This window comes from Streptomyces sp. NPDC104814 (assembly GCF_055583185.1).
Window position 1 is genome coordinate 225,140 of sequence record NZ_JBVJOL010000005.1, and the last position, 54,769, is coordinate 279,908.

The 54,769-nt window shown below is 68.0% G+C and carries 63 protein-coding genes, 1 tRNA gene and 1 pseudogene (2 of these 65 cut by a window edge); 53 read left to right on the top strand and 12 right to left on the bottom strand.

Annotated elements, in window-relative coordinates; all coding sequences use genetic code 11:
- From ACZ64A_RS19385 to ACZ64A_RS19400, 4 genes are all read right to left on the bottom strand, one after another.
- Positions 1 to 496 carry the 5' portion of a LysR family transcriptional regulator gene (locus tag ACZ64A_RS19385; RefSeq protein ID WP_469811629.1) on the bottom strand. The gene continues 419 nt to the left of window position 1, outside the view, so the window shows 496 of its 915 coding nt (coding positions 1–496); the start codon lies at positions 494 to 496; the stop codon falls past the left edge of the window.
- 167 nt (positions 497 to 663) lie between these two features.
- A complete protein-coding gene (locus ACZ64A_RS19390) occupies positions 664 to 1,944 on the bottom strand; it encodes a multidrug effflux MFS transporter (RefSeq protein ID WP_469811631.1) in 1,281 nt (426 codons plus the stop codon).
- A 1-nt stretch (position 1,945) separates the two neighbouring features.
- Positions 1,946 to 3,412 (bottom strand): FAD-binding protein, encoded by a 1,467-nt coding sequence (locus tag ACZ64A_RS19395; RefSeq protein WP_469811633.1) that lies wholly within the window; start codon positions 3,410 to 3,412, stop codon positions 1,946 to 1,948.
- A gap of 118 nt (positions 3,413 to 3,530) precedes the next feature.
- On the bottom strand, positions 3,531 to 3,728 hold the full coding sequence (locus ACZ64A_RS19400; RefSeq protein WP_469811634.1) for a tautomerase family protein: 198 nt from the start codon (positions 3,726 to 3,728) through the stop codon (positions 3,531 to 3,533).
- Between the two features lie 529 nt (positions 3,729 to 4,257).
- Here ACZ64A_RS19400 and ACZ64A_RS19405 point away from each other — a divergent pair.
- The 17 genes from ACZ64A_RS19405 (at position 4,258) to ACZ64A_RS19485 (ending at position 26,685) form a co-directional block, all read left to right on the top strand.
- Positions 4,258 to 4,330 (top strand) — tRNA-Trp (locus ACZ64A_RS19405).
- A gap of 108 nt (positions 4,331 to 4,438) precedes the next feature.
- Positions 4,439 to 4,726, top strand: a complete 288-nt coding sequence (gene secE, locus ACZ64A_RS19410; RefSeq protein ID WP_361630614.1) for a preprotein translocase subunit SecE — start codon at positions 4,439 to 4,441, stop codon at positions 4,724 to 4,726.
- An 81-nt stretch (positions 4,727 to 4,807) separates the two neighbouring features.
- Entirely contained in the window at positions 4,808 to 5,665 is an 858-nt protein-coding gene (gene nusG / locus ACZ64A_RS19415; RefSeq protein ID WP_469811636.1) for a transcription termination/antitermination protein NusG, read from the top strand.
- Between the two features lie 193 nt (positions 5,666 to 5,858).
- Positions 5,859 to 6,293, top strand: a complete 435-nt coding sequence (gene rplK, locus ACZ64A_RS19420; protein WP_006130605.1) for a 50S ribosomal protein L11 — start codon at positions 5,859 to 5,861, stop codon at positions 6,291 to 6,293.
- A 74-nt stretch (positions 6,294 to 6,367) separates the two neighbouring features.
- Entirely contained in the window at positions 6,368 to 7,093 is a 726-nt protein-coding gene (gene rplA, locus ACZ64A_RS19425; protein WP_469811637.1) for a 50S ribosomal protein L1, read from the top strand.
- Between the two features lie 163 nt (positions 7,094 to 7,256).
- Positions 7,257 to 8,102 (top strand): SCO4651 family lipoprotein, encoded by an 846-nt coding sequence (locus ACZ64A_RS19430; RefSeq protein WP_469811639.1) that lies wholly within the window; start codon positions 7,257 to 7,259, stop codon positions 8,100 to 8,102.
- A 95-nt stretch (positions 8,103 to 8,197) separates the two neighbouring features.
- A complete protein-coding gene (locus tag ACZ64A_RS19435; RefSeq protein ID WP_469811640.1) occupies positions 8,198 to 9,037 on the top strand; it encodes an SCO4651 family lipoprotein in 840 nt (279 codons plus the stop codon).
- Between the two features lie 292 nt (positions 9,038 to 9,329).
- Positions 9,330 to 9,860: a 50S ribosomal protein L10 gene (gene rplJ / locus ACZ64A_RS19440; protein ID WP_469811641.1), complete on the top strand. Its 531-nt coding sequence runs from the start codon at positions 9,330 to 9,332 to the stop codon at positions 9,858 to 9,860.
- A gap of 118 nt (positions 9,861 to 9,978) precedes the next feature.
- Positions 9,979 to 10,365, top strand: coding sequence for a 50S ribosomal protein L7/L12 (gene rplL, locus ACZ64A_RS19445; RefSeq protein ID WP_469811643.1), 387 nt, complete (start codon positions 9,979 to 9,981; stop codon positions 10,363 to 10,365).
- 566 nt (positions 10,366 to 10,931) lie between these two features.
- Positions 10,932 to 14,417, top strand: coding sequence for a DNA-directed RNA polymerase subunit beta (rpoB, locus tag ACZ64A_RS19450; protein WP_469811644.1), 3,486 nt, complete (start codon positions 10,932 to 10,934; stop codon positions 14,415 to 14,417).
- Positions 14,418 to 14,514: 97 nt separating this feature from the next.
- Positions 14,515 to 18,414, top strand: a complete 3,900-nt coding sequence (locus tag ACZ64A_RS19455; protein WP_469811646.1) for a DNA-directed RNA polymerase subunit beta' — start codon at positions 14,515 to 14,517, stop codon at positions 18,412 to 18,414.
- A gap of 122 nt (positions 18,415 to 18,536) precedes the next feature.
- On the top strand, positions 18,537 to 19,073 hold the full coding sequence (locus ACZ64A_RS19460) for a DUF1707 and DUF4190 domain-containing protein (RefSeq protein WP_469811648.1): 537 nt from the start codon (positions 18,537 to 18,539) through the stop codon (positions 19,071 to 19,073).
- Between the two features lie 340 nt (positions 19,074 to 19,413).
- Positions 19,414 to 19,785, top strand: coding sequence for a 30S ribosomal protein S12 (rpsL, locus tag ACZ64A_RS19465; RefSeq protein WP_003948652.1), 372 nt, complete (start codon positions 19,414 to 19,416; stop codon positions 19,783 to 19,785).
- A gap of 2 nt (positions 19,786 to 19,787) precedes the next feature.
- Positions 19,788 to 20,258: a 30S ribosomal protein S7 gene (rpsG, locus tag ACZ64A_RS19470; protein ID WP_003992340.1), complete on the top strand. Its 471-nt coding sequence runs from the start codon at positions 19,788 to 19,790 to the stop codon at positions 20,256 to 20,258.
- A gap of 39 nt (positions 20,259 to 20,297) precedes the next feature.
- Positions 20,298 to 22,424, top strand: coding sequence for an elongation factor G (fusA, locus tag ACZ64A_RS19475; protein ID WP_469811649.1), 2,127 nt, complete (start codon positions 20,298 to 20,300; stop codon positions 22,422 to 22,424).
- 157 nt (positions 22,425 to 22,581) lie between these two features.
- The gene (tuf, locus tag ACZ64A_RS19480) at positions 22,582 to 23,775 is read left to right on the top strand and encodes an elongation factor Tu (RefSeq protein ID WP_469811650.1); all 1,194 of its coding nucleotides are present in this window, start codon (positions 22,582 to 22,584) and stop codon (positions 23,773 to 23,775) included.
- A 237-nt stretch (positions 23,776 to 24,012) separates the two neighbouring features.
- Positions 24,013 to 26,685, top strand: coding sequence for a peptidoglycan recognition protein family protein (locus ACZ64A_RS19485; protein WP_469811651.1), 2,673 nt, complete (start codon positions 24,013 to 24,015; stop codon positions 26,683 to 26,685).
- 5 nt (positions 26,686 to 26,690) lie between these two features.
- On the opposite strand, the gene ACZ64A_RS19490 is transcribed toward ACZ64A_RS19485, so the two are convergent.
- Together ACZ64A_RS19490 and ACZ64A_RS19495 are read right to left on the bottom strand one after the other, a co-directional pair.
- Positions 26,691 to 27,608: a helix-turn-helix domain-containing protein gene (locus tag ACZ64A_RS19490; protein ID WP_469811906.1), complete on the bottom strand. Its 918-nt coding sequence runs from the start codon at positions 27,606 to 27,608 to the stop codon at positions 26,691 to 26,693.
- Positions 27,609 to 27,865: 257 nt separating this feature from the next.
- Complete coding sequence (locus ACZ64A_RS19495; protein ID WP_469811907.1) at positions 27,866 to 28,330, bottom strand: ATP-binding protein; 465 nt, start codon at positions 28,328 to 28,330, stop codon at positions 27,866 to 27,868.
- A gap of 151 nt (positions 28,331 to 28,481) precedes the next feature.
- On the opposite strand from ACZ64A_RS19495, the gene ACZ64A_RS19500 reads away from it, so the two are divergent.
- The 33 genes from ACZ64A_RS19500 (at position 28,482) to truA (ending at position 47,168) form a co-directional block, all read left to right on the top strand.
- Complete coding sequence (locus ACZ64A_RS19500; RefSeq protein WP_469811653.1) at positions 28,482 to 29,357, top strand: helix-turn-helix domain-containing protein; 876 nt, start codon at positions 28,482 to 28,484, stop codon at positions 29,355 to 29,357.
- Positions 29,354 to 29,563 (top strand): DUF397 domain-containing protein, encoded by a 210-nt coding sequence (locus tag ACZ64A_RS19505; protein ID WP_469811654.1) that lies wholly within the window; start codon positions 29,354 to 29,356, stop codon positions 29,561 to 29,563. Before ACZ64A_RS19500 ends, ACZ64A_RS19505 begins: the two co-directional genes overlap by 4 nt.
- Positions 29,564 to 29,958: 395 nt before the next feature.
- Positions 29,959 to 30,267: a 30S ribosomal protein S10 gene (gene rpsJ, locus ACZ64A_RS19510; RefSeq protein WP_003948644.1), complete on the top strand. Its 309-nt coding sequence runs from the start codon at positions 29,959 to 29,961 to the stop codon at positions 30,265 to 30,267.
- 16 nt (positions 30,268 to 30,283) lie between these two features.
- On the top strand, positions 30,284 to 30,928 hold the full coding sequence (gene rplC / locus ACZ64A_RS19515; protein WP_014674369.1) for a 50S ribosomal protein L3: 645 nt from the start codon (positions 30,284 to 30,286) through the stop codon (positions 30,926 to 30,928).
- Positions 30,929 to 30,936: 8 nt separating this feature from the next.
- The gene (rplD, locus tag ACZ64A_RS19520; protein ID WP_361630565.1) at positions 30,937 to 31,587 is read left to right on the top strand and encodes a 50S ribosomal protein L4; all 651 of its coding nucleotides are present in this window, start codon (positions 30,937 to 30,939) and stop codon (positions 31,585 to 31,587) included.
- Positions 31,587 to 32,006 carry a 50S ribosomal protein L23 gene (gene rplW, locus ACZ64A_RS19525; RefSeq protein WP_469811656.1) on the top strand — a complete coding sequence of 140 codons (420 nt, stop codon included), beginning with the start codon at positions 31,587 to 31,589 and terminating at the stop codon, positions 32,004 to 32,006. Before rplD ends, rplW begins: the two co-directional genes overlap by 1 nt.
- A 38-nt stretch (positions 32,007 to 32,044) precedes the next feature.
- A complete protein-coding gene (gene rplB / locus ACZ64A_RS19530; RefSeq protein WP_366841128.1) occupies positions 32,045 to 32,881 on the top strand; it encodes a 50S ribosomal protein L2 in 837 nt (278 codons plus the stop codon).
- 12 nt (positions 32,882 to 32,893) lie between these two features.
- Positions 32,894 to 33,175: a 30S ribosomal protein S19 gene (gene rpsS, locus ACZ64A_RS19535; RefSeq protein WP_004984529.1), complete on the top strand. Its 282-nt coding sequence runs from the start codon at positions 32,894 to 32,896 to the stop codon at positions 33,173 to 33,175.
- A 43-nt stretch (positions 33,176 to 33,218) separates the two neighbouring features.
- The gene (gene rplV, locus ACZ64A_RS19540; RefSeq protein ID WP_019329637.1) at positions 33,219 to 33,566 is read left to right on the top strand and encodes a 50S ribosomal protein L22; all 348 of its coding nucleotides are present in this window, start codon (positions 33,219 to 33,221) and stop codon (positions 33,564 to 33,566) included.
- The gene (gene rpsC, locus ACZ64A_RS19545) at positions 33,566 to 34,393 is read left to right on the top strand and encodes a 30S ribosomal protein S3 (protein ID WP_116148545.1); all 828 of its coding nucleotides are present in this window, start codon (positions 33,566 to 33,568) and stop codon (positions 34,391 to 34,393) included. The genes rplV and rpsC overlap by 1 nt, the downstream gene beginning before the upstream one ends.
- Before the next feature lie 5 nt (positions 34,394 to 34,398).
- Positions 34,399 to 34,818: a 50S ribosomal protein L16 gene (rplP, locus tag ACZ64A_RS19550; RefSeq protein WP_009190136.1), complete on the top strand. Its 420-nt coding sequence runs from the start codon at positions 34,399 to 34,401 to the stop codon at positions 34,816 to 34,818.
- Complete coding sequence (rpmC, locus tag ACZ64A_RS19555; RefSeq protein WP_003974259.1) at positions 34,818 to 35,042, top strand: 50S ribosomal protein L29; 225 nt, start codon at positions 34,818 to 34,820, stop codon at positions 35,040 to 35,042. Before rplP ends, rpmC begins: the two co-directional genes overlap by 1 nt.
- Positions 35,042 to 35,326, top strand: a complete 285-nt coding sequence (gene rpsQ / locus ACZ64A_RS19560; RefSeq protein ID WP_014674375.1) for a 30S ribosomal protein S17 — start codon at positions 35,042 to 35,044, stop codon at positions 35,324 to 35,326. The genes rpmC and rpsQ overlap by 1 nt, the downstream gene beginning before the upstream one ends.
- Positions 35,327 to 35,426: 100 nt before the next feature.
- Positions 35,427 to 35,795 carry a 50S ribosomal protein L14 gene (gene rplN, locus ACZ64A_RS19565; RefSeq protein WP_003998823.1) on the top strand — a complete coding sequence of 123 codons (369 nt, stop codon included), beginning with the start codon at positions 35,427 to 35,429 and terminating at the stop codon, positions 35,793 to 35,795.
- Positions 35,796 to 35,797: 2 nt separating this feature from the next.
- Positions 35,798 to 36,121 carry a 50S ribosomal protein L24 gene (gene rplX / locus ACZ64A_RS19570; protein ID WP_190181494.1) on the top strand — a complete coding sequence of 108 codons (324 nt, stop codon included), beginning with the start codon at positions 35,798 to 35,800 and terminating at the stop codon, positions 36,119 to 36,121.
- Positions 36,121 to 36,678: a 50S ribosomal protein L5 gene (gene rplE / locus ACZ64A_RS19575; RefSeq protein ID WP_014674377.1), complete on the top strand. Its 558-nt coding sequence runs from the start codon at positions 36,121 to 36,123 to the stop codon at positions 36,676 to 36,678. The genes rplX and rplE overlap by 1 nt, the downstream gene beginning before the upstream one ends.
- 5 nt (positions 36,679 to 36,683) lie before the next feature.
- Entirely contained in the window at positions 36,684 to 36,869 is a 186-nt protein-coding gene (locus ACZ64A_RS19580) for a type Z 30S ribosomal protein S14 (RefSeq protein ID WP_003948630.1), read from the top strand.
- Between the two features lie 210 nt (positions 36,870 to 37,079).
- On the top strand, positions 37,080 to 37,478 hold the full coding sequence (rpsH, locus tag ACZ64A_RS19585) for a 30S ribosomal protein S8 (protein WP_361630554.1): 399 nt from the start codon (positions 37,080 to 37,082) through the stop codon (positions 37,476 to 37,478).
- A 24-nt stretch (positions 37,479 to 37,502) separates the two neighbouring features.
- Complete coding sequence (rplF, locus tag ACZ64A_RS19590; RefSeq protein ID WP_361630551.1) at positions 37,503 to 38,042, top strand: 50S ribosomal protein L6; 540 nt, start codon at positions 37,503 to 37,505, stop codon at positions 38,040 to 38,042.
- A 3-nt stretch (positions 38,043 to 38,045) separates the two neighbouring features.
- Complete coding sequence (gene rplR, locus ACZ64A_RS19595; protein ID WP_366841123.1) at positions 38,046 to 38,429, top strand: 50S ribosomal protein L18; 384 nt, start codon at positions 38,046 to 38,048, stop codon at positions 38,427 to 38,429.
- A 37-nt stretch (positions 38,430 to 38,466) separates the two neighbouring features.
- Positions 38,467 to 39,072, top strand: a complete 606-nt coding sequence (gene rpsE, locus ACZ64A_RS19600; RefSeq protein ID WP_030201551.1) for a 30S ribosomal protein S5 — start codon at positions 38,467 to 38,469, stop codon at positions 39,070 to 39,072.
- 2 nt (positions 39,073 to 39,074) lie between these two features.
- A complete protein-coding gene (gene rpmD / locus ACZ64A_RS19605; RefSeq protein WP_003998814.1) occupies positions 39,075 to 39,257 on the top strand; it encodes a 50S ribosomal protein L30 in 183 nt (60 codons plus the stop codon).
- A 2-nt stretch (positions 39,258 to 39,259) separates the two neighbouring features.
- Positions 39,260 to 39,715, top strand: coding sequence for a 50S ribosomal protein L15 (rplO, locus tag ACZ64A_RS19610; protein WP_067018996.1), 456 nt, complete (start codon positions 39,260 to 39,262; stop codon positions 39,713 to 39,715).
- A gap of 172 nt (positions 39,716 to 39,887) precedes the next feature.
- The gene (gene secY / locus ACZ64A_RS19615; protein WP_361630543.1) at positions 39,888 to 41,201 is read left to right on the top strand and encodes a preprotein translocase subunit SecY; all 1,314 of its coding nucleotides are present in this window, start codon (positions 39,888 to 39,890) and stop codon (positions 41,199 to 41,201) included.
- On the top strand, positions 41,201 to 41,863 hold the full coding sequence (locus ACZ64A_RS19620; RefSeq protein ID WP_469811660.1) for an adenylate kinase: 663 nt from the start codon (positions 41,201 to 41,203) through the stop codon (positions 41,861 to 41,863). Before secY ends, ACZ64A_RS19620 begins: the two co-directional genes overlap by 1 nt.
- Positions 41,864 to 41,963: 100 nt before the next feature.
- Positions 41,964 to 42,800 carry a type I methionyl aminopeptidase gene (gene map, locus ACZ64A_RS19625; protein ID WP_469811908.1) on the top strand — a complete coding sequence of 279 codons (837 nt, stop codon included), beginning with the start codon at positions 41,964 to 41,966 and terminating at the stop codon, positions 42,798 to 42,800.
- A gap of 207 nt (positions 42,801 to 43,007) precedes the next feature.
- Positions 43,008 to 43,229 (top strand): translation initiation factor IF-1, encoded by a 222-nt coding sequence (gene infA / locus ACZ64A_RS19630; RefSeq protein ID WP_003948620.1) that lies wholly within the window; start codon positions 43,008 to 43,010, stop codon positions 43,227 to 43,229.
- A gap of 71 nt (positions 43,230 to 43,300) precedes the next feature.
- The gene (gene rpmJ, locus ACZ64A_RS19635; protein WP_004984509.1) at positions 43,301 to 43,414 is read left to right on the top strand and encodes a 50S ribosomal protein L36; all 114 of its coding nucleotides are present in this window, start codon (positions 43,301 to 43,303) and stop codon (positions 43,412 to 43,414) included.
- A 202-nt stretch (positions 43,415 to 43,616) separates the two neighbouring features.
- On the top strand, positions 43,617 to 43,997 hold the full coding sequence (gene rpsM / locus ACZ64A_RS19640; protein WP_067240336.1) for a 30S ribosomal protein S13: 381 nt from the start codon (positions 43,617 to 43,619) through the stop codon (positions 43,995 to 43,997).
- 65 nt (positions 43,998 to 44,062) lie between these two features.
- Positions 44,063 to 44,467, top strand: coding sequence for a 30S ribosomal protein S11 (rpsK, locus tag ACZ64A_RS19645; RefSeq protein WP_003956432.1), 405 nt, complete (start codon positions 44,063 to 44,065; stop codon positions 44,465 to 44,467).
- A gap of 144 nt (positions 44,468 to 44,611) precedes the next feature.
- Entirely contained in the window at positions 44,612 to 45,634 is a 1,023-nt protein-coding gene (locus ACZ64A_RS19650) for a DNA-directed RNA polymerase subunit alpha (protein ID WP_024755423.1), read from the top strand.
- A gap of 85 nt (positions 45,635 to 45,719) precedes the next feature.
- On the top strand, positions 45,720 to 46,229 hold the full coding sequence (gene rplQ / locus ACZ64A_RS19655) for a 50S ribosomal protein L17 (protein ID WP_469811662.1): 510 nt from the start codon (positions 45,720 to 45,722) through the stop codon (positions 46,227 to 46,229).
- 81 nt (positions 46,230 to 46,310) lie between these two features.
- The gene (gene truA, locus ACZ64A_RS19660) at positions 46,311 to 47,168 is read left to right on the top strand and encodes a tRNA pseudouridine(38-40) synthase TruA (RefSeq protein ID WP_469811663.1); all 858 of its coding nucleotides are present in this window, start codon (positions 46,311 to 46,313) and stop codon (positions 47,166 to 47,168) included.
- A gap of 72 nt (positions 47,169 to 47,240) precedes the next feature.
- Here the strand turns inward: truA and manB are convergent, their stop codons facing one another.
- The gene (manB, locus tag ACZ64A_RS19665) at positions 47,241 to 48,401 is read right to left on the bottom strand and encodes a mannose-1-phosphate guanylyltransferase (protein WP_469811665.1); all 1,161 of its coding nucleotides are present in this window, start codon (positions 48,399 to 48,401) and stop codon (positions 47,241 to 47,243) included.
- A gap of 90 nt (positions 48,402 to 48,491) precedes the next feature.
- A complete protein-coding gene (locus ACZ64A_RS19670; RefSeq protein WP_469811667.1) occupies positions 48,492 to 49,376 on the bottom strand; it encodes a hypothetical protein in 885 nt (294 codons plus the stop codon).
- A 302-nt stretch (positions 49,377 to 49,678) separates the two neighbouring features.
- Between ACZ64A_RS19670 and rplM the strand changes: the two genes are divergently transcribed.
- The 3 genes from rplM to glmM all read left to right on the top strand — a co-directional run bounded on the left by rplM (position 49,679) and on the right by glmM (position 52,289).
- The gene (gene rplM, locus ACZ64A_RS19675) at positions 49,679 to 50,122 is read left to right on the top strand and encodes a 50S ribosomal protein L13 (protein WP_010036634.1); all 444 of its coding nucleotides are present in this window, start codon (positions 49,679 to 49,681) and stop codon (positions 50,120 to 50,122) included.
- Positions 50,123 to 50,164: 42 nt separating this feature from the next.
- On the top strand, positions 50,165 to 50,677 hold the full coding sequence (rpsI, locus tag ACZ64A_RS19680) for a 30S ribosomal protein S9 (protein ID WP_100827765.1): 513 nt from the start codon (positions 50,165 to 50,167) through the stop codon (positions 50,675 to 50,677).
- Between the two features lie 253 nt (positions 50,678 to 50,930).
- Complete coding sequence (gene glmM, locus ACZ64A_RS19685; protein ID WP_469811669.1) at positions 50,931 to 52,289, top strand: phosphoglucosamine mutase; 1,359 nt, start codon at positions 50,931 to 50,933, stop codon at positions 52,287 to 52,289.
- Positions 52,290 to 52,344: 55 nt separating this feature from the next.
- On the opposite strand, the pseudogene ACZ64A_RS19690 reads toward glmM, so the two are convergent.
- The 4 genes and pseudogenes from ACZ64A_RS19690 to ACZ64A_RS19705 form a co-directional block, all read right to left on the bottom strand.
- Positions 52,345 to 52,470, bottom strand: a pseudogene (locus tag ACZ64A_RS19690) (DUF389 domain-containing protein); the annotation flags it as partial.
- A gap of 19 nt (positions 52,471 to 52,489) precedes the next feature.
- On the bottom strand, positions 52,490 to 53,458 hold the full coding sequence (coaA, locus tag ACZ64A_RS19695; protein WP_469811670.1) for a type I pantothenate kinase: 969 nt from the start codon (positions 53,456 to 53,458) through the stop codon (positions 52,490 to 52,492).
- Positions 53,459 to 53,577: 119 nt separating this feature from the next.
- A complete protein-coding gene (locus tag ACZ64A_RS19700) occupies positions 53,578 to 54,177 on the bottom strand; it encodes a hypothetical protein (RefSeq protein ID WP_469811672.1) in 600 nt (199 codons plus the stop codon).
- Positions 54,178 to 54,192: 15 nt separating this feature from the next.
- Positions 54,193 to 54,769: the final stretch of an RICIN domain-containing protein gene (locus ACZ64A_RS19705; protein ID WP_469811673.1), read on the bottom strand. 4,283 nt of this gene lie beyond the right edge of the window; only the last 577 of its 4,860 coding nucleotides appear in the window; the start codon falls outside the window, past its right edge — the gene reads right to left on this strand; its stop codon occupies positions 54,193 to 54,195.

Sequence of the window (54,769 nt, forward strand, 5' to 3'; positions counted from 1 at the left end):
CCAGCAGCGGGTCGTACCAGAGGGTGAGCAGGCGCAGGCCGGGGGCGCTCTCGACGCCGCGGACGAATGCCGCGTCCAGTCGGCCGGCGCGCACCTCGGCCAGGCGGCTGTGGGCGTCGAGCGTCTGGAACTCGAAGCGGGTGCCGGATCCCGCGTCCGGCAGCGCGTCCAGGAAGTCGTCCAGCCGCTGCCCGAGCGCGGAGCCGATCCCGACGCGGAAGGTGGCCTCGTCGCGGGCGGTCAGCCGCTGGGCCTTGGCGGCGAAGGAGTCCAGCGCCCTCAGTACCTCGCGGCCCTCGGGCAGCAGGGCCTGACCGGCCGGGGTGAGGGTGACGGTGCGGCTCGAGCGGTCGAAGAGCTCGGTGCGCAGCTCCCGTTCGAGCCGCCGTACCTGCTGGCTGACCGCGGGCTGCCCGATGTGCAGCCGTTCCGCGGCACGTCCGAAATGCAGCTCCTCCGCGACGGCGACGAAGTACTGGATCTGACGCAGTTCCACAGGACCCCCCCATCCTTCAGCGGGCGACCCCCATGGTTGAACGCCGAAACATTCACCCGTGATTAAGAGCGGAATCTACGCCTTCGGAGCCGCTGCAAGGGGGATCCTCGCACACCCGGCAGCGGAGCCCGCAAGCGGGGCGGGTCCGCTGCCGCCTCGATCGATGGTTACTCCGCGGTAGCTGCTTCCAGGTCGGTGACCGGCACGGTGTCCGCTATTTGCTCGCTCTTCGCGCGGACGGCGGCTGTTTGCCGGTCCGCCAGGGAAAGGAAGAAGGCGAAGGCGCATATTCCCAGCAATGCGGCACCCAGGACGAACCAGCCGAGCGCGAACAGATCACCCGCAGGCAGCCGGCTCGAAAGGAAAATACCGAGGGAAGCGGAGAGCAGCTGGAGCGCGCCCATCAGCCCGGATGCCGAACCGGCCGTGGACCGGAACGTCGTCACACCCGCGCTCATCGACAGCGGCAGCAGGAAGCCGTTGCCGAACGTCATCACCGGCATGAAGACCAGCACCAGCAGGCCCCAGTGCCCGCCGGCCCGGCTCAGGCCCAGAGCCAGCATCATCAGCGCCCCGGCGAGGAAGAACCCGTGGCCCGTCCACAGCAGCCGGTTGACGGACCGCGTGCGGACCAGGGTGCGGGAGGTGAGGTTGCCCGCGACGTAGGCGATCGAGACGGTGATGTAGCAGTAGCTGGTGGTCTCGGTGGCCAGCCCCATCTTCTCGAACACCAGCGGCGAGGCCGCCAGGTAGCCGAAGTAACCGCCGTACGCCACCGCCAGGTTGACGGTGTACGCCCAGAACAGCGGGCGGGTCAGCAGCTTCGGGTAGCCCCGCAGCGTGGCTCCCAGGTGCTTGCTGCGGCGCTCCGGCGGCAGGCTCTCCGGGATCGAGGTGACCATCACCACCAGGGTCACCAGGCCGATCAGCGCGGTCACCACGAAGGGCGCGCGCCACGACACGTACGTGGTCAGGTAGCCGCCGAGGAGCGGGGCGACGGACGGGGAGACACCGACGATCGGCATGACCGTGGCGAACATCCGGGCCGCGTCCTTCTCCTCGTACAGGTCGCTGATCACCGCCCGGCCGAGCACCATGCCCGAGCCGGCGCCCAGCGCCTGGAGGAGCCGGCCGGCACCGAACACCCCGACCGTCGGTGCCGCGGCGCACACCAGCGAGGCGAGCACGAACAGGCCGAGCCCGGAGACGATGACGCGCTTGCGGCCGTAGGCGTCGGAGACGGGTCCGTAGACGGCCTGGGAGACCGCGATGCCGATCATGAAGGCGCTGAACGTCCACTGCACGGACGCGACCGGGGTGTGGAAGGCGTGCGCGGTGGCGGGCACGCCCGGCAGATTGATGTCGGAGGCGAACAGGCCGCCCGCGTTCAGCGAGCACAGGACGGCGAGCAGCAACGCGTACGGCGTACGCGTGGGTGCGGTCTTCATGTCACGTGGCGTCTTCCGTGGTCGAGGATGAGTCGGGAGAGGTCACCGGGAGGGAGACCTGTGCTCGGGCGATCTCCGCCCCGGCCGCCCGGCCGGACGTCAGCGCACGCAGCACCGAGGTCGCCTCGGGACAGCGGCCGTAGTAGAGCCCGGCCGTCTCCCCGACGGCGTACAGGCCCGCGAGGGGCTCGCCCTTCTCGGTCAGCACCCGCGCGTGGGCGTCGGTGCGCACGCCGCCGAAGGTGAAGGTGATGGCGCAGTGCACCGGCCACGCCATGAACGGCGGGGTGTCCAGCGGTACCGCCCAGTGCGACTTCGGCGGTACCAGGCCGGTGGTGCGCCTGCCGTCCGGGCGCGTCGGATCGTGCGGGACGGCGGACCGGCAGGCGTCGTTGAACCGGTCCACGGTCCAGCTCAGTTCGTCGGGCGGGAGGTCCAGCCGGACGGCCAGTTCGGTGACGGAGGACGCGGTGACCGGATCCCTGTCCGTCAGCAACGACCGCTCGTGCCCCTCGATCCGCAGCAGCTTGGCGTCGCAGACCAGGTAGGCCGACTGCCGGGCCTCCCGCCAGATCCGGTAGGCGACCTCCTCGGACGTGGCGTCCGGGGTGTCCGCGCCCTCGTCCAGGAAGCGCCGCCCGTCGGCGTTGACGAGGATCCCGTACGGATAGGCCAGGACGAGTGCCCGGGCCTGGTGACTGCGCGGGTCCACGGGCTCGCCGTGGAAGCGGTCGTACTGCCCGCCACGGGCGGCGCCCGCCGCCACCGCCATCTCGATGCCCTCGCCCCGGTCGTACCGGCCGCCGGGTGCGATGGGGCGCAAGGTGCCGGCGGTGGGCCCCACATGGCGCTCCAGCAGTTCCGGAGCGCCCTGGAACCCCCCGCTCGCCAGCACCACACACCGCGCCGGGATGTGGCGCGGCCTGCCGTCCTCCTCCACGTGGACGCCGTCGACGGCTCCGGAGGGGGTGGTGCTCAGGGCGACGGCCCGCACCCAGTAGGCGATCGAACCGCCCAGGCGTTCGAGCGAGCCGGCGAGAGCGTCCACGAGGGCCGCGCCGCCCCCGACCGGCATCAGCCGGGGGCCGCGCGCCGTCACGAAGTGCGTCGGCCGGGTCTCGAACGCCACGCCGTGCCGGTCGGCCAGCCAGCGCACGGTGGGCCCGGCGCCCTCGCACAGGGCCGCGACGCACGCGGGGTCGGCCCGGCCCTCGCTCAGCTCGTCCATCCGGGCCACGAAGCCGTCGGGGGGCGTGCCGTCCTCGGTGAGCCAGAGGTCGGCGCCGCTCCAGGCGGTGTTGCCGCCGCGGTTGTAGCGGCTGGACCGCTCCAGGACCAGGACCCGCGCGCCCGGGGCGTTCTCGGCGAAGCTGACCGCCGTCGCCAGCCCGGCGGCGCCGCATCCCACGACCAGCAGATCGACGGGTTCGGCCGGCGGCCGTACGGCGATGTCGTGCGCGTCGCTCACGGCGGCTCATCAACTCCTGTCCCAGGGCGTGGCCCGGCCGGCCGGCGCGGCCGGTGACGGCGGTTTCGCGGGCCGCGGGCCCGTACCGCCGCCCCGACCGGCGGCCGGCCGGCGCGGATCAGCGCTTGGCGGCGCGGGCGGCCAGCGTCTCGCCGGCGATGGACCAGCTGTCGGTGGCGATCTCCTGGACGGTCACCCACACGCTCTCCGGCTTGCTGCCGGTGGCCCTGACATAGGCGTCGGTCAGCTCACGGACCAGCTCGGCCTTCTGCTCGGCGGTCTTGCCGGGGGTCTGCTGCACATGGATGAGAGGCATCGCGTTCTCCGGGGGGTCGGGGTCGTACGGAAAGCCGTGGACGACGTACGGATGTGCCGTACTCGTGACGGCGGCCCAGGGGCGGGAGCCCGGGGACCGCCGTGGGCTCAGTCCAGCACCGGGCCGGCGGGCGTCCAAGACGCAATCCGCTCTGGGACCTATCACGATGTGTGATAGATCCAGGTGAGCCGCCCGGCCCGGCGCCGGATCGGTGAAGGGGCGGGGACAGGGGACGCCCGCGCCGGCCTTGCCGCAGTGAAGGTGCACGGTGTCCGGACGCACCTCGCGGAGACCGAGGCGGCCCTCGCCTCCCGCCCCGAGATCGCCGCGGCTGCCGCGGTGAGCCGGTCACCCTTCGGGCCGGGGGCGGGCCGGCAACATCCATATACGCGGCCGCTGTCGCCCGTTTGCGTTCGACTGCGCGCTCCGGACCACGTACACTCTCACCTCGTTGGCCTTCAGCAGCCGCGCCCGCAACCGGTGCACACCAAGCATCCGGCCGGATGCGGTACGTTGGGGGACGCACCAAAGGGTCGTAGCTCAATTGGTAGAGCACCGGTCTCCAAAACCGGCGGTTGGGGGTTCAAGTCCCTCCGGCCCTGCTACACACACCTTCGCCAGGATGTGTGCGCATGTACGTACAGCAATGCACCGCCGTGCGGCTCAGACCGGGCGCGGCACGGCCACGACCCGGGATCAGGTGAGGACTAATGGCGGACGCCGTGGGCTCCATCGACACGCCTGACGCCCAGGACGAGGCGCCGGAGAGCCGGAAGAAGGCCCGCAAGGGCGGCAAGCGGGCCAAGAAGGGTCCGCTCAAGCGCCTGGCCACCTTCTATCGGCAGATCATCGCCGAACTGCGCAAGGTCGTCTGGCCCACGCGCAACCAGCTGACGTCGTACACGACTGTGGTGATCTTCTTCGTCGCCATCATGATCGGCCTGGTGACCGTGATTGACTATGGGCTCAACCACGCGGCCAAGTACGTCTTCGGCTGAGCCAGAAGCGAAGGGCGCCGAGGTATCCGGCGCCCCTTTTCGCGTGTTCCACCCCTATGTATCCAGGAAGAAGCAGCCACCGTGTCTGACCAGAACCTGAACGACGCCGTTGAGCCAAGCGAGACTGCGGCAGAGTCGGTGGACGACGAGCTCGACATCGTCGAGGGCGCGGACGAGGACCTGGACGAGGCAGAGGCTGCCGACCTCGAAGCGGGCGAGCCCGCCGAGGAAGCCGCCCTCCACGAGGAGGACGACGCCGCCGCCGGTGACGAGGACGAGGTCGCCGAGGCCGTGGCCGAGGAGCCCGAGCCCGAGGACGACCGCGACCCGGTCGAGAAGCTCCGCGAGGAGCTGCGCCTGCTGCCCGGCGAGTGGTACGTCATCCACACCTACGCCGGTTACGAGAAGCGCGTGAAGGCCAACCTGGAGCAGCGCGCCGTCTCGCTGAACGTCGAGGACTTCATCTACCAGGCCGAGGTGCCCGAGGAAGAGATCGTCCAGATCAAGAACGGCGAGCGCAAGACCGTCAAGCAGAACAAGCTGCCCGGTTACGTGCTCGTCCGGATGGACCTGACGAACGAGTCCTGGGGCGTCGTCCGCAACACGCCCGGCGTCACCGGCTTCGTCGGCAACGCCTACGACCCCTACCCGCTGTCGCTGGACGAGATCGTGAAGATGCTCGCCCCCGAGGCGGAGGCCAAGGCCGCCCGTGAGGCCGCCGAGGCCGAGGGCAAGCCGGCGCCGCAGCGCAAGGTCGAGGTCCAGGTGCTGGACTTCGAGGTCGGCGACTCGGTCACCGTCACCGACGGCCCGTTCGCCACCCTCCAGGCCACGATCAACGAGATCAACCCGGACTCCAAGAAGGTCAAGGGTCTCGTGGAGATCTTCGGCCGCGAGACCCCGGTCGAGCTGTCCTTCGACCAGATCCAGAAGAACTAGTTCTTTCTGGACTTACCGCTTCCGCGCAGGTCAGACCGAGCTTCCATCGGGAGGCGCCCCCGCTCGCGGGGGACGGTCTGACCTGCACGGTTTTTGGCCGCGCATCTATACCCGTTATCGTTGTGCGGTATGCCTGCATCCGGGTGGTCCCCGGAAGCGGGCATGGACCCGAAGTGAAAGGACCCGGAGAGCCATGCCTCCCAAGAAGAAGAAGGTCACGGGGCTCATCAAGCTCCAGATCCAGGCCGGTGCCGCCAACCCGGCCCCGCCGGTCGGCCCCGCGCTGGGTCAGCACGGCGTGAACATCATGGAGTTCTGCAAGGCCTACAACGCCGCGACCGAGTCGCAGCGTGGCTGGGTCATCCCGGTGGAGATCACGGTCTACGAGGACCGCTCCTTCACCTTCATCACCAAGACGCCGCCGGCCGCGAAGATGATCCTCAAGGCCGCGGGCGTGGAGAAGGGCTCCGGCGAGCCGCACAAGACCAAGGTCGCGAAGATCACGCGTGACCAGGTCCGCGAGATCGCCACCACCAAGATGCCCGACCTCAACGCCAACGACCTGGACGCCGCCGAGAAGATCATCGCCGGCACCGCCCGTTCCATGGGCGTCACGGTCGAGGGCTGACCCCACCTTCCAGCAGAAGTGGCAGGGCCTGCTCGGCCCGCACCACAACTCCTCAGCACACACAGGAGCATCACGTGAGCAAGCGCAGCAAGGCTCTCAAGGCTGCGGACGCCAAGGTCGACCGGGAGAAGCTGTACGCCCCGCTCGAGGCCGTCCGTCTCGCCAAGGAGACCTCCACGACCAAGTTCGACTCGACCGTCGAGGTCGCCTTCCGTCTGGGTGTCGACCCGCGCAAGGCCGACCAGATGGTCCGTGGCACCGTGAACCTGCCGCACGGCACCGGCAAGACCGCCCGGGTCCTGGTCTTCGCGACCGGTGACCGTGCTGCGGCCGCGGAGGCCGCGGGCGCCGACATCGTCGGCTCCGACGAACTGATCGACGAGGTCGCGAAGGGCCGTCTGGACTTCGACGCCGTCGTCGCCACCCCGGACCTCATGGGCAAGGTCGGCCGTCTCGGCCGCGTGCTCGGTCCCCGTGGTCTGATGCCGAACCCGAAGACCGGCACCGTCACCCCCGACGTGGCCAAGGCCGTCACCGACATCAAGGGCGGCAAGATCGAGTTCCGTGTCGACAAGCACGCGAACCTGCACTTCATCATCGGCAAGGCGTCCTTCGACGACGACAAGCTGGTGGAGAACTACGGCGCGGCCCTGGAGGAGATCCTCCGTCTGAAGCCGTCCGCCGCCAAGGGCCGCTACATCAAGAAGGCCGCGCTCAGCACCACCATGGGCCCCGGCATTCCGGTCGACCCGAACCGCACCCGCAACCTCCTCGTCGAGGAGGACCCGGCCGCGGTCTGAGCCTGACGCTCACCGAAGTCGGTTCCGGGCCCCGCCCCCTGTTTCCAGGGGGCGGGGCCCGTTTCCGTTTCCGGCCGCCGCGACTCCCTGAGGGCGTTCCGCTCCCGCAGCCGGGTGGCGCGGGTTAGCGTGAAGATCACGGGGGAGTCGAGGTGGAGGGCCGATGAGGAGTGTCGGACGGGGGATCGTGCCGGTCCTGCTGGTGGCCGTACTGAGCACCCTGGCGGCCTGCGGAGGCGGTGACGGCCGGCCGCGGCCCACGGCGTCGCCCAGCCACCCCGACACACGCACCACGGCCGCGCTGCGCGCCGTGGAGGAGGCCACCACCCGGGCCGGCTCGGCGCGGATCAGTTCCACCACGGTCATGGCCGGCCTGCTGTCCACCCGCAGCGAGGGCACCCTGGACTGGGCCGGCGACTCCACCGGCACACTCACCATCACCTACACCGGCGGCAGCCTCGCCGAACCGCTGCGGGCGCTCGGCAGCACCACCATGGAGGCGCGTCTGCTGCCCGACGCGTACTACGCGCGCGTGGGCGCCGAGTTCGCCCGGCGCATCGGCGGCCGGCACTGGATCCGCTACGACTACGACGACCTCGCCGGCCTGCCCGGCGACTCCGGCAGCTATCTGCGCGACCAGCTGCGCAACACCGCGCCCGTGCCGCCCGTGAAGCTGCTGCTGGCGTCGGGAGACGCCCGGGCCGTCGGCGAGGAGACCATCGCCGGCCGCCGCACCCGGCACTACACGGGCACGGTCGACGTCGCCTCCCTCGCCGACGCGTCCCTGAAGAAGCAGCTCGCCGAAGCCGGTGTGCGCGGTGAGCACATCGACCTGTGGGTCGACGACCACCACCTGATCGTCAAGAAGACCGAGAAGGCCACCATGACGAGCGGCCTGATGACCCAGACGGCCGCCTACGGCGACTACGGCGTCCACGTCGCCGTACAGCGGCCCCCGGCGGCCGACACCGAGGACTTCGCGCAGCTCATGGGCACCGCGGCGCCGTGAACGGGACCGCGGGAAAAGAGAGTGTCTTACCTCTCTCTTACGGTTAGCCTCGCAAGGCTGCCGTGTGGCAGCTGTGTCTTCCGTGGGGGGAAACCATGAAGAAGTCCTCTGTCATACCCGCTGCCTCGCTCGCCGCGCTGCTGCTCGCCGGGACCGCCGGCTGCGGCAAGGGCGACGCGCGGTCGCCGGAGATGTCGCCGGCCGCGGCCGTCGCGGCGGCGGCGAAGAACGCCGACGCGGTCACGTCCTTCCACTACCGGATGCGCGGCACCATCCCGGGGGAGGGCAAGCTGCACGGTGACGCGGCGATGAGCCTGAAGCCGCTCGCCATGAACATGAAGATGGGGATCGAGGGCGGGGCCGACGCCGGCGAGACGGAGATCCGGCTCGTCGGCAAGGCGCTGTTCGTCAACGGCGGCGAGGAGGCCGCGAAGGACATGGACGGCAAGAGCTGGCTCAAGTTCGACATGTCCAAGAGCACCAAGGACCTGGACGAGCTGGGGAAGGCCGGCCAGGCCCAGAAGAACCCGGCGGCGGAGTCCACGTACCTCACCGGCTCCAAGGACGTGAAGAAGGTCGGCACGGAGACCGTCGACGGCGTCGGCACGACGCACTACGCCGGCACGGTCACCCTGGCGGACCTCAAGGCCTCCCTGAACGGCCAGGGGCAGGCCGCCCGCGAGAAGCGGCAGGAGAGCCTCAAGGAGTACGAGAAGCTCGGCATCGACAAGTTCACCATGGACATGTGGATCGACGGCGAGCAGCGCACAAAGCAGTTCCGCATGCGCGGTGACGCCGACAAGGGTCCGCTGGACATGACGATCACCTTCCTCGACGTGAACAAGCCGGTGACGGTGACCGCTCCGCCGGCCGAGGACGTCACGACCTTCGAGGAAATGATGAAGAAGGCCATGGAGGAGGCCATGCAGGGCTGACCCGTACGGGCGGATTTGCTCGAAGGCGACCCGTTCCCGTACTCTCCTTGAGAAGCCAAAGACCGCTGGTCGTTGCCGTGCCCCAACAAAGGGGCCGGTGGCCGAAGGATCCGCTGAAAATGCGGGCGACCCGCGCAGGTGACTGTGGAAGAACTCCCGGAGCATGTGTGTGTTCACATGCGTGTGCTGCCGGTCGAGTCCGCCCCGTGCGCCTGCGCCGGGGCGTTTCGTTTTCCCCAGTCCTCCTTCGGGTCCGCGCGGTCAGAATCACCCGGAAGGAGGCCGAGGCTCTATGGCGAGGCCCGACAAGGCTGCCGCGGTTGCCGAGCTGACGGACAAGTTCCGCAACTCCAACGCCGCCGTGCTGACCGAGTACCGCGGTCTCACCGTGGCGCAGCTCAAGACGCTGCGCCGCTCGCTCGGTGAGAACGCCCAGTACGCCGTGGTGAAGAACACGCTGACCAAGATTGCGGCCAACGAGGCCGGGATCACGACGCTGGACGACCAGTTCGCTGGTCCGACGGCCGTCGCCTTCATCACCGGTGACCCGGTGGTGTCGGCGAAGGGTCTCCGTGACTTCGCCAAGGACAACCCGAATCTCGTCATCAAGGGCGGTGTGCTCGAGGGCAAGGCCCTCACCGCCGACGAGATCAAGAAGCTTGCGGACCTCGAGTCCCGCGAGGTTCTGCTCTCCAAGCTGGCCGGTGCCTTCAAGGGGAAGCAGTCTCAGGCTGCCTCCGTCTTCCAGGCGCTGCCGTCGAAGCTCGTCCGCACCGTGGACGCGCTCCGTGCCAAGCAGGACGAGCAGGGCGGTGCCGAGTAATTCGGCTCGCTTTCTGACGCTCGCCGCCTGATCGCGGCGCGTGTCGCCAGCGGGCCAACGTACGCCCGCCTCACCCAGTACATCCGGCACCTGCCGAATTAGTGGAAGGACCGCCATCATGGCGAAGCTCAGCCAGGAAGACCTGCTCGCGCAGTTCGAGGAGATGACCCTCATCGAGCTCTCCGAGTTCGTGAAGGCCTTCGAGGAGAAGTTCGACGTCACCGCCGCCGCGGCCGCCCCGGTCGTCGTCGCCGGCCAGGGTGGCGGCGCTGCCGCCGAGGCCGCCGAGGAGAAGGACGAGTTCGACGTCATCCTCACCGGCGCCGGCGACAAGAAGATCCAGGTCATCAAGGTCGTGCGTGAGCTGACCTCCCTGGGTCTGAAGGAGGCCAAGGACCTCGTGGACGGCGCCCCGAAGCCCGTTCTCGAGAAGGTCGCCAAGGACGCCGCGGACAAGGCCAAGGAGGCCCTCGAGGGCGCCGGCGCCTCCGTCGAGGTCAAGTAAGACCTTCGCGACCGCATGAGCGGCCTGCCGGGGACCGGATCGTGAAAACGTCTTCCCCAGGGCTGTAACGCGAACGCACCGAAGGGCGATCATCCATCCGGGTGGTCGCCCTTCGGCGTTCCCCGGGGGACGGCCCGGGCTGCCTTGCACCTGTGTTCGCGAGGGGTAAGGTGATCTTCGTCGTGTCTCGGTCGCCCCGGTTCGGGCAAGGGGGGCCTTGACGAACCGCACGCAGCGCGCAATTCTCAGGACGCGTCGTCACAAGGATCCGAATCCGAGGCATGGATCGACGGCGAAGAGGGCAGTATCAACGTGCGTTGAAGGCAGGTATGCCGCAGGCGTTTGGAAGAGTGAGGTCTCCGAAATGCGGGACTGGACATCAGTGTGCCAAGTGGCTACACTGACCCTTTGCGCTGCCTGTTAGCTGTCCCCTGCCCGTCACCAGGGGTCTGCCCTCACTCGAGCACTGACCGACAGATCGTCTCCGACCTGGGACTTCTGTCTTTGTGCGCGGGGGAGGGGACGGTACGCGCGTAGTGAGTCCGAGCCCTCGGAAGGACCCCCTCTTGGCCGCCTCGCGCAACGCCTCGACCGCGAATACGAACAACGCTGCCAGCACCGCCCCGCTGCGCATCTCCTTTGCAAAGATCAAGGAGCCCCTCGAGGTTCCGAACCTTCTCGCGCTGCAAACCGAGAGCTTCGACTGGCTGCTCGGCAACGACGCGTGGAAGGCTCGCGTCGAGGAGGCCCTCGAGAACGGTCAGGATGTCCCCACCAAGTCCGGTCTGGAGGAGATCTTCGAGGAGATCTCCCCGATCGAGGACTTCAGCGGGTCGATGTCGCTGACCTTCCGCGACCACCGCTTCGAGCCCCCGAAGAACTCCATCGACGAGTGCAAGGACCGCGACTTCACGTACGCGGCCCCGCTCTTCGTCACCGCCGAGTTCACCAACAACGAGACCGGCGAGATCAAGTCCCAGACGGTCTTCATGGGCGACTTCCCGCTCATGACGAACAAGGGCACCTTCGTCATCAACGGCACCGAGCGTGTCGTGGTGTCGCAGCTGGTCCGTTCGCCCGGCGTCTACTTCGACTCCTCCATCGACAAGACGTCCGACAAGGACATCTTCTCCGCCAAGATCATCCCGTCCCGGGGTGCCTGGCTGGAGATGGAGATCGACAAGCGCGACATGGTCGGTGTCCGCATCGACCGCAAGCGCAAGCAGTCCGTCACCGTCCTCCTCAAGGCCCTCGGCTGGACCACCGAGCAGATCCTCGAGGAGTTCGGCGAGTACGAGTCCATGCGCGCCACCCTGGAGAAGGACCACACCCAGGGCCAGGACGACGCGCTGCTCGACATCTACCGCAAGCTGCGTCCGGGCGAGCCGCCCACGCGTGAGGCCGCGCAGACGCTGCTCGAGAACCTCTACTTCAACCCCAAGCGCTACGACCTGGCCAAGGTCGGCCGCTACAAGGTCAACAAGAAGCTGGGCGCGGACGCCCCGCTGGACGCCGGGATCCTGACCGTCGAGGACATCATCGCGACGATCAAGTACCTGGTGAAGCTGCACGCCGGTGAGACCGAGACCGTCGGTGACAACGGCCAGCCGGTCGTCGTCGAGACCGACGACATCGACCACTTCGGCAACCGCCGCCTGCGCAGCGTCGGCGAGCTCATCCAGAACCAGGTCCGCACGGGTCTGGCCCGTATGGAGCGCGTCGTCCGTGAGCGGATGACCACTCAGGACGTCGAGGCGATCACGCCGCAGACCCTGATCAACATCCGGCCGGTCGTCGCCTCCATCAAGGAGTTCTTCGGCACCAGCCAGCTGTCGCAGTTCATGGACCAGAACAACCCGCTGTCGGGTCTCACCCACAAGCGCCGTCTGTCGGCTCTTGGCCCGGGTGGTCTCTCCCGTGAGCGGGCCGGCTTCGAGGTCCGTGACGTGCACCCGTCGCACTACGGCCGCATGTGCCCGATCGAGACGCCCGAAGGCCCGAACATCGGTCTGATCGGCTCGCTCGCCTCCTACGGCCGGGTCAACGCGTTCGGTTTCGTCGAGACCCCGTACCGCAAGGTCATCGACGGCCAGGTCACCGACGAGGTGGACTACCTGACCGCCGACGAGGAAGACCGCTTCGTCATCGCGCAGGCCAACGCCACGCTCAACGACGACCTGCGCTTCGCCGAGGCCCGCGTGCTCGTCCGCCGCAAGGGCGGCGAGGTCGACTACGTCGGCCCCGAGGACGTGGACTACATGGACGTCTCGCCGCGCCAGATGGTGTCGGTCGCGACCGCCATGATCCCCTTCCTGGAGCACGACGACGCCAACCGTGCCCTCATGGGCGCGAACATGATGCGTCAGGCCGTTCCGCTGATCAAGAGCGAGTCCCCGCTCGTCGGCACCGGCATGGAGTACCGCTCCGCCGTCGACGCCGGCGACGTCGTCAAGGCCGAGAAGGCCGGTGTGGTCCAGGAGGTCTCCGCGGACTACATCACCACCGCCAACGACGACGGCACGTACATCACGTACCGCCTGGCCAAGTTCGCCCGCTCCAACCAGGGCACCTCGGTCAACCAGAAGGTCATCGTCAACGAGGGCGACCGCGTCATCACGGGCCAGGTGCTCGCCGACGGCCCGGCCACCGAGAACGGCGAGATGGCGCTGGGCAAGAACCTGCTCGTGGCGTTCATGCCGTGGGAGGGTCACAACTACGAGGACGCGATCATCCTGTCGCAGCGCCTCGTGCAGGACGACGTCCTCTCCTCGATCCACATCGAGGAGCACGAGGTCGACGCCCGTGACACCAAGCTCGGCCCCGAGGAGATCACCCGGGACATCCCGAACGTCTCCGAGGAGGTCCTCGCCGACCTCGACGAGCGCGGCATCATCCGGATCGGTGCCGAGGTCGTCGCCGGCGACATCCTCGTCGGCAAGGTCACGCCCAAGGGTGAGACCGAGCTGACCCCCGAGGAGCGCCTGCTCCGCGCGATCTTCGGTGAGAAGGCGCGCGAGGTGCGCGACACCTCGCTGAAGGTGCCGCACGGTGAGATCGGCAAGGTCATCGGCGTGCGCGTCTTCGACCGCGAGGAGGGCGACGAGCTGCCGCCGGGCGTGAACCAGCTGGTCCGCGTCTACGTCGCGCAGAAGCGCAAGATCACCGACGGTGACAAGCTCGCCGGCCGTCACGGCAACAAGGGCGTCATCTCGAAGATCCTGCCGATCGAGGACATGCCGTTCCTGGAGGACGGCACCCCGGTCGACATCATCCTCAACCCGCTGGGTGTGCCGTCCCGAATGAACCCGGGACAGGTCCTGGAGATCCACCTCGGCTGGCTCGCCAGCCGCGGCTGGGACGTCTCCGGCCTCGCGGACGAGTGGGCGCAGCGCCTCCAGGCCATCGGCGCCGACCAGGTCGCCCCCGGCACCAACGTCGCGACCCCGGTCTTCGACGGTGCCCGTGAGGACGAGCTGGCGGGTCTGCTGCAGCACACCATCCCGAACCGCGACGGCGAGCGCATGGTGCTCCCGACCGGTAAGGCGCGGCTGTTCGACGGCCGTAGCGGTGAGCCGTTCCCGGACCCGATCTCGGTCGGCTACATGTACATCCTCAAGCTCCACCACCTGGTCGACGACAAGCTCCACGCCCGCTCGACCGGTCCGTACTCGATGATCACCCAGCAGCCGCTGGGTGGTAAGGCCCAGTTCGGTGGCCAGCGCTTCGGTGAGATGGAGGTGTGGGCCCTCGAGGCCTACGGCGCCGCGTACGCCCTCCAGGAACTGCTGACCATCAAGTCCGACGACGTCACCGGCCGCGTGAAGGTCTACGAGGCCATCGTCAAGGGCGAGAACATCCCTGAGCCCGGCATTCCCGAGTCCTTCAAGGTGCTCATCAAGGAAATGCAGTCCCTGTGCCTCAACGTGGAGGTGCTGTCCTCGGACGGCATGTCCATCGAGATGCGCGACACCGACGAGGACGTCTTCCGCGCAGCGGAGGAGCTCGGTATCGACCTGTCCCGGCGCGAGCCGAGCAGCGTCGAAGAGGTCTGACGGGAGTCCGGCGGGGCCCTCACCCACAGGGCCCCGCCGACCCCCAGGCCCCCGTTTCAGACCACAGACTTTCGACCCTGAGAGGGATTGACGCATAGTGCTCGACGTCAACTTCTTCGACGAGCTCCGGATCGGCCTGGCCACCGCTGACGACATCCGTCAGTGGAGCCACGGCGAGGTCAAGAAGCCCGAGACCATCAACTACCGCACCCTGAAGCCCGAAAAGGACGGACTCTTCTGCGAGAAGATCTTCGGTCCGACCCGGGACTGGGAGTGCTACTGCGGCAAGTACAAGCGCGTTCGCTTCAAGGGCATCATCTGTGAGCGCTGCGGCGTCGAGGTGACCCGCGCCAAGGTGCGCCGTGAGCGGATGGGCCACATCGAGCTGGCCGCTCCCGTCACGCACATCTGGTACTTCAAGGGTGTCCCGTCGCGCCTGGGTTACCTGCTGGACCTCGCCCCGAAGGACCTGGAGAAGGTCATCTACTTCGCGGCGTACATGATCACGTACGTGGACGAGGAGCGCCGTCAGCGCGACCTGCCCTCGCTGGAGGCCCATGTCTCCGTCGAGCGCCAGCAGATCGAGCAGCGCCGTGACGCCGACCTCGAGGCCCGCGCCAAGAAGCTCGAGACCGACCTGGCCGAGCTGGAGGCCGAGGGCGCCAAGGCCGACGTGCGCCGCAAGGTGCGCGAGGGTGCCGAGCGTGAGATGAAGCAGCTGCGCGACCGTGCGCAGCGCGAGATCGACCGTCTCGACGAGGTGTGGAACCGGTTCAAGAACCTCAAGGTCCAGGACCTCGAGGGCGACGAGCTGCTCTACCGCGAGCTGCGTGACCGCTTCGGCACGTACTTCGACGGTTCGATGGGTGCCGCGGCGCTGCAGAAGCGCCTGGAGTCCTTCGACCTCGAGGAGGAGGCCGAGCGCCTCCGCGAGATCATCCGCACCGGCAAGGGCCAGAAGAAGACCCGTGCCCTGAAGCGCCTGAAGGTCGTCTCCGCGTTCCTGCAGACGTCCAACAGCCCCAAGGGCATGGTCCTGGACTGCGTCCCGGTCATCCCGCCGGACCTGCGTCCGATGGTGCAGCTGGACGGTGGCCGCTTCGCGACCTCCGACCTGAACGACCTGTACCGCCGTGTCATCAACCGCAACAACCGTCTGAAGCGCCTGCTGGACCTGGGCGCTCCGGAGATCATCGTCAACAACGAGAAGCGCATGCTTCAGGAGGCTGTTGACGCCCTCTTCGACAACGGTCGTCGCGGCCGGCCGGTGACCGGTCCGGGCAACCGCCCGCTGAAGTCCCTCAGCGACATGCTGAAGGGCAAGCAGGGCCGTTTCCGTCAGAACCTGCTCGGCAAGCGTGTCGACTACTCGGCGCGTTCCGTGATCGTCGTCGGTCCGCAGCTGAAGCTGCACCAGTGCGGTCTGCCGAAGGCGATGGCGCTGGAGCTGTTCAAGCCGTTCGTGATGAAGCGCCTGGTCGACCTGAACCACGCGCAGAACATCAAGAGCGCCAAGCGCATGGTGGAGCGCGGCCGCACGGTCGTGTACGACGTCCTCGAAGAGGTCATCGCCGAGCACCCGGTTCTGCTGAACCGTGCTCCCACCCTGCACCGCCTCGGCATCCAGGCCTTCGAGCCGCAGCTGGTCGAGGGCAAGGCCATCCAGATCCACCCGCTCGTCTGCACCGCGTTCAACGCGGACTTCGACGGTGACCAGATGGCCGTGCACCTGCCGCTGTCCGCGGAGGCGCAGGCCGAGGCCCGCATCCTGATGCTGTCCTCGAACAACATCCTGAAGCCGGCCGACGGCCGTCCGGTGACGATGCCGACCCAGGACATGGTCCTCGGTCTGTTCTTCCTCACCACCGACGCCGAGGGCCGCAACCCCAAGGGCGAGGGCCGCGCGTTCGCGTCCGTCGCCGAGGCGATCATGGCGTTCGACGCCGGTGAGCTGTCCCTGCAGACGCCGACCGAGATCCGCTTCCCGGTAGGCACCATCCCGCCGCGTGGCTGGGTGCCGCCGGTCCGCGAGGAGGGCGAGCCGGAGTGGCAGCAGGGTGACAGCTTCACGCTGAAGACCACGCTGGGCCGTGCGCTCTTCAACGAGCTGCTGCCCGAGGACTACCCGTTCGTCGACTACGAGGTCGGCAAGAAGCAGCTCTCCCAGATCGTCAACGACCTGGCCGAGCGCTACCCGAAGGTCATCGTGGCGGCGACGCTCGACAACCTGAAGGCGGCGGGCTTCTACTGGGCGACCCGTTCCGGCGTCACCGTGGCCATCTCCGACGTCGTCGTCCCCGAGGCGAAGAAGGAGATCGTCGCCCGCTGGGAGGCCGCGGACGAGAAGGTCCAGCGCCAGTACGAGCGTGGTCTGATCACCAAGGACGAGCGCACCCAGGAACTGATCGGCATCTGGACCAACGCGACCAACGAGGTCGCCGAGGCGATGAACGAGAACTTCCCGAAGACCAACCCGATCTTCATGATGGTGAACTCGGGTGCACGAGGCAACATGATGCAGATGCGTCAGATCGCCGGTATGCGTGGTCTGGTGTCGAACGCCAAGAACGAGACGATCCCGCGTCCGATCAAGGCCTCGTTCCGTGAGGGTCTGTCCGTGCTGGAGTACTTCATCTCCACGCACGGTGCCCGTAAGGGTCTGGCGGACACCGCTCTGCGTACCGCCGACTCGGGTTACCTCACCCGTCGTCTGGTCGACGTCTCCCAGGACGTCATCATCCGCGAGGAGGACTGCGGCACCGACCGTGGCCTCAAGCTGCGGATCGCCGAGCGCAATGCCGAGGGCACGCTGCTCAAGGCCGAGGACGTCGAGACCAGCGTGTACGCGCGCTGCCTCGCCGAGGACATCGTGGTCGACGGTCAGGTCCTGGCCCCGGCCGGCACCGACCTCGGTGACGTCCTGATCGACGAGCTGGTCCTGCGCGGCATCGAGGAGGTCAAGACCCGTTCGGTCCTGACCTGTGAGTCCGCCGTCGGCACCTGCGCGATGTGCTACGGCCGTTCGCTGGCCACCGGCAAGCTGGTCGACATCGGTGAGGCGGTCGGCATCATCGCCGCCCAGTCCATCGGTGAGCCCGGTACCCAGCTGACGATGCGTACCTTCCACACCGGTGGTGTGGCCGGTGACGACATCACCCAGGGTCTGCCCCGTGTCGTCGAGCTCTTCGAGGCCCGTACGCCGAAGGGTGTCGCCCCGATCTCCGAGGCCTCCGGCCGCGTGCGGATCGAGGAGACCGAGAAGACCAAGAAGATCGTCATCACGCCGGACGACGGCAGCGACGAGACGGCCTACCCGATCTCGAAGCGCGCCCGTCTCCTGGTCAGCGAGGGCGAGCACGTCGAGGTGGGCCAGAAGCTCACCGTGGGTGCCACCAACCCGCACGACGTGCTGCGCATCCTGGGTCAGCGTGCCGTCCAGGTCCACCTGGTCGGCGAGGTCCAGAAGGTGTACAACTCGCAGGGTGTGTCGATCCACGACAAGCACATCGAGATCATCATCCGGCAGATGCTGCGCCGTGTGACGATCATCGAGTCCGGCGACGCCGAGCTGCTGCCCGGTGAGCTGGTCGAGCGCTCGAAGTTCGAGACCGAGAACCGTCGTGTGGTCCAGGAGGGCGGTCACCCGGCCTCCGGTCGTCCGCAGCTCATGGGTATCACCAAGGCCTCGCTGGCCACGGAGTCCTGGCTGTCGGCGGCGTCCTTCCAGGAGACGACGCGAGTCCTCACGGACGCGGCGATCAACGCCAAGTCCGACTCGCTCATCGGCCTCAAGGAGAACGTCATCATCGGTAAGCTCATCCCGGCCGGTACGGGTCTGTCCCGCTACCGCAACATCCGGGTCGAGCCGACCGAGGAGGCGAAGGCCGCGATGTACTCGGCCGTCGGCTACGACGACATCGACTACTCGCCGTTCGGCACCGGCTCCGGCCAGGCCGTTCCGCTGGAGGACTACGACTACGGTCCGTACAACCAGTAAGGCGCACGTCCACTGAAGGGCGGCCACCCCGCGAGGGGTGGCCGCCCTTCGGCGTCGTGCCGGTGCCGCGCGCGCCGGTTCGGCGCATCATGGAGGGACGCCGGTGGTTCCGGGAGGTGCTCGTGTCCCAGTCGCCGTATCCGTGGCAGCCCTCGCCGTCCGGGCAGCAGCAGTGGCGGGGGATGCTCGCCTCGCACGCCGATCGGGAGCGCGCCGTGGACGTCCTCAGAGCCGGGTACGGCGAGGGACGGTTGGAGCGCGAGGAGTTCGAGCAGCGGGCCGGGCGGGCGTATGCGGCCCGGACGGTGGGGGAGCTGGCGCTGCTGGTCGCCGATCTGCCGCAGGGCCCCGTACCGCCCGCTGTGCCCGCTGCCTTCGCTCCCGGGGCGTTCGCTCCCGTGCCCGGGCCGCCCGGGCCGCGGACGAACGGGAAGGCCGTGGGTGCCGCCGTGTGCGGGCTGCTGTGCGTCTTCACCGCGGGGGTCACCGGCATCCCGGCGATCGTCCTCGGGCACACGGCGCGCTCGGAGATCCGGCGGACGGGCGAGCTGGGGGCGGGCCTGGCGCTGACCGGTCTCGTGCTGGGGTGGTTGGCCACGGCCGGCTGGGCACTCGTACTGATCCTGCTGACGGCCGTCTCCCTGGCGGCCGGCGGCTGACCCGGGCGCAAGGGCGTGAGGAACGTGTACGAAGCGGACAGCGGCCGCCGATTCGTAGATCACTTGTGCTGGGCGGGCTTGACATGTGGCGTGTGTCGCTGCGGCCGGGGCCCATTTGTTTTGACCGTAGCGTTTGCGGTAGGTACGCTCAGACCTTGTGCCTGGGGTGTGCCTTGGCTCTCCTGCGTGCCTTCAACCGCACAGGAGTCATGACCGGCCACCGCAATCTGCGTCTCTTATGCCGTTCGGCAGAAGCCCGCACGATTCGACACACCCGACCGCGTGGGTCGGTGACGTTCCAGGTTAGCTTCACCATCGGCACACAGAAACCGGAGAAGTAGTGCCTACGATCCAGCAGCTGGTCCGTAAGGGCCGGCAGGACAAGGTCGAGAAGAACAAGACGCCCGCACTCGAGGGTTCCCCTCAGCGTCGTGGCGTCTGCACGCGTGTGTTCACGACCACCCCGAAGAAGCCGAACTCGGCCCTCCGTAAGGTCGCGCGTGTGCGTCTGACCAGCGGCATCGAGGTCACGGCCTACATTCCGGGTGAGGGACACAACCTGCAGGAGCACTCCATCGTGCTCGTGCGCGGCGGCCGTGTGAAGGACCTGCCGGGTGTTCGCTACAAGATCATCCGCGGCTCGCTCGACACCCAGGGTGTCAAGAACCGCAAGCAGGCTCGCAGCCGTTACGGCGCCAAGAAGGAGAAGTAAGAATGCCTCGTAAGGGCCCCGCCCCGAAGCGCCCGGTCATCATCGACCCGGTCTACGGTTCTCCTCTGGTGACCTCCCTGATCAACAAGGTGCTGCTGAACGGCAAGCGCTCCACCGCCGAGCGCATCGTCTACGGCGCCATGGAGGGTCTGCGTGAGAAGACGGGCAACGACCCGATCATCACGCTGAAGCGCGCGCTGGAGAACATCAAGCCGACCCTCGAGGTCAAGTCCCGCCGTGTCGGTGGTGCGACGTACCAGGTTCCGATCGAGGTCAAGCCCGGTCGTGCCAACACGCTCGCGCTGCGCTGGCTGGTCGGTTACTCCCGCGCCCGTCGCGAGAAGACCATGACCGAGCGTCTGCTCAACGAGCTTCTCGACGCCTCCAACGGCCTGGGTGCCGCTGTGAAGAAGCGCGAGGACACGCACAAGATGGCCGAGTCCAACAAGGCCTTCGCGCACTACCGCTGGTAGTCGCTACCCACATCGAGACCGAGAGAAGACTGAAGCCTTATGGCTACCACTTCACTTGACCTGGCCAAGGTCCGCAACATCGGGATCATGGCCCACATCGACGCGGGCAAGACGACCACCACCGAGCGGATCCTGTTCTACACCGGTGTGTCGTACAAGATCGGTGAGGTCCACGACGGCGCCGCCACCATGGACTGGATGGAGCAGGAGCAGGAGCGTGGCATCACGATCACCTCTGCTGCCACCACCTGTCACTGGTCGCTGGAAGACGTCGACCACACCATCAACATCATCGACACCCCCGGTCACGTCGACTTCACCGTCGAGGTGGAGCGCTCGCTGCGCGTGCTCGACGGTGCCGTGACGGTGTTCGACGGCGTCGCCGGCGTTGAGCCGCAGTCCGAGACGGTGTGGCGTCAGGCGGACCGCTACGGCGTTCCGCGCATCTGCTTCGTCAACAAGCTCGACCGCACGGGCGCCGAGTTCCACCGCTGCGTGGACATGATCTCGGACCGCCTGGGCGCGCAGCCGATCGTCATGCAGCTCCCGATCGGTGCCGAGGCCGACTTCCAGGGCGTCGTGGACCTGGTCCGCATGAAGGCGCTCGTCTGGTCCGCCGAGGCCACCAAGGGCGAGATGTACGACGTCGTCGACATCCCGGCCACGCACACCGAGGCTGCCGAGGAGTACCGCGGCAAGCTGATCGAGGCCGTGGCCGAGAACGACGAAGAGATCATGGAGCTGTACCTGGAGGGCGAGGAGCCCACCGAGGAGCAGCTGTACGCCGCGATCCGTCGTATCACCATCGCGTCCGGCAAGGGCACCGGCACCACCGTGACCCCGGTGTTCTGCGGTACCGCGTTCAAGAACAAGGGTGTCCAGCCCCTGCTCGACGCGGTCGTGCGCTACCTGCCGTCCCCGGTCGACATCGAGGCCATCGAGGGCCACGACGTCAAGGACCCCGAGACGGTCATCAAGCGCAAGCCGTCCGAGGACGAGCCGCTGTCGGCGCTCGCGTTCAAGATCATGAGCGACCCGCACCTGGGCAAGCTCACCTTCGTCCGGGTCTACTCGGGCCGCCTGGAGTCCGGCACCTCGGTGCTGAACTCCGTCAAGGGCAAGAAGGAGCGCATCGGCAAGATCTACCGCATGCACGCGAACAAGCGTGAGGAGATCGAGTCGGTGGGCGCCGGCGACATCGTCGCCGTCATGGGCCTGAAGCAGACCACCACCGGTGAGACGCTCTGCGACGAGAAGAACCCGGTGATCCTGGAGTCCATGGACTTCCCGGCGCCGGTCATCGAGGTCGCGATCGAGCCCAAGTCCAAGGGTGACCAGGAGAAGTTGGGTGTCGCCATCCAGCGTCTCGCGGAGGAGGACCCCTCCTTCCAGGTGCACACCAACGAGGAGACCGGCCAGACCGTCATCGGCGGTATGGGCGAGCTTCACCTCGAGGTCCTCGTCGACCGCATGAAGCGCGAGTTCAAGGTCGAGGCCAACGTCGGCAAGCCGCAGGTGGCCTACCGCGAGACGATCCGCAAGGCCGTCGAGCGCGTCGACTACACCCACAAGAAGCAGACCGGTGGTACCGGTCAGTTCGCGAAGGTGCAGATCGGCATCGAGCCCCTCGAGGGCGGCGACGTCTCGTACGAGTTCGTGAACAAGGTCACCGGTGGCCGTATCCCGAAGGAGTACATCCCTTCGGTGGACGCCGGTGCGCAGGAGGCCATGCAGTTCGGCATCCTGGCCGGCTACGAGATGACCGGTGTCCGTGTCATCCTCCACGACGGCGCCTACCACGAGGTCGACTCCTCCGAGCTCGCCTTCAAGATCGCCGGTTCGCAGGCCTTCAAGGAGGCCGCGCGCAAGGCCAGCCCCGTGCTGCTCGAGCCGATGATGGCCGTCGAGGTCACCACGCCCGAGGACTACATGGGTGAGGTCATCGGCGACATCAACTCCCGCCGTGGTCAGATCCAGGCCATGGAGGAGCGGGCCGGTGCCCGTGTCGTGAAGGGCCTCGTGCCCCTGTCGGAGATGTTCGGCTACGTCGGCGACCTCCGCAGCAAGACGTCGGGTCGCGCAAGCTACTCGATGCAGTTCGACTCCTACGCCGAGGTTCCGCGGAACGTCGCCGAGGAGATCATCGCGAAGGCCAAGGGCGAGTAACGCACCGCGTTCACACGCCGTAGGCTTGACTCCGGAGCCTCGTGGGGCAAACACCCGCAATCGCGGATGTTTGCCCCGGGTTCCGGGCCTTTTCAGCAAAGATCACCTGGCGCCGATGAAGTAAGGCGTACCAGAACCACTCCACAGGAGGACCCCAGTGGCGAAGGCGAAGTTCGAGCGGACTAAGCCGCACGTCAACATCGGCACCATCGGTCACATCGACCACGGTAAGACGACCCTCACGGCCGCCATTACCAAGGTGCTGCACGACGCGTTCCCGGACCTGAACGAGGCCTCGGCGTTCGACCAGATCGACAAGGCTCCTGAGGAGCGCCAGCGCGGTATCACCATCTCGATCGCGCACGTCGAGTACCAGACGGAGACCCGTCACTACGCCCACGTCGACTGCCCCGGTCACGCGGACTACATCAAGAACATGATCACCGGTGCTGCCCAGATGGACGGCGCCATCCTCGTGGTCGCCGCCACCGACGGCCCGATGCCGCAGACCAAGGAGCACGTGCTCCTGGCCCGCCAGGTCGGCGTTCCGTACATCGTCGTCGCCCTGAACAAGGCCGACATGGTGGACGACGAGGAGATCCTGGAGCTCGTCGAGCTCGAGGTCCGTGAGCTCCTCTCCGAGTACGAGTTCCCGGGCGACGACCTGCCGGTCGTCCGCGTCTCCGCGCTCAAGGCCCTCGAGGGCGACAAGGAGTGGGGTGAGTCCGTCCTCAACCTGATGAAGGCCGTGGACGAGAACATCCCCGAGCCCGAGCGTGACGTCGACAAGCCGTTCCTCATGCCCATCGAGGACGTCTTCACGATCACCGGTCGCGGTACGGTCGTCACCGGCCGTATCGAGCGTGGTGTCCTGAAGGTCAACGAGACCGTCGACATCATCGGCATCAAGACCGAGAAGACCACCACCACGGTCACCGGCATCGAGATGTTCCGCAAGCTGCTCGACGAGGGCCAGGCCGGTGAGAACGTCGGTCTGCTCCTCCGTGGCATCAAGCGCGAGGACGTCGAGCGCGGCCAGGTCATCATCAAGCCGGGTTCGGTCACGCCGCACACCGAGTTCGAGGCGCAGGCGTACATCCTGTCGAAGGACGAGGGTGGCCGCCACACCCCGTTCTTCAACAACTACCGCCCGCAGTTCTACTTCCGTACGACGGACGTGACCGGCGTCGTGACCCTCCCCGAGGGCACCGAGATGGTCATGCCGGGTGACAACACCGAGATGAAGGTGGAGCTCATCCAGCCCGTCGCCATGGAAGAGGGCCTGAAGTTCGCCATCCGTGAGGGTGGCCGGACCGTCGGCGCCGGCCAGGTCACCAAGATCAACAAGTAAGTCCGCTTGCTTGACGGTCCTGTGACCCGGTAGCTCCGACTGCGAGCTCCGCGAGGGGCCCGTACGACTTCGGTCGTACGGGCCCCTCGTTCGTGTTTCCCGGCGGTCCCGCCGGTCGCAGACGCCCCGCAGCCCCGGTGGAAAGCGCTCCCACACTCCCCTGTAGCATGCCGCGCACCTATACGTGTCATGTCCATCTAGGGCTCCCGCGGGGGCCGTTCAGGGGTGGGAAACAACTTGAGATCGGGACGTCGAGCACGTCGTACGGCCGCGAGCCGGGCGCGGCGCACAGCCGCCGGGGCCGCCCTGGGCATCGCCGCGATTCTGGGCATCCAGTCCATCGCGAACGGCGCCGTCTTCGGGAGCGGGAACGACCAGGCGCGTCAGCCGAGTGTGTACAGCGCGCGAGGGAAGGAGCACGGCCCCGTCCGCACCGCCGTGCACAAGCTCGCGCTGACCGACCAGGGCCACGGCGAGGCGGTCCTGTCGAAGAGGGACACCGACCGCTTCGCCCTCATGGGCGTCTCCTGGACGGACCCCAGGGCGAAGATCCAGGGCACCATCCAGGCACGCGCCCGCAACGCCGAGACCGGCGAGTGGACCGCGTGGCAGAACCTCACGCCGTACCCGGCGCTGCTCGACGGCAACCGGGCCGGCGCGCGCGGCTCCACCGAGCCGGTCTGGGTGGACGCCTCCGACGGCGCCGAGGTCCGCGTGACCGACGGCGCCCGCAACGGCAAGCTTCCCGCCGGCCTGCGCCTCGACCTGGTCGACCCGGGCACCGCCACCGCGGGCAGGACCCCGGGCGGCCTGGACGCCGAGCCCGCGGCCTTCGCGCAGGACACCACGCCGCCCACGACGCCTCCGACGACGCCCGGCCCGCCCTCCACGGCCCCGCAGCCGACGATCGTCTCGCGGGCCGGGTGGGGCGCGGACGAGAGCATCAGCCCCGAGGCGCCGGAATACCTGCCGGGCGGCCAGATCAAGGCCGCGTTCGTGCACCACACCGCGGACGCCACGCCCTACGACTGCTCCGAGTCCGCGGCGATCATCCGGGGCATCTACACGTACCACGTGAAGTCGAACGGCTGGAAGGACATCGGCTACAACTTCCTGGTCGACAAGTGCGGCACCCTCTTCGAGGGCCGCAAAGGCGGGATCGACCAGCCGGTGTACGGGGCCCACACCTACGGCTGGAACTCCCAGTCGACGAGCGTGGCCTTCCTCGGCGACTACACCCAGGTGAACCCGTCGGACGCGTCGCTGGTCGCCGCCTCCCGGCTCATCGCCTACAAGCTCGGGCAGTACGGCGTCGACCCGTCCGGCACGACCCTGCTGAACTCCGGTGCCACGCAGAAGAACTACTTCGGCACCTCCTACGAGCTGGGCAAGGACTACACGTTCAACACCGTCTCCGGGCACCGTGACGGCTACGCCACCGAGTGCCCCGGCAACCTGCTGTACGGGCAGCTGGGCACCATCCGCAGCTATGCGAGCGGCACGGTCCAGAACCTGGCGATCACCTCGGTGGGCGGCGAGGCCACGAAGGCCGGCAGCGGCTACCAGACGTACGGCCCGGCCACGGTCAACTGGTCCACGAGCACGCAGACCCCGCTGATCTACAAGTTCGAGGTGCTGGTCGACGGCCAGGTCGCCACCTGGAGCTGGGGTCATGTCCGCAGCGCGACGCTCACCCTGAACGGCTACGGCGACCACACGGTGGCGATCCGCGCCACCCACACCTCCGGCAAGGTCACGACGTCGGCACCGGTCACCGTGACCGTGCCCGGCCCGAAGACCTTCAAGCCGGTCACCCCGACCCGCCTGATGGACACCCGGTACGGCACGGGCGTGGCGAAGGCCAAGGTCGGCCCCGGCGGTGAGGTGGTCCTCGACGTCACCGGCAACAGCGTGGTGCCGTCCACCGGCGTCGGCGCGGTCGTCCTGAACGTCACGGCCACCAACGCCACGTCGACCAGCTATGTGTCGGTCTACCCGAACGGCACCGACCGCACGTCCGCGTCGAACCTGAACTTCACCGCCGGGAAGACGATCCCGAACCTGGTGACCGTCCCGGTCGTCGACGGCAAGGTGCGGTTCTACAACCACGCCGGCTCGGTCGACCTGATCGCCGACGTCACCGGCTACTACGCCACCGACACCAGCGGCTCGACCCACGTCAGCCACGGCCCGCTGCGGCTGATGGACACGCGGTACGGCACCGGCGCGCCCAAGGCCAAGGTCGGCCCGCAGGGCGTGGTGAGCCTCCAGGTCGCCGGCGTCCAGGGCGTGCCGTCCTCCGGTGTGACCGCGGTCGTCCTGAACGTGACGGCGACGAACCCGACCTCGTCGAGCTTCGTGTCGGTCTACCCGGACGGCACGGCCCGCACCTCGGCGTCCAACCTGAACTTCACCGCCGGCCAGACGATCCCCAACCTGGTGATCGTCCCGGTCGTGAACGGCAAGGTGGACTTCTACAACCAGTGGGGTTCGGTCGACCTGCTCGCCGACATCACCGGTTATTTCACCTCCGGCACCGAGGGCGCCCAGCACATCAACCTGGGCCCGAAGCGGCTGATGGACACCCGGTACGGCATCGGCGTCCCGAAGGCCCCGGTGGGCCCGCAGGGCGTGGTCTCCCTCCCGGTGGCCGGTGTCCAGGGCGTCCCGGCGTCGGGGGTGACGGCCGTGGTCCTGAACGTGACGGCGACGAATCCGACCTCGTCGAGCTTCGTGTCGGTCTACCCGGACGGCACGGCGCGCACCTCGGCGTCCAACCTGAACTTCACGCCGGGCCTGACGATCCCCAACCTGGTGATCGTCCCGGTCGTGAACGGCAAGGTGGACTTCTACAACCAGTGGGGTTCGGTCGACCTGATCGCCGACATCACGGGGTACTTCACGAAGTGATGTGATCACGCCGCTGACCGGCTGCCGGGGTGGGTTTCCTGGCAGTCGCGGCAGTAGGTGCCGGGGTGAGGGGTGCGAATCGCGCGTTCGCACCCCTCACAGCTGTACAGGGGCAGGCGTCCGGCCGGCCGGGGATGCTCGGCAGGAGGCGGTTCGGGGGGCGCCGGAGGAGGGAGCAGCGCGGTCAGACGATGGGCGAGCAGGGCCGCCGGGTTGCGCAATGGCTCGTGGGGGAGGTTCGCGGTCAGCGCGTGGCGTACCGCCTCGGGCCGCGCGCCCCGCTCCAGCCAGGTGGCGACGGCCGGGGCGAGATGCCGGACGGCGCGCTCGGAGAGCAGCAGGCGGGGGTCGCGGCGGTGGAGGGTGGCGAGGAGGTCCGTGGCGGCGCGGTGACGGTCGGGGTCGGGGCCTTGCGGCTCAGGGAGCGGAGGCGGCGCGGGCCTCTCCGGTGCCTCGGCCGCGCAGGCGGCGGCGGGCGCGGGGGCCGGGGGCGGCGGGGGAGCGGGGGTCCGCTGTGGCGGCGGTGGTGGGGGCGGTGGCGGTGGCGGTGTCTCGGGGGCGGGGGGTTCGTCGGTGACGGGCCGGTTGTACGACACCGTGCGCGTGACGATCCGGCCGTTCGGGAGCTGCACGCGGGTACGGGCCAGATAGCCGTGTGCCTCCAGCTCGCGCAGGGCCGCGGCGATACGGGTCTCGCCCTCCGGGAAGCGGGCCGTGAGCGCCTTGATGCCGACCGGGGCACCGGAGGGCAGCGACTGGATGTGAGTCGCGAGGCCGATCGCGGTGAGGCTCAGCTCGCCGTGCTGCGCGAGATGGTTGCCGACGACCGTGAAGCGTTCGGTGTGCGGCGAGTTGAGGTGGGTGATGCCGCGCGGATTCGGCGGCTCGGCGCACGGGGGCGCGCTAAAGTGCTCGGTACCCATCGGGAAGTTGTTGCCTTCCTCGGTGGTCAGGCCCTCGATCGGGATGCCAGTCCCGGCCGGGGGCCGTCGCATGTCTTCGGTTGTGGTCGCGGCGAGCATATGCCTTCGAACTGGGCGGAAATCCAGCTCAGTTGGTGAAGACCACTCGTGCGGGTGACGGGGGTCCGCAGGGGGGACGGCGGGGTGGGGTGGGGTTTGGTCGGTACTTTCCCCCGGGTTCTTTAAAGCATTGACCTCGCGCTGCTCCGGGTGGCGGCTCACCGGGTCGGGACCGTTCGCGATGCGGTGCTCCCCGTCCCGATCTCCGCCCAGACGGTCTTGCGCGGGAAGCGTTCCTCCCGCACACCCCAGCGGTCCGCGAGCGCCTCCACGAGGAGCAGCCCCCGCCCGGACTCGGCGCTCTCCTCCGGGCACCGCAGCTCCGGCAGGCGCTCACCGCGTGTGTCCGTCACCTCGATGCGCAGCGTGCCGCCGACGACGTACAGCGTCAGCCGGAAGTTGCGCCCGGGGACGCGGCCGTGCGTGGCCGCGTTGGCCGCCAGCTCGGCCACCAGCTGGTTCGCGGGCTCGCAGGGCAGCCCCCAGCGGCGCAGCTGTGTGTCGGCGAGCAGCCGGGCGAGGCGGGCGCCGCGCGCGGTGGACGACAGCAGCACGCTGAAGTGCGGTACGGCGTGGGGGAGTTCGGTGCCGGACTCGGCGATTTCCTGATTCACGTCACTCAGCGTGGCGGTTTCTGCCTACCGTGAGGAGTGACGGGGCGGTTGCGTACGGTCACTGTCCGGTGCTTGTCCGGTGCTGTCTTGGCTGTCCGCGCGGTTCCCACGGGTAGGGCGCCGACGTACGGCGCGGGAACGGGACGACGGAGGGGCGCGGATGTCCGTGGACGGCGAGGCGGTACGGCTCAAGGGCGAGGCGGACGAGCCGGGTTGGGAAGTGGACCCGGACGACGAGTGGGGCGTGGCCGTCATCGCCACGGTCGGGCGGCAGCTGAAGCTGCGCCGGGAGGCGGCCGGGCTGCGGGCCGGTGAGTTCGGCAGGCTCATCGGCTACAGCGAAGACATGGTGTACAAGATCGAGGCCGGGAAGCGGATCCCGCGCCAGGACTACCTGGCCGCGGCCGACCAGGTGCTGAACGCCGGCGGACTCATCGCGGCGACCTGGGAGGACGTGAAGAAGGTCCGCTACCCGAAGCGGGTCCGCGAGCTGGCGAAGCTGGAAGCCCAGGCGGTGGAGATCGGGGTGTACGAGTGCAACAGCGTCCACGGGCTGTTGCAGACACCGGATCACGCGCGGGCGGTCATCGGGGCGGCCCAGCCGCCCTACTCGCCGGACGAAGTCGAACGCATGGTGGCTGCTCGGCTCGCCCGGCAGTCGGTCTTCGAGCGCGACCCGGCACCGTCGATCCACTTCGTGCTGGAAGAAGGGGTCCTTCGGCGTCCCCTCGGGGGCACAATGGCCTGGCGTCACCAGCTCGAACGGCTGTTGGAGGTGGGCCGGTTGCACCACGTCGTGCTTCAGGTGATGCCGATGGACTGCGACACCCACTCGGGGCTGGACGGCCGGATCGAACTGCTGAAGTTCGCGGACGGGACGGCCGTGGGCCGCTCCGACGGCGCGTTCAACGGCCGCCCGACGCATGATCCAAAGCACCTGCGCATCCTTGAGCTGCGGTATGGCACCATCCGGGCTCAGGCGCTCTCGCCCAGGGAGTCGCTGGCCTTCGTCGAGACACTGCTGGGAGAAACATGATCCGCAAGACCACGGCCGGGGACGCATCCGAGCTGGCGTGGTTCAAGAGCAGCTACAGCAGCGGCAACGACGGCAACTCCTGCGTCGAGGTCGCCCACGCTCCCGGTACCGTGCATGTGCGTGACTCCAAGCACATCGCCGGTCCCCGGCTGGCCCTCACGGAGAGCGCCTGGGCGGATTTTGTGAGCTACGCCACGCAGGGCTGACCGTGGAGCGCGCCCCGGGTTTGACCTGCGTCACCCCCGGGGTAATCTCTTCGGCTCGATTGGCATCCGGCCTGCCCCTTATGGCAGACTGTCGGAGTTGCTCGGTCGAGTGTTGATGCTGCGCGCCTCCCGCCGGGAGGACCGGAAGCGAGTCCCACAGTACTCGTCGCCCTAACTGCCCTCGGGCAGCGCTGGGGCGGACGTACGGGAATCTTCCGGGAAGTGTGGTGCGGCACTGGCCAGGCACCCGGTGAACCTCTTCCCCAGGACAAGGGATGTTCGAACAAGGGACATCTGTGTCAGCGGGAGTGCGACACGCCCGACCGCGTGGGTCGGCGGAAGTCAAGGGAACACCAGGTTCCAGAGCTGTAGAGAGACAGGACTACTGAGTAGCCATGGCGGGACAGAAGATCCGCATCCGGCTCAAGGCCTACGACCACGAGGTCATCGACTCCTCGGCGAAGAAGATCGTCGAGACGGTGACCCGCACTGGTGCGTCGGTCGCGGGCCCGGTGCCGCTGCCCACTGAGAAGAACGTGTACTGCGTCATCAAGTCGCCGCACAAGTACAAGGACTCGCGCGAGCACTTCGAGATGCGCACGCACAAGCGCCTGATCGACATCCTCGACCCGACCCCCAAGACCGTTGACTCTCTGATGCGACTCGACCTCCCGGCCGGTGTCGACATCGAGATCAAGCTCTGAGGCTGGTGGGCTGAGAATGGCTAAGCAGATCAAGGGCATCCTGGGCGAGAAGCTCGGCATGACGCAGGTGTGGGACGAGAACAACCGTGTTGTTCCGGTCACCGTCGTCAAGGCCGGCCCCAACGTCGTCACCCAGGTCCGTACGAACGACGTCGACGGCTACGAGTCGGTCCAGATCGCCTTCGGCGAGATCGACCCGCGCAAGGTGAACAAGCCCCTCAAGGGTCACTTCGCCAAGGCCGACGTCACCCCCCGCCGCCACCTCGTCGAGATCCGTACCGCTGACGCCAGCGAGTACACCCTCGGCCAGGAGATCACCGCCGAGGTGTTCGAGGCCGGCGTGAAGGTCGACGTCACCGGCAAGAGCAAGGGCAAGGGCTTCGCCGGTGTCATGAAGCGCCACAACTTCCGTGGCCTCGGCGCCGGACACGGCACCCAGCGCAAGCACCGCTCGCCCGGTTCCATCGGTGGCTGCGCCACCCCGGGCCGCGTGTTCAAGGGCCTCCGCATGGCGGGTCGCATGGGCAACGAGCGGGTCACCACCCAGAACCTGACCGTCCACGCCGTTGACGCGGAGAAGGGTCTGCTGCTCATCAAGGGCGCGGTTCCCGGTCCGAACGGCGGCCTCGTCCTGGTCCGCACCGCGGCCAAGGGGGCCTGAGGTAACCGATGAGCACTGTTGACATCCTTTCGCCGGCTGGCGACAAGGCCGGTTCCGTCGAGCTCCCCGCGGAGATCTTCGACGCCAAGGTCAGCGTTCCGCTGATCCACCAGGTCGTCGTCGCGCAGCTGGCCGCTGCCCGCCAGGGCACGCACAAGACCAAGACCCGCGGTGAAGTCCGTGGTGGCGGCAAGAAGCCGTACCGCCAGAAGGGCACCGGTCGCGCCCGCCAGGGTTCGACCCGCGCGCCGCAGTTCGCCGGTGGTGGCGTCGTGCACGGTCCCGTGCCGCGTGACTACTCGCAGCGGACCCCGAAGAAGATGAAGGCCGCCGCCCTGCGCGGTGCCCTCACCGACCGGGCGCGTCACAACCGCATCCACGTCGTCGCCGGCGTGGTCGAGGGTGCGATCTCCACGAAGGCCGCGAAGAGCCTGTTCGGCAAGATCTCGGAGCGCAAGAACCTGCTCCTGGTCGCCGAGCGCTCCGACGAGGCCGCGTGGCTGTCCGCCCGCAACCTGCCCCAGGTCCACATCCTGGAGCCGGGCCAGCTGAACACGTACGACGTTCTCGTCTCGGACGACGTGGTCTTCACCCAGGCCGCTTTCGAGTCCTTCGTGTCTGGCCCCAAGGCCGCTGACACCGAAGGGAGCGAGGCCTGATGGCTATCCGTCACCCCGCTATCGCCTCGAAGGCCGCCAAGGCCGCCAAGGCCGCGCGCGTCGCCAAGGCGCGTCGCCACGCCACCGAGGGCAAGAACACCGTCGAGACCCCGCTGAGCAAGTCGTACACGGACCCCCGTGACGTCCTGCTGAAGCCGGTCGTCTCCGAGAAGAGCTACGCGCTCCTCGACGAGAACAAGTACACGTTCATCGTCGACCCGAACGCCAACAAGACCCAGATCAAGCAGGCCGTCCAGGCGGTCTTCTCGGTCAAGGTCACCGGGGTCAACACGATCAACCGCCAGGGTAAGCGCAAGCGGACCCGCACCGGCTTCGGCCAGCGCGCGGCGACCAAGCGCGCGATCGTGACCCTCGCCGAGGGCGACCGTATCGACATCTTCGGCGGTCCGACCGCGTAAGCGGGTCGGATCGTCCGATATCGGACGAGGACTGAGAAATGGGAATCCGCAAGTACAAGCCGACTACGCCGGGCCGTCGTGGCGCCAGCGTTGCCGACTTCGTCGAGGTCACGCGGTCCACGCCGGAGAAGTCGCTGGTCCGCCCGCTGCACAGCAAGGGCGGCCGTAACAACGCCGGTCGTGTGACCGTCCGCCACCAGGGCGGTGGCCACAAGCGCGCCTACCGAGTGATCGACTTCCGTCGTCACGACAAGGACGGCGTGCCGGCGAAGGTCGCGCACATCGAGTACGACCCGAACCGTACGGCGCGCATCGCCCTCCTGCACTACGCGGACGGCGAGAAGCGCTACATCCTGGCCCCCCGTGGGCTGAACCAGGGTGACCGGATCGAGAACGGCCCCGGTGCCGACATCAAGCCCGGTAACAACCTGGCGCTGCGCAACATCCCGGTCGGTACGACGATCCACTCCGTGGAGCTTCGTCCGGGCGGCGGCGCCAAGTTCGCCCGCTCCGCCGGTGCCTCCGTGCAGCTGCTCGCGAAGGAGGGCTCGATGGCCCACCTCCGCATGCCCTCCGGTGAGATCCGCCTGGTCGACCAGCGCTGCCGCGCCACGGTCGGCGAGGTCGGCAACGCCGAGCAGAGCAACATCAACTGGGGCAAGGCCGGCCGCAAGCGCTGGCTGGGCGTCCGCCCGACCGTTCGCGGTGTGGCGATGAACCCGGTTGACCACCCCCACGGTGGTGGTGAGGGCAAGACCTCCGGTGGTCGCCACCCGGTCAGCCCCTGGGGTCAGAAGGAAGGTCGTACTCGTTCGCCGAAGAAGGCTTCGAACAAGTACATCGTCCGCCGCCGCAAGACGAACAAGAAGCGCTAGGAGCGGGTTTAGATGCCGCGCAGTCTCAAGAAGGGGCCCTTCGTCGACGACCACCTCATCAAGAAGGTGGACGCCCAGAACGAAGCCGGCACCAAGAACGTCATCAAGACCTGGTCCCGCCGCTCCATGATCGTCCCGGCGATGCTGGGCCACACGATCGCGGTGCACAACGGCAAGACCCACATCCCGGTGTTCGTCACCGAGTCGATGGTCGGCCACAAGCTCGGCGAGTTCTCGCCGACGCGCACCTTCCGGGGTCACGTCAAGGAAGACCGGAAGTCGAAGCGCCGCTAGTAGCGGATCGCATTCAGACACGTAAGTAACTGAAGGGACAACCATGGAAGCCAGGGCCCAGGCGCGGTACATCCGCGTCACGCCCATGAAGGCCCGCCGCGTGGTGGACCTCATCCGTGGCATGGACGCCACGGAGGCCCAGGCCGTCCTGCGATTCGCTCCGCAGGCCGCCTCGGTGCCGGTGGGCAAGGTGCTGGACAGCGCCATCGCCAACGCCGCGCACAACTACGACCACACCGACGCCGACAGCCTCTACATCTCCGAGGCCTACGTCGACGAGGGCCCGACCCTGAAGCGGTTCCGCCCGCGTGCCCAGGGCCGCGCCTACCGGATCCGCAAGCGGACCAGCCACATCACCGTGGTCGTCAGCAGCAAGGAAGGAACCCGGTAATGGGCCAGAAGGTAAACCCGCACGGGTTCCGGCTCGGTGTCACGACCGACTTCAAGTCGCGTTGGTACGCCGACAAGCTGTACAAGGACTACGTCAAGGAAGACGTCGCCATCCGTCGGATGATGACGTCCGGCATGGAGCGCGCCGGCATCTCGAAGGTTGAGATCGAGCGCACCCGTGACCGCGTGCGTGTGGACATCCACACCGCTCGTCCGGGCATCGTCATCGGCCGCCGTGGCGCCGAGGCCGACCGCATCCGCGGTGACCTCGAGAAGCTCACGGGCAAGCAGGTCCAGCTGAACATCCTCGAGGTCAAGAACCCCGAGACCGACGCTCAGCTGGTTGCCCAGGCCGTCGCCGAGCAGCTCTCCTCCCGCGTCTCCTTCCGCCGCGCCATGCGTAAGAGCATGCAGTCGGCGATGAAGGCCGGCGCCAAGGGCATCAAGATCCAGTGCGGTGGCCGCCTCGGTGGCGCCGAGATGTCCCGCTCGGAGTTCTACCGCGAGGGCCGTGTGCCCCTGCACACGCTCCGCGCGAACGTGGACTACGGCTTCTTCGAGGCCAAGACGACCTTCGGCCGCATCGGCGTGAAGGTCTGGATCTACAAGGGCGACGTGAAGAACATCGCCGAGGTCCGCGCCGAGAACGCTGCGGCCCGTGCGGGTAACCGCCCGGCCCGTGGCGGCGCCGACCGCCCGGCCCGCGGTGGCCGTGGTGGCGAGCGTGGCGGGCGCGGTCGCAAGCCGCAGCAGGCTGCCGGCGCCGAGGCCCCCAAGGCCGAGGCTCCCGCGTCCGCTCCGGCTGAGAGCACCGGAACGGAGGCCTGACCGAAATGCTGATCCCCCGTAGGGTCAAGCACCGCAAGCAGCACCACCCGAAGCGCAACGGTATGTCCAAGGGTGGGACGCAGGTTGCGTTCGGCGAGTACGGCATCCAGGCGCTGACCCCGGCCTACGTGACGAACCGCCAGATCGAGGCGGCCCGTATCGCGATGACCCGCCACATCAAGCGTGGCGGCAAGGTCTGGATCAACATCTACCCGGACCGTCCCCTCACCAAGAAGCCGGCCGAGACCCGCATGGGTTCCGGTAAGGGTTCGCCGGAGTGGTGGATCGCGAACGTCAAGCCCGGACGTGTGATGTTCGAGCTGTCGTACCCCAACGAGAAGATCGCCCGTGAGGCGCTGACTCGTGCGGCCCACAAGCTGCCGATGAAGTGCCGGATCGTCAAGCGCGAGGCAGGTGAAGCGTGATGTCGGCCGGTACCAAGGCGTCCGAGCTGCGCGAGCTGGGCAACGAGGAGCTTCTGGCGAAGCTCCGCGAGGCCAAGGAAGAGCTGTTCAACCTCCGCTTCCAGGCGGCGACGGGTCAGCTCGAGAACCACGGTCGGCTCAAGGCCGTCCGTAAGGACATCGCGCGGATCTACACCCTGATGCGTGAGCGCGAGCTGGGCATCGAGACGGTGGAGAGCGCCTGATGAGCGAGAGCAACGTGACTGAGAACACCGAGGCACGCGGATTCCGCAAGACCCGTGAGGGTCTGGTCGTCAGCGACAAGATGGACAAGACCGTCGTCGTCGCCGTCGAGGACCGTGTCAAGCACGCGCTGTACGGCAAGGTCATCCGCCGTACGAACAAGCTCAAGGCCCACGACGAGCAGAACGCTGCGGGCGTCGGCGACCGCGTCCTCCTCATGGAGACCCGGCCGCTGTCCGCGACGAAGCGCTGGCGCGTCGTCGAGATCCTCGAGAAGGCCAAGTAATCCCTCGTAGGGGGACCCCCTACGCATCGTTCCGCCAGGCTCGGCAGGGGTTTCGTGAAGGAACCCCTGCCGGGAACCGGCAGACATCCAGGAGATAGACGTGATCCAGCAGGAGTCGCGACTGCGTGTCGCCGACAACACTGGTGCGAAGGAGATCCTTTGCATCCGTGTGCTCGGTGGCTCCGGTCGCCGCTACGCGGGCATCGGTGACGTCATCGTCGCCACCGTCAAGGACGCGATCCCCGGTGGCAACGTGAAGAAGGGTGACGTCGTCAAGGCGGTCATCGTTCGCACCGTCAAGGAGCGCCGCCGTCCGGACGGCTCGTACATCCGCTTCGACGAGAACGCCGCCGTCATTCTGAAGAACGACGGCGACCCTCGCGGCACCCGCATCTTCGGCCCGGTCGGGCGTGAGCTGCGCGAGAAGAAGTTCATGAAGATCATCTCGCTGGCTCCGGAGGTGCTGTAAGCATGAAGATCAAGAAGGGCGACCTGGTCCAGGTCATCACCGGCAAGGACAAGGGCAAGCAGGGCAAGGTCATTGCCGCTTACCCGCGCGAGGAGCGCGTCCTGGTCGAGGGTGTCAACCGGGTCAAGAAGCACACGAAGGCCGGCCCCACCGCCGGCGGTTCGCAGGCCGGTGGCATCGTCACGACCGAGGCCCCGATCCACGTCTCCAACGTCCAGCTGGTCGTGGAGAAGGACGGTCAGAAGGTCGTCACGCGTGTCGGCTACCGCTTCGACGACGAGGGCAACAAGATCCGCGTTGCCAAGCGGACGGGTGAGGACATCTGATGGCTACCACCACGACTCCGCGTCTGAAGACGAAGTACCGCGAGGAGATCGCGGGCAAGCTGCGTGACGAGTTCAAGTACGAGAACGTCATGCAGGTTCCCGGCCTCGTCAAGATCGTGGTCAACATGGGTGTGGGCGACGCCGCCCGCGACTCCAAGCTGATCGAGGGCGCCATCCGCGACCTCACCACGATCACCGGTCAGAAGCCGGCCGTCACCAAGGCCCGCAAGTCCATCGCGCAGTTCAAGCTGCGTGAGGGTCAGCCGATCGGTGCCCACGTCACGCTCCGTGGCGACCGCATGTGGGAGTTCCTGGACCGCACCCTGTCGCTCGCGCTGCCGCGCATCCGCGACTTCCGCGGCCTGTCCCCCAAGCAGTTCGACGGCCGTGGCAACTACACCTTCGGTCTCACGGAGCAGGTCATGTTCCACGAGATCGACCAGGACAAGATCGACCGTGTCCGGGGTATGGACATCACCGTGGTCACCACGGCGACCAACGACGAAGAGGGCCGCGCGCTCCTCCGTCACCTCGGCTTCCCGTTCAAGGAGGCGTGAGCGAGATGGCGAAGAAGGCTCTCATCGCGAAGGCTGCTCGCAAGCCCAAGTTCGGTGTGCGTGGCTACACCCGCTGCCAGCGCTGCGGCCGTCCCCACTCCGTGTACCGCAAGTTCGGCCTGTGCCGCGTGTGCCTTCGTGAGATGGCTCACCGTGGCGAGCTGCCGGGCGTGACCAAGAGCTCCTGGTAATCCCCTAGTTAGGGATACCTGGACCTCTCGGTAAGCAACCGGGACGGCAGAGGCCCCCGCTCTCATGGCTTAGGCTAGGAGGGTTGGGCCTCTGCCGCCCTGAACGACTTACTACGCCGTAGGTCCCCGCACCGCACCCGTCCCGTCCATGTATGGGGAGAGGGATGGCGCATATAGGAAACCCCGGCGAGAAAGGCCACAGGCCAATTCATGACCATGACTGATCCGATCGCAGACATGCTGACGCGTCTGCGGAACGCGAACGCGGCTTACCACGACTCCGTGTCGATGCCGCACTCCAAGATCAAGTCTCACATCGCGGAGATCCTCCAGCAGGAGGGCTTCATCACCGGCTGGAAGGTCGAGGACGCCGAGGTCGGCAAGAACCTCGTGCTCGACCTGAAGTTCGGCCCGAACCGTGAGCGCTCCATCGCGGGCATCAAGCGGATCTCGAAGCCCGGCCTCCGGGTCTACGCGAAGTCCACCAACCTGCCGAAGGTGCTCGGCGGCCTCGGCGTGGCGATCATCTCCACGTCTCACGGCCTGCTCACCGACAAGCAGGCGCAGAAGAAGGGCGTGGGTGGGGAAGTCCTCGCCTACGTCTGGTAACGGAAGGGAACGGAGGAAACAGCTATGTCGCGTATCGGCAAGCTCCCCATCCCGGTTCCCGCCGGCGTGGACGTCACCATCGACGGCCGTACGGTCAAGGTCAAGGGCCCCAAGGGCGAGCTGACCCACACCATCGTCGCGCCGATCGACATCGCTAAGGGCGAGGACGGCACCCTCCAGGTGCTCCGCCCGAACGACGAGCGGCAGAGCAAGGCCCTGCACGGCCTGTCCCGCACGCTGGTGGCGAACATGATCACCGGTGTGACCCAGGGATACGTCAAGAAGCTCGAGATCAGCGGTGTCGGTTACCGAGTGACTGCCAAGGGCTCGAACCTCGAGTTCGCGCTGGGCTACAGCCACCCGATCACCGTCGAGGCCCCCGAGGGCATCACCTTCAAGGTGGAGACCCCGACCCGTTTCTCGGTCGAGGGCATCGACAAGCAGAAGGTCGGCGAGGTTGCGGCCAACATCCGCAAGCTGCGCAAGCCCGACCCGTACAAGGCCAAGGGCGTCAAGTACGAGGGCGAAGTCATCCGCCGCAAGGTCGGAAAGGCGGGTAAGTAAGCCATGGCATACGGACAGAAGATCCTCAAGGGCGACGCTTACAAGCGTGCTGCTATCAAGCGTCGTCACCTTCGGATCCGCAAGAAGGTCTCCGGTACTGCGGAGCGTCCCCGCCTGGTCGTGACCCGCTCCAACCGTCACATCGTGGCGCAGGTGATCGACGACCTGAAGGGCCACACCCTGGCGTCGGCGTCCACCCTGGACAGCTCGATCCGCGGTGCCGAGGGCGACAAGTCCGCCCAGGCCAAGCAGGTCGGCGCCCTGGTCGCCGAGCGTGCCAAGGCCGCCGGTGTCGAGGCCGTCGTGTTCGACCGTGGTGGCAACCAGTACGCCGGGCGCATCGCTGCCCTGGCGGACGCCGCCCGCGAGGCCGGGCTCAAGTTCTGAGCCGCCGTAGCTAGCGGAAAAAGAGAGAGGTAATCCAATGGCTGGACCCCAGCGCCGCGGGAGCGGTGCCGGTGGCGGCGAGCGGCGGGACCGGAAGGGCCGTGACGGCGGCGCTGCTGCCGCCGAGAAGACCGCGTACGTCGAGCGCGTCGTCGCGATCAATCGTGTCGCCAAGGTTGTGAAGGGTGGTCGTCGCTTCAGCTTCACCGCGCTGGTCGTGGTGGGCGACGGTGACGGCACCGTGGGTGTCGGTTACGGCAAGGCCAAGGAGGTGCCGGCCGCCATCGCCAAGGGTGTGGAGGAGGCCAAGAAGCACTTCTTCAAGGTCCCCCGTATCCAGGGCACCATCCCGCACCCGATCCAGGGTGAGAAGGCTGCCGGCGTCGTGCTGCTCAAGCCGGCTTCGCCGGGTACCGGTGTTATCGCCGGTGGTCCCGTGCGTGCCGTCCTCGAGTGCGCCGGCGTTCACGACATCCTGTCGAAGTCGCTCGGCTCCGACAACGCCATCAACATCGTGCACGCGACGGTGGAGGCCCTGAAGGGTCTGCAGCGCCCCGAGGAGATCGCGGCCCGCCGTGGTCTGCCGCTCGAGGACGTCGCCCCCGCGGCCCTGCTGCGTGCGCGTGCCGGGGCGGGTGCGTAATCATGGCGCAGCTCAAGATCACGCAGGTCAAGTCCTACATCGGCAGCAAGCAGAACCACCGTGACACCCTGCGGTCGCTTGGTCTCAAGGGGATCAACACCGTGGTCGTCAAGGAGGACCGCCCCGAGTTCCGCGGCATGGTGCACACCGTCCGCCACCTCGTGACGGTCGAGGAGGTCGACTGATCATGGCGGAGAACAACCCGCTCAAGATCCACAACCTCCGTCCCGCCCCGGGCGCCAAGACCGCCAAGACCCGTGTCGGTCGTGGTGAGGCGTCGAAGGGTAAGACGGCCGGTCGTGGTACCAAGGGCACCAAGGCCCGCTACCAGGTTCCGGAGCGCTTCGAGGGTGGGCAGATGCCCCTCCACATGCGCCTCCCGAAGCTGAAGGGCTTCAAGAACCCGTTCAAGACCGAGTACCAGGTCGTGAACCTCGACAAGCTGGCCGCGCTCTACCCCGAGGGTGGCGAGGTCACGGTCGAGGGTCTCGTGGCCAAGGGTGCCGTGCGCAAGAACAGCCTCGTCAAGGTCCTCGGCCAGGGCGAGATCTCCGTGGCGCTGCAGGTGACGGTCGACGCCGTCTCCGGCTCCGCCAAGGAGAAGATCACCGCCGCCGGCGGTACGGTCACCGAGCTCGTCTGAGCCTGATGACGTAACACGTCAACCGGGGATACTCCACAATTGGGGTATCCCCGGTTGGTCGTTCCTAGGGGAGCAGTGTCGCCGGTAAGGTGGCGTCCACTGTTTCTTTTCGTATTCGTCGAACCTCAAGACCGCCCTTCGACGCAGTTGCGCGGGGGTCGCAGGAGGCACCGTGCTCACCGCGTTCGCCCGGGCGTTCAAGACGCCCGACCTGCGCAAGAAGCTGCTCTTCACGCTCGGCATCATCGTGGTCTACCGGGTCGGTACCCACATCCCGATTCCCGGCGTGGACTACAAGTCCGTCCAGCAGTGTGTGGACGAGGCGTCCGGCAACCAGGGCCTCTTCGGTCTGGTCAACATGTTCAGTGGCGGTGCGCTGCTGCAGATCACGGTCTTCGCGCTCGGCATCATGCCGTACATCACGGCGAGCATCATCCTGCAGCTGCTGACCGTGGTGATCCCGCGCCTGGAGGCCCTCAAGAAGGAGGGCCAGGCCGGCACGGCCAAGATCACGCAGTACACGCGCTATCTGACCATCGCGCTGGCCATCCTGCAGGGCACCGGCCTGGTGGCCACCGCCCGCAGCGGCGCCCTGTTCAACGGCTGCACCGTCGCGTCGCAGATCGTTCCCGACCGGGCCATCTTCTCCACCATCACCATGGTCATCTGCATGACCGCCGGTACGGCCGTCGTCATGTGGCTGGGTGAGCTGATTACCGACCGCGGCATCGGCAACGGCATGTCGATCCTGATGTTCATCTCGATCGCCGCGACCTTCCCGTCCGCCCTGTGGTCCATCAAGAAGTCCGGCAACCTGGCCGGCGGCTGGATCGAGTTCGGGACGGTGATCCTGGTCGGCCTGATCATGGTCGGGCTCGTGGTCTTCGTGGAGCAGGCTCAGCGCCGCATCCCCGTCCAGTACGCGAAGCGGATGATCGGCCGCCGTTCCTACGGCGGTACGTCGACGTACATCCCGCTGAAGGTGAACCAGGCGGGTGTGATTCCCGTCATCTTCGCCTCGTCGCTGCTCTACATTCCGGCGCTGATCGCGCAGTTCGCCGGGGGCAACTCCGGGTGGAAGACCTGGGTTCAGCAGAACCTGGTGAAGGGCGACCACCCGATTTACATCACCTTGTACTTCTTGCTCATCGTGTTCTTCGCGTTCTTCTATGTGGCGATCTCCTTCAACCCCGAGGAAGTCGCCGACAACATGAAGAAGTATGGTGGCTTCATCCCGGGCATCCGGGCTGGCCGACCGACCGCTGAGTACCTCTCGTACGTGCTCAACCGGATCACCTGGCCGGGTTCGCTGTACTTGGGTCTGATCGCTCTTGTGCCGACGATGGCGTTGGTGGGCTTCGGGGCAAGCCAGAACTTCCCGTTCGGCGGGACCAGCATCCTGATCATCGTGGGTGTCGGTCTCGAGACGGTGAAGCAGATCGAGAGCCAGCTCCAGCAGCGCAATTACGAAGGGTTCCTCCGCTGATGCGAATCGTCCTCGTCGGGCCGCCGGGTGCCGGAAAGGGTACGCAGGCCACGCGCCTTGCCGAGCGCCTGCGCGTCCCGCACATCTCCACGGGCGACCTCTTCCGCGCCAACATCAGCCAGCAGACGGAGCTCGGGAAGCTCGCGAAGTCCTACATGGACGCCGGCAACCTCGTCCCCGACGAGGTCACCATCGCGATGGCGAAGGACCGCATGGAGCAGCCGGACGCCGAGAACGGTTTCCTGCTGGACGGTTTCCCGCGCAATGTCTCGCAGGCCGAGGCGCTGGACGAACTGCTGAACACCGAGAACATCAAGCTGGACGCGGTACTCGACCTCGAAGCCCCCGAGGACGAGGTCGTGAAGCGCATCGCCGGCCGTCGCATCTGCCGCAACGACTCGGCGCACGTCTTCCACGTGACGTACAAGAAGCCGGCCAAGGAAGGCGTCTGCGACGTCTGCGGCGGCGAGCTGTACCAGCGTGACGACGACACCGAGGAGACGGTGCGCACGCGGCTGGAGGTCTACCACACGCAGACCGAGCCGATCATCGACTACTACAAGTCCCAGGGCCTGGTCGTCACGATCTCGGCCATGGGTGAGGTGGACGAGGTCACCCAGCGCGCGCTCGGTGCGCTGAAGCGTGAGGACGACGGCCAGTAGCCGTCGGTCCGCAGCCGGCCGTGGCGCCCTGGGGGGCGTCACGGCCGTACTGTTGTGTTGGTAACCGGTTGACGTGAGTGACGGAGAGCGCAGGCCCCCCATGGTGCAGATCAAGACGCCCGAGCAGATCGCGAAGATGCGTGCGGCGGGTCTGGTCGTCGCCGCCATCCACAAGGCCACCCGCGAGGCGGCGGTGCCGGGCGCCACGACCAAGGACCTGGACGAGGTCGCGCGCAAGGTGCTCGCCGAGCACGGCGCCAAGCCGAACTTCCTCGGGTACGGGGGTTTCCCCGCGACGATCTGCACGTCCGTCAACGAGGTCGTCGTCCACGGCATCCCTTCGGATGATGTCGTGCTGAAGGACGGCGACATCATCTCCATCGACTGCGGCGCGATCGTCGACGGCTGGCACGGCGACGCCGCGTACACCGCGTTCGTGGGTTCCGGCCACGCCCCGGAGCTGGTCGAGCTGTCCCGGGTGACCGAAGAGTCGATGTGGGCGGGCATCGCCGCGATGAAGCTCGGCAACCGGCTCGTGGACATCTCCCGCGCGATCGAGACGTACATCCGCCGCCAGCCCAAGCCCGGCGGCGGCCGCTACGGGATCATCGAGGACTACGGCGGCCACGGCATCGGCACCGAGATGCACATGGACCCGCACCTGCTGAACTACGTCGAGAAGCGCCGCGGCAAGGGCCCCAAGCTGGTGCCCGGTTTCTGCCTGGCGATCGAGCCGATGGTGTCCCTCGGCACACCGAAGACCGAGGTCCTCTCCGACGACTGGACGGTCATCACGACCGACGGCACCTGGTCCTCCCACTGGGAGCACTCCGTCGCCCTGACGGAAGAGGGCCCCCTGGTCCTGACGTCCCCCGACGGCGGCAAGTCGAAGCTGGCCGAGTACGGCGTGACGGTGGCCCCGGACCCGCTGGGCTGAGCCGCGGCGGAGGATCGGGCGGGACTGCCGGGCCGAGTTCCGCCCCTCTTGCATGACGATCTCCCTCGTAGGGCAGACTTCCTCGTTTCGCCTTTTCGGGTGTGCTGACGTAGACTGACTCGTCGGCTCTGGTGCACCCGCATGTCCGCATGCTTACAAACGGTGCTCACCGGAGTCGATCAAGGTAGTCGATTCGAAGGGCGAAGCGTGGCCAAGAAGCAAGGTGCCATCGAGATCGAGGGCACTGTCGTCGAGTCTCTTCCGAACGCCATGTTCAAGGTCGAGCTCCAGAACGGCCACCAGGTCCTGGCACACATCAGCGGCAAGATGCGTATGCACTACATCCGCATCCTCCCTGACGACCGGGTCGTGGTGGAGCTGTCTCCGTACGACCTGACGCGTGGCCGGATCGTCTACCGGTACAAGTAGATCTTGCCCAAGCCCTGTGCCCTCTCTGAGCACGGGGTCGCCGGCAACTGACCCGGAGAACCTCACATCCCATGAAGGTCAAGCCGAGCGTCAAGAAGATCTGCGACAAGTGCAGGGTGATCCGCCGTCACGGCCGGGTCATGATCATCTGCGAGAACCCGCGCCACAAGCAGCGCCAGGGCTGATCGCACACGATCGCACCCTCTGCATCTGACATCGCAGAGTTTTCGCGCGACGCGAGCTGAATTTGTTCATACGCAGGACCCAGGCGGGGCTTCCTTCCGTCTGACACCCCCGGCTCGGAGGCCGGGGACCCAGTTCGTACCTGATACGGCGGCTGGGAACCGGTCCTGTGGAAGACCTCCGAAGATCACCAGGAGCCATTGAATGGCACGCGTTTCCGGTGTCGACATCCCGCGCGAAAAGCGCGTGGAGATCGCCCTGACCTACGTGTTCGGCATCGGCCGGACGCTCTCGAAGGAGACGCTGGCCGCGACCGGCGTCGACCCGAACACCCGTGTTCGGGACCTGACCGAAGAGCAGCTGGTCGCGATCCGCGAGTACGTCGACAACAACATCAAGACCGAGGGTGACCTCCGTCGCGAGATCCAGGCCGACATCCGCCGCAAGGTCGAGATCGGTACCTACCAGGGTCTCCGTCACCGTCGCGGTCTGCCCGTCCGCGGTCAGCGCACCAGCACCAACGCTCGTACCCGCAAGGGCCCGCGTCGCGCCATCGCCGGCAAGAAGAAGCCGGGCAAGAAGTAGTCCGCAGCGGACCTCTGTCCACGGTCTTCGCTGTAGGACCGACCACCTCCCGTAGGAGTTAGTAGATGCCCCCCAAGGGTCGTCAGGGCGCTGCCAAGAAGGTGCGCCGCAAGGAAAAGAAGAACGTCGCTCACGGCCACGCGCACATCAAGAGCACGTTCAACAACACGATCGTCTCCATCACGGACCCGTCGGGCAACGTGATCTCCTGGGCCTCCGCCGGCCACGTCGGCTTCAAGGGCTCCCGGAAGTCCACGCCGTTCGCCGCGCAGATGGCCGCCGAGTCGGCTGCCCGCCGCGCCCAGGAGCACGGCATGCGCAAGGTCGACGTGTTCGTGAAGGGCCCGGGTTCCGGTCGTGAGACCGCGATCCGCTCCCTGCAGGCCACGGGCCTCGAGGTCGGCTCCATCCAGGACGTCACCCCGACCCCGCACAACGGCTGCCGTCCGCCGAAGCGCCGTCGCGTCTGACCTCGCTTCGCAGGGCTTGTCGGGCGGTACGGCTCCTTCGCGTCGTGCCGCCCGTACCCTTGCATTACCCGCGCTTTTCACCGGGCGCGGTTTCCGTCGGGCGTCAAATAGCGGGCGTCCACGAGAGAAGGATCTGATCCACACATGCTGATCGCTCAGCGTCCCTCGTTGACCGAAGAGGTCGTCGACGAGTTCCGCTCCCGGTTCGTGATCGAGCCGCTGGAGCCGGGCTTCGGTTACACCCTCGGCAACTCCCTCCGCCGTACGCTCCTCTCCTCGATCCCGGGTGCCGCCGTCACCTCGATCCGGATCGACGGTGTCCTGCACGAGTTCACCACCGTGCCGGGCGTCAAGGAGGACGTCACCGACCTGATCCTCAACATCAAGCAGCTGGTCGTCTCCTCGGAGCACGACGAGCCGGTCGTGATGTACCTGCGCAAGCAGGGCCCGGGTCTGGTCACCGCCGCCGACATCGCGCCCCCGGCCGGTGTCGAGGTGCACAACCCCGACCTCGTCCTCGCCACGCTCAACGGCAAGGGCAAGCTGGAGATGGAGCTGACCGTCGAGCGCGGTCGCGGCTACGTCTCCGCCGTGCAGAACAAGCAGGCGGGCCAGGAGATCGGCCGTATCCCGGTCGACTCCATCTACTCGCCGGTGCTGAAGGTCACGTACAAGGTCGAGGCCACGCGTGTCGAGCAGCGCACCGACTTCGACAAGCTGATCGTCGACGTCGAGACCAAGCAGGCGATGCGTCCGCGTGACGCCATGGCCTCCGCCGGCAAGACCCTGGTCGAGCTGTTCGGTCTCGCCCGCGAGCTGAACATCGACGCCGAGGGCATCGACATGGGTCCGTCCCCGACGGACGCCGCGCTGGCCGCCGACCTGGCGCTGCCGATCGAGGAGCTGGAGCTCACCGTTCGGTCGTACAACTGCCTCAAGCGCGAGGGCATCCACTCTGTGGGTGAGCTCGTCGCCCGTTCCGAGGCCGACCTGCTGGACATCCGCAACTTCGGTGCGAAGTCCATCGACGAGGTCAAGGCGAAGCTGGCCGGCATGGGCCTGGCCCTGAAGGACAGCCCGCCCGGATTCGACCCCACGGCCGCCGCCGACGCCTTCGGCGCCGACGACGACGCGGACGCGGGTTTCGTGGAGACCGAGCAGTACTGATCGGTCGTTGCCGGTGAGCATCCGCTCATCGGGTTCCTGACCCCGGTACCTGACACGGCCGGGGCAGACACACAGGAGAAAAATCATGCCGAAGCCCGCCAAGGGTGCCCGTCTGGGCGGCAGCGCCGCGCACGAGAAGCTGCTCCTCGCGAACCTCGCGAAGAGCCTCTTCGAGCACGGCCGCATCACCACCACCGAGGCGAAGGCCCGCCGCCTGCGCCCGTACGCCGAGCGTCTGGTCACCAAGGCGAAGAAGGGCGACCTTCACAACCGCCGTCAGGTGCTCCAGGTGATCACGGACAAGAGCGTCGTCCACACGCTCTTCACCGAGATCGGCCCGCGCTACGAGAACCGCCCGGGTGGCTACACCCGCATCACCAAGATCGGTAACCGCCGTGGCGACAACGCGCCCATGGCTGTCATCGAGCTGGTCGAGGCGCTGACGGTGCAGCAGAACGCCGTGGGTGAGGCCGAGGCCGCGACGAAGCGCGCGGTCAAGGAGGCCGAGGAGGCCAAGGCCGAGTCGACCGAGGCCACCGAGGCCCCGGCCGAGCCCGCCGCGGAAGCGGCTGAGGAAGACGGCAAGGACGCCTGAGGCTCTGCCTGACGTCTTCAAGAGCGGGCCCGTTCCTTTCGAGGAGCGGGCCCGTTCTCGTGTTGCTGAGAGGATCTGTACGTGAGTGATGAAGCAGCGCCCGGTTACGTCCGTGTCCGCCTCGACCTGTCCTACGACGGCACCGACTTCTCCGGATGGGCCAAGCAGGCCGGTGGACGGCGCACCGTGCAGGGGGAGATCGAGGACGCGCTGCGGACCGTCACCCGCTCCCGGGAGACGTACGAGCTGACCGTCGCCGGCCGCACCGACGCCGGGGTGCACGCGCGCGGGCAGGTGGCGCACGTGGACCTGCCCGAGGACGTCTGGCGCGAACACCACGAGAAGCTGCTCAAGCGGCTCGCCGGGCGGCTGCCGAAGGACGTCCGCGTGTGGGCGCTGCGGCCGGCACCGAGCGGTTTCAACGCCCGGTTCTCCGCGGTCTGGCGGCGCTATGCCTACCGGGTGACGGACAACCCCGGTGGGGTCGACCCGCTGCTGCGCAACCACGTCCTGTGGCACGACTGGCCGCTCGACGTCGACGCCATGAACGAGGCCGCGCGGGGGCTGCTGGGGGAGCACGACTTCGCCGCGTACTGCAAGAAGCGGGAGGGCGCGACGACCATCCGCACCCTGCAGGAGCTGAGCCTTTCGCGGGGCGCCGACGGGATCATCACGGCCACCGTGCGGGCCGACGCCTTCTGCCACAACATGGTGCGGTCGCTGATCGGGGCGCTGCTGTTCGTGGGCGACGGGCACCGGGGGCCCGAGTGGCCGGCGAAGGTGCTGGCCGCGGGGGTGCGGGACTCCGCGGTGCATGTGGTGCGACCGCACGGGCTGACGCTGGAGGAGGTCGGGTATCCGGCGGATTCGCTGCTCGCGGAGCGGAGTCGGGAGGCCCGTAACAAGCGCAGCCTGCCCCTGCGGGGCGGCTGCTGCTAGGGACCCCGCGACGCCGGGATGATCCAAACGACAGGCCCTAGGGCCGTGCCGGGTTCTGTCGTCTGCCGGGTGCTACGCCGTCGTGGCTGGTCGCGCAGTTCCCCGCGCCCCTGAGCGCGGTACTCGTCCCGCGTGTTCCCTCGCGCAGGGCGTCGGGGGCGCCGACAAGCGCACGCTGTACGGGGCTATCTGCGCGCCGCAGGCGATGCGGACCCCCGCCGGGAGTTCGTTGCCCTCTTCGACGTGGGCGCCGTCGCCGATGACCGCCCCGGCCAGGGACGTATGGGGGCCCACGTGGGCGTGGCGGCCCACGGCCGAGGCGTGGACGATGGCGCCGGGGGCGATGTGGGCGCCGGTCATCACCACGCTGCCCTCCACGACCGCGCCCTCGTCGATCACCGCGCCGGGGGAGACGACCGTGCCGCCGCTGAGCAGCGCGGCGGGGTGGACGCGGGCGCCGGGCAGGACCAGGGCGTCACCGGGCGGGCCGGGCAGCGCGGGGGAGGTGACGCGGCCGCGGACCAGGTCGGCCGAGCCCTGGACGAAGGCGGCGGGCGTGCCGAGGTCGAGCCAGTAGGTGTCGTCCACCACGCCGCGCAGGTGGGCGTCGGCCGCCAGCAGGCCGGGGAACGTCTCGCGTTCCACGGAGACGACCCGGTCCGGCGGGATGCGGTCGATGACCGAGCGGGTGAAGACGTAGCAGCCGGCGTTGATCTGGTCGGTGATGATCTCTTCCGGGGTCTGCGGCTTCTCCAGGAACGCGGTGACGCGGCCGCCCTCGTCGGTCGGGACCAGGCCGAAGGCGCGCGGGTCGCCGACCCGCTTCAGCTGGAGGGTGACGTCCGCGCCGGTGACCCGGTGGTGGGCGCGCAGGGCGGCGATGTCGACGCCGGAGAGGATGTCGCCGTTGAGGACGAGCACCGGGTCGCGGGGCGCGCTGCGCAGGCGCCGGGCCGCGTTGCGGATGGCTCCGCCGGTGCCGAGGGCGCTCTCCTCGGTGACGTACTCCAGCTCCAGGCCCAGCCGCGCGCCGTTGCCGTACTCCGCCTCGAAGAGTTCCGCGAGGTAGGAGGTGGCGAGGATGACGCGGGTGACACCCGCGGCGGCGGCCCGCGCCAGCTGGTGCGTGAGGAACGGCACCCCGGCGACGGGCAGCAGCGGCTTGGGGATGTGGCTGGTCAGGGGGCGCAGCCGGGTGCCCTGACCCCCCACGAGCAGGATCGCTTCGGACATGATCCCCGATGCTGGCACGCGTGCCGGGGCCGGGAAACGGCTGCGCAGGAGCTGTCGGGTGAAGTTAACCTGCCCGACGCGTCCGGCGGGTCAGCCGTTCGCCGCCGCCGACGCCTGGGCCTCGCCGCGCCGCTTGATCTGGTTGAAGGCGAACAGGGCGAGGTCGTCACCGGCCGCGAAGGCCTTGGTGTCCTTCAGCGTGACGTTCTTGCCGCTGGTGAAGCCGGTGAGGGTGAAGTAGGCGTAGCGGCCGTAGGAGTTCGTGGTGGAGCGGCAGACCGCGCCGTCGCAGAACGGCTTGACGCCCTTGCCGGACAGCGGCTGCACCATGCCCGTCTTCGGGGAGCTGGCCTTGCGGGTGGCGAGGGCCTGCGCCTCGGTGTCGAAGACGGCGACACCGACCGTGACCGCGACGCCGCCCTGGGTGTAGGTGACGCGCAGCACGCGGGTGCAGCCGTTGGCGGCGAGGGCCTTGGGCAGCGTGCCCTTGGACGCCGTGGCGCAGTCCGTGGTGTCGGCGGTGGGGCCCTTCTTGTACACGGTCGAGCCCATGGTGAGCTGCGAGCCGGGGAAGAGGATGTCCGGCCCGAGCGGCGCGGTGTCCTTCTTCTTGTCGGAGACGAATTCCTTCGGGTCCAGCGGGGGCGGGGCGCTCGTCGGTGCGAACGACGGGGCCGTGGCCGTCTCGCCGGGGATGGACGCCGTCGGCGGCAGCGAGCTGGGGTCGCCGCCCGCCTGGTTGCTGCCGTTCGCCGAGGTCACGGCCAGGGCGACCGCGGCTCCGACCGCGAGGGTGGCCAGCGCGCCGCCGCCGATGAACAGCATCCGGCGCCGCTTGTTGCGCGCCTCGGACGCCTCGGCCAGTGCCGCCCAGTCCGGGGTCTCGCCGTCACCGCCGTCGCCGAACGGCTGCTGGGAGTTCGGTTTCCAGGGATCCCACTGGGGCTGCTGGGGTCCCCCCTGCCCATAGCTCATGGGGCGCATCTTAGACGGGGTGCCCGTGTGTCATGGCCCGTGCAGTGGGGAGCGGGGGGCGAGGGGGTACGCGGGGGGTCTGAGCGGGGCCGTTTTGACCCACTCCCTGTGCCCCGGTATTCTGCTTGTTCGTTGTGTATTGGCTTGCTCATTCTCACGGGACGGGCCCTTACACCGGTCCACCGGGCCGATGACCAGCGACCCCACGTACGCGGTATGCGTCGCCGCAGTGGGCCAAGGCTGTCGTGATCGTTTCGGTGACCTTGTCTAGGACCATTCACTCGAAGCGAAGGCTACGAACCGTGCGTACGTACAGCCCCAAGCCCGGCGATGTGACGCGCCAGTGGCACGTCATCGACGCTCAGGACGTTGTCCTGGGCCGTCTCGCCACCACCGCCGCCACCCTTCTGCGGGGCAAGCACAAGCCGATCTACGCGCCGCACGTCGACGCTGGTGACTTCGTCATCATCATCAACGCCGACAAGGTGCACCTGTCCGGCAACAAGCGGACCCAGAAGATGGCCTACCGCCACTCCGGCTACCCGGGTGGTCTGCGCTCCGTCCGTTACGACGAGCTGCTGGACAAGAACCCCGAGAAGGCCATCGAGAAGGCCGTCAAGGGCATGCTCCCCAAGAACACGCTGGGCCGTCAGATGCTCTCGAAGCTGAAGGTCTACAAGGGTGACCAGCACCCGCACGGCGCGCAGCAGCCGCAGCCGTACGAGATCACCCAGGTCGCGCAGTAAGTCCGGCCACCCCCTAAGACTGAAGAGAATCTGAGGAGAATCGTGGCCGAGACCACTGCCGAGCAGCCGATCGAAGAGATCGACATCGAGAGCTACACCACCGAGTCCGAGGTCCCCGTCGAGGGCGAGTACACCTCGGAGTCGCTGGCTTCCCGCTTCGGCGAGCCCCAGCCGGCCGCCGGCCTGGGCCGCCGCAAGAACGCCATCGCCCGCGTCCGGATCGTTCCGGGCACCGGCAAGTGGAAGATCAACGGTCGCACCCTCGAGGACTACTTCCCGAACAAGGTGCACCAGCAGGAAGTCAACGAGCCCTTCAAGGTGCTCGAGCTCGAGGGCCGTTACGACGTCATCGCCCGCATCGCGGGTGGCGGTGTCTCCGGTCAGGCCGGTGCCCTGCGCCTCGGTGTCGCCCGTGCCCTGAACGAGGCCGACGTCGACAACAACCGCGGCCCGCTGAAGAAGGCCGGCTTCCTCAAGCGCGACGACCGTGCGGTCGAGCGCAAGAAGGCCGGTCTGAAGAAGGCCCGCAAGGCCCCGCAGTACAGCAAGCGCTAAGCTTCGCTGCCTGCTCGTACGTATCCGGGCTTCCGTTTCGGTTGCCCACCGCGTACTCCGAACGCCCCGGCGGCACGCCAGTGTGCCGCCGGGGCGTTCGTTTATCACAGCCTTCGGGCGTATAACGGCACAAGACATTCAGCAGCTTGTGCGATTGCGTGCCCGGGCGGCGCAGTCCCGGGACACGAACGGCACGCGCAGGGGCCGCACCGGCGCGCCGCGCTTCGTAACTGACGCTTCCTCAGGAGGACACGTGGGACGACTCTTCGGCACGGACGGTGTGCGTGGCGTCGCCAACGCGGATCTGACCGCCGAGATGGCACTCGGCCTGTCCGTCGCGGCGGCACACGTACTCGCCGAGGCGGGCACCTTCGAGGGGCACCGGCCGACCGCGGTGGTCGGCCGTGACCCGCGCGCGTCCGGGGAGTTCCTGGAGGCGGCCGTCGTCGCGGGCCTCGCCAGCGCCGGCGTCGACGTGCTGCGCGTCGGTGTCCTGCCGACCCCCGCCGTCGCCTTCCTGACCGGCGCGCTCGGCGCCGACCTCGGTGTGATGCTGTCCGCCAGCCACAACGCCATGCCCGACAACGGCATCAAGTTCTTCGCCCGCGGCGGCCACAAACTCGCCGACGAGCTCGAGGACCGGATCGAGGCGGTGTACGACTCCCACCGCCACGGCGAGCCGTGGGACCGTCCGACCGGCGCCGGCGTGGGCCGCGTCCGCGACTACGAAGAGGGCTTCGACCGGTACGTCGACCACCTGATCGGCGTGCTGCCGAACCGGCTCGACGGGCTGAAGATCGTCCTGGACGAGGCGCACGGCGCAGCCGCGCGCGTCTCGCCCGAGGCGTTCACCCGCGCCGGTGCGGAGATCGTCACGATCGGTGCCGAACCGGACGGGCTCAACATCAACGACGGCTGCGGCTCCACCCACCTCGACCTGCTCAAGGCCGCGGTGCTCGAGCACGGCGCGCACTTCGGCATCGCCCACGACGGCGACGCCGACCGCTGCCTCGCCGTCGACCACACCGGTGGGGAGATCGACGGCGACCAGATCCTCGCCGTGCTGGCCCTCGCCATGCGGGAGCGGTCCGTGCTGCGCGCCGACACCGTCGTCGCCACCGTGATGTCCAACCTCGGCTTCAAGCTGGCGCTGGAGCGGGAGGGACTGAAGCTCGTCCAGACCGCGGTCGGCGACCGCTATGTGCTGGAGGAGATGAAGGAGCACGGGTACGCGCTCGGCGGCGAGCAGTCCGGGCACGTGATCATCCTCGACCACGCGACGACGGGTGACGGCACGCTGACGGGGCTGCTGCTGGCCGCCCGCGTCGCCGAGACCGGGCGGTCGCTGCGGGAGCTGGCTTCCGTGATGGAGCGGCTGCCGCAGGTTCTGATCAATGTGCGGGATGTCGACCGGACCCGTGTGGGGAGCTCGGCCGACCTTGCCGCGGCCGTCGCGGAGGCGGAGCGGGAGCTCGGTGAGACCGGGCGGGTGCTGCTGCGGCCCTCCGGGACCGAGCCGGTCGTTCGTGTGATGGTCGAGGCGGCCGACATCGAGCAGGCCCGGTCCGTGGGTGGGCGGCTGGCCGATGTCGTGAAGTCGGTGCTGGGGTAATTCCCCGGGTTCAGTCGGTGCGGGGGTAATTCCCCGGGTTCGGGGTGCGCGCCCCTCAGGGGCGGCTGCTCTGCCGTTCCTTCGTCAGTTCCCTCTGCCTGGCCCAGAAGTGCTTCTGGGCCAGGAGCGTGAGGGTGCCCGCCCGGACGATTCCCAGCAGGTTCAGCAGGAGCTGCTGGCTACAGGCGCCTCGGGTGCCGCTACAGCTTGCGCAGGCTCAGGCGCTGGACCTTGTGGTCCGGGCCCTTGCGGACGACGAGGGTGGCGCGGCCGCGGGTGGGGGCGATGTTCTCGACCAGGTTCGGCTTGTTGATCGTCCGCCACATGGTGCGGGCGTAGTCGAGGGCCTCGTCCTCGGACACCTGCGTGTACTTGCGGAAGTACGACGACGGGTCCTGGAAGGCCGTCTCGCGCAGCTTCCGGAAACGGCTGAGGTACCAGCGCTCGATGTCCTCGGTGCGCGCGTCGACGTACACGCTGAAGTCGAAGTAGTCGGCGAGGCCGACGCGGGTGCGGCCGTCGTTGCCGGGCAGAGCGGGCTGCAGGACGTTGAGGCCCTCGACGATGAGGATGTCGGGGCGGCGCACGACGAGCTTCTCGCCGGGGACGATGTCGTAGATCAGGTGGGAGTAGACGGGCGCGGTGACCTCGCCCTTGCCCGCCTTGATGTCGGCGACGAACCGGGTGAGCGCGCGGCGGTCGTACGACTCGGGGAAGCCCTTGCGCGACATCAGGCCGCGGGCCTGGAGCTCCTTGGTGGGCAGCAGGAAGCCGTCCGTCGTGACCAGCTCGACGCGGGGGTGCTCGGGCCAGCGCGAGAGGAGGGCCTGGAGGAGGCGGGCGACCGTGGACTTCCCCACGGCGACCGAGCCGGCGACGCCTATGACGAACGGGGTGCCGGACTGGGAGCCCTGCTCCCCGAGGAAGGTGTTCAGGGCTCCTCTGAGGCCGTCGGTGGCGCCGACGTAGAGATTGAGCAGCCGGGACAGCGGGAGGTAGATGTCCCGCACCTCGTCGAGGTCGATGACGTCACCGAGGCCGCGCAGCCGTTCGACCTCCTCCGCGCTCAGGGGCAGCGGAGTCTTGTCGCGCAGCGCGCTCCACTCGGCGCGGGTGAGATCGACGTAGGGAGTCGCCTCCGGACGGTTCCGGTGGGCGCTCCGGGGCATCGAGGAGACCGGAGAGATCACAGTCCATTGTTAACGGAGTTTGAACGGGGTGGGGGGTGTGCTGCGTCACGCCGTGCCCTCCAGGGCGCGCCGGGCGGCCGGCGTGACGCAGCGGTCGGCTAGTCCTCCTCGACGAGGTACCTGACGTTGTCCACGACGAATTCCCCGTAGTGCAGGGTGGTGCCGATGGCCTCCAGCCTGGCGTACTGGTCCGGGGAGAGCGCCGTCCTTGTGCTGGTCATGGCCCTCAGCAGGATCCGGAAAGCCAGGTCCGGCGTGCAGAGGCGCGCACAGTCGACCAGCGCCGCCTGCACCTCGTCGGGCAGGGACTGTGCTGCCTCGATCTCGGCCACGACCGCGTCGACGCAGGCCGCGCCGTCCTCGGTGTCCGCACCGGTGAGCGGCCGCGGGTGGGCTGTGTCGGACAGCCGGGCGTCACAAAGTTCGATGACGGTCCGTGTCCACTGCGCTCCATCCCCGATTTGCTCCCAGCTCGGCATGTAGTCCGTGCCGGCTTCCCACAGCACCTCAAGCGTCTCCGAGGGGAGGACGGAGAGAATCTGCACGTCACGGCGTACTGCCATGCTCAGCTCGTCGATCTCCCGCGCAAGGTGGTTCGCGACGATTTCGGCAGTTGTGTCCCCGTCGTGAGTCGCATCCTGGTGGAAGAAGCTCATCACCCACGACACGCCGAAGTCGAACTCTGTGAAACGTGGCACTGTCCCTCACCTCCTCTACTTGGGGAAGCACGTCTGCACGTAGTAGCCATACCTGTGCCCTGGGGCGCGTACGAGCTTGATGAAGAACTCGTTACCCACGTACTTCCACGTGCCGTCAGGGAAGTAGGCCTTGCCCAGGGAGTTTTTCGCACCGAACTTGCCTTCCCACGTCAGTTCCTGGGTGGGTCCACGCAGCCATCTGCGGATCCTGTTCGCGTTGTCGGCCAGCGCGTAGTCCACGACCTGCTGGGCCGTCTGCTCGTCGATGAACAAGCTGTTCGGGGTGACACGCCGCAGTTTCTCGGTCTTGGCCTCGGCCAGCTGCTTGGCCTCTTCCGGGCTCACATGACCGGCTGTGTGCTCGTCGAGCGTGTGGGCCTGCCCGGGGAACTTCTGGGCGTCGAGGACCAAGTCGTTGCAGTTGTGGACCAGGACCGGGCTGTCGCCCGCCACGGCGTAGAACGTGTGCAGGCCGGACACGGTCAGGTCGTACACGGTCCTGGGTGTGGCCTCGTGCCGGTCGAGCGTCGCGGTCACGGTGCGGACGGTGCCGTCCGGGCCTCGCAGGCCGTCGCCGTGGCGCAGGTCGGAC

What these genes read in the sequence shown, in the direction of transcription:
- ACZ64A_RS19390 (WP_469811631.1), bottom strand. Translation starts at nt 1,944, where the DNA reads ATGAAGACCGCACCCACGCGTACGCCGTACGCGTTGCTGCTCGCCGTC.
- ACZ64A_RS19400 (WP_469811634.1), bottom strand. Translation starts at nt 3,728, where the DNA reads ATGCCTCTCATCCATGTGCAGCAGACCCCCGGCAAGACCGCCGAGCAG.
- secE (WP_361630614.1), top strand. Translation starts at nt 4,439, where the DNA reads ATGGCGGACGCCGTGGGCTCCATCGACACGCCTGACGCCCAGGACGAG.
- rplK (WP_006130605.1), top strand. Translation starts at nt 5,859, where the DNA reads ATGCCTCCCAAGAAGAAGAAGGTCACGGGGCTCATCAAGCTCCAGATC.
- ACZ64A_RS19430 (WP_469811639.1), top strand. Translation starts at nt 7,257, where the DNA reads ATGAGGAGTGTCGGACGGGGGATCGTGCCGGTCCTGCTGGTGGCCGTA.
- ACZ64A_RS19435 (WP_469811640.1), top strand. Translation starts at nt 8,198, where the DNA reads ATGAAGAAGTCCTCTGTCATACCCGCTGCCTCGCTCGCCGCGCTGCTG.
- rplJ (WP_469811641.1), top strand. Translation starts at nt 9,330, where the DNA reads ATGGCGAGGCCCGACAAGGCTGCCGCGGTTGCCGAGCTGACGGACAAG.
- rplL (WP_469811643.1), top strand. Translation starts at nt 9,979, where the DNA reads ATGGCGAAGCTCAGCCAGGAAGACCTGCTCGCGCAGTTCGAGGAGATG.
- rpsG (WP_003992340.1), top strand. Translation starts at nt 19,788, where the DNA reads ATGCCTCGTAAGGGCCCCGCCCCGAAGCGCCCGGTCATCATCGACCCG.
- fusA (WP_469811649.1), top strand. Translation starts at nt 20,298, where the DNA reads ATGGCTACCACTTCACTTGACCTGGCCAAGGTCCGCAACATCGGGATC.
- ACZ64A_RS19490 (WP_469811906.1), bottom strand. Translation starts at nt 27,608, where the DNA reads ATGGGTACCGAGCACTTTAGCGCGCCCCCGTGCGCCGAGCCGCCGAAT.
- ACZ64A_RS19500 (WP_469811653.1), top strand. Translation starts at nt 28,482, where the DNA reads ATGTCCGTGGACGGCGAGGCGGTACGGCTCAAGGGCGAGGCGGACGAG.
- ACZ64A_RS19505 (WP_469811654.1), top strand. Translation starts at nt 29,354, where the DNA reads ATGATCCGCAAGACCACGGCCGGGGACGCATCCGAGCTGGCGTGGTTC.
- rpsJ (WP_003948644.1), top strand. Translation starts at nt 29,959, where the DNA reads ATGGCGGGACAGAAGATCCGCATCCGGCTCAAGGCCTACGACCACGAG.
- rplC (WP_014674369.1), top strand. Translation starts at nt 30,284, where the DNA reads ATGGCTAAGCAGATCAAGGGCATCCTGGGCGAGAAGCTCGGCATGACG.
- rplD (WP_361630565.1), top strand. Translation starts at nt 30,937, where the DNA reads ATGAGCACTGTTGACATCCTTTCGCCGGCTGGCGACAAGGCCGGTTCC.
- rplW (WP_469811656.1), top strand. Translation starts at nt 31,587, where the DNA reads ATGGCTATCCGTCACCCCGCTATCGCCTCGAAGGCCGCCAAGGCCGCC.
- rplB (WP_366841128.1), top strand. Translation starts at nt 32,045, where the DNA reads ATGGGAATCCGCAAGTACAAGCCGACTACGCCGGGCCGTCGTGGCGCC.
- rpsS (WP_004984529.1), top strand. Translation starts at nt 32,894, where the DNA reads ATGCCGCGCAGTCTCAAGAAGGGGCCCTTCGTCGACGACCACCTCATC.
- rplV (WP_019329637.1), top strand. Translation starts at nt 33,219, where the DNA reads ATGGAAGCCAGGGCCCAGGCGCGGTACATCCGCGTCACGCCCATGAAG.
- rpsC (WP_116148545.1), top strand. Translation starts at nt 33,566, where the DNA reads ATGGGCCAGAAGGTAAACCCGCACGGGTTCCGGCTCGGTGTCACGACC.
- rplP (WP_009190136.1), top strand. Translation starts at nt 34,399, where the DNA reads ATGCTGATCCCCCGTAGGGTCAAGCACCGCAAGCAGCACCACCCGAAG.
- rpmC (WP_003974259.1), top strand. Translation starts at nt 34,818, where the DNA reads ATGTCGGCCGGTACCAAGGCGTCCGAGCTGCGCGAGCTGGGCAACGAG.
- rpsQ (WP_014674375.1), top strand. Translation starts at nt 35,042, where the DNA reads ATGAGCGAGAGCAACGTGACTGAGAACACCGAGGCACGCGGATTCCGC.
- rplX (WP_190181494.1), top strand. Translation starts at nt 35,798, where the DNA reads ATGAAGATCAAGAAGGGCGACCTGGTCCAGGTCATCACCGGCAAGGAC.
- rplE (WP_014674377.1), top strand. Translation starts at nt 36,121, where the DNA reads ATGGCTACCACCACGACTCCGCGTCTGAAGACGAAGTACCGCGAGGAG.
- ACZ64A_RS19580 (WP_003948630.1), top strand. Translation starts at nt 36,684, where the DNA reads ATGGCGAAGAAGGCTCTCATCGCGAAGGCTGCTCGCAAGCCCAAGTTC.
- rpsH (WP_361630554.1), top strand. Translation starts at nt 37,080, where the DNA reads ATGACCATGACTGATCCGATCGCAGACATGCTGACGCGTCTGCGGAAC.
- rplF (WP_361630551.1), top strand. Translation starts at nt 37,503, where the DNA reads ATGTCGCGTATCGGCAAGCTCCCCATCCCGGTTCCCGCCGGCGTGGAC.
- rplR (WP_366841123.1), top strand. Translation starts at nt 38,046, where the DNA reads ATGGCATACGGACAGAAGATCCTCAAGGGCGACGCTTACAAGCGTGCT.
- rpsE (WP_030201551.1), top strand. Translation starts at nt 38,467, where the DNA reads ATGGCTGGACCCCAGCGCCGCGGGAGCGGTGCCGGTGGCGGCGAGCGG.
- rpmD (WP_003998814.1), top strand. Translation starts at nt 39,075, where the DNA reads ATGGCGCAGCTCAAGATCACGCAGGTCAAGTCCTACATCGGCAGCAAG.
- rplO (WP_067018996.1), top strand. Translation starts at nt 39,260, where the DNA reads ATGGCGGAGAACAACCCGCTCAAGATCCACAACCTCCGTCCCGCCCCG.
- ACZ64A_RS19620 (WP_469811660.1), top strand. Translation starts at nt 41,201, where the DNA reads ATGCGAATCGTCCTCGTCGGGCCGCCGGGTGCCGGAAAGGGTACGCAG.
- map (WP_469811908.1), top strand. Translation starts at nt 41,964, where the DNA reads ATGGTGCAGATCAAGACGCCCGAGCAGATCGCGAAGATGCGTGCGGCG.
- rpmJ (WP_004984509.1), top strand. Translation starts at nt 43,301, where the DNA reads ATGAAGGTCAAGCCGAGCGTCAAGAAGATCTGCGACAAGTGCAGGGTG.
- rpsM (WP_067240336.1), top strand. Translation starts at nt 43,617, where the DNA reads ATGGCACGCGTTTCCGGTGTCGACATCCCGCGCGAAAAGCGCGTGGAG.
- rpsK (WP_003956432.1), top strand. Translation starts at nt 44,063, where the DNA reads ATGCCCCCCAAGGGTCGTCAGGGCGCTGCCAAGAAGGTGCGCCGCAAG.
- ACZ64A_RS19650 (WP_024755423.1), top strand. Translation starts at nt 44,612, where the DNA reads ATGCTGATCGCTCAGCGTCCCTCGTTGACCGAAGAGGTCGTCGACGAG.
- rplQ (WP_469811662.1), top strand. Translation starts at nt 45,720, where the DNA reads ATGCCGAAGCCCGCCAAGGGTGCCCGTCTGGGCGGCAGCGCCGCGCAC.
- manB (WP_469811665.1), bottom strand. Translation starts at nt 48,401, where the DNA reads ATGTCCGAAGCGATCCTGCTCGTGGGGGGTCAGGGCACCCGGCTGCGC.
- ACZ64A_RS19670 (WP_469811667.1), bottom strand. Translation starts at nt 49,376, where the DNA reads ATGAGCTATGGGCAGGGGGGACCCCAGCAGCCCCAGTGGGATCCCTGG.
- coaA (WP_469811670.1), bottom strand. Translation starts at nt 53,458, where the DNA reads ATGCCCCGGAGCGCCCACCGGAACCGTCCGGAGGCGACTCCCTACGTC.